Annotated in this window: 52 protein-coding genes and 2 pseudogenes (1 of these 54 cut by a window edge); 18 read left to right on the plus strand and 36 right to left on the minus strand. The window is 71.8% G+C overall.

Features of this window, described 5'->3' with window-relative positions; all coding sequences use genetic code 11:
- Positions 1-77: 77 nt before the first annotated feature.
- The gene (locus ABZ490_RS38910) at positions 78-1,280 is read right to left on the minus strand and encodes an IS110 family transposase (protein ID WP_359001631.1); all 1,203 of its coding nucleotides are present in this window, start codon (positions 1,278-1,280) and stop codon (positions 78-80) included.
- A gap of 242 nt (positions 1,281-1,522) precedes the next feature.
- Here ABZ490_RS38910 and ABZ490_RS38915 point away from each other — a divergent pair, with 242 nt between their 5' ends.
- Positions 1,523-1,699: a hypothetical protein gene (locus tag ABZ490_RS38915; RefSeq protein ID WP_359001634.1), complete on the plus strand. Its 177-nt coding sequence runs from the start codon at positions 1,523-1,525 to the stop codon at positions 1,697-1,699.
- Between the two features lie 189 nt (positions 1,700-1,888).
- Here ABZ490_RS38915 and ABZ490_RS38920 read toward each other — a convergent pair.
- Positions 1,889-2,974, minus strand: a pseudogene (locus ABZ490_RS38920) (site-specific integrase); the annotation flags it as partial.
- An 84-nt stretch (positions 2,975-3,058) separates the two neighbouring features.
- Here ABZ490_RS38920 and ABZ490_RS38925 point away from each other — a divergent pair.
- On the plus strand, positions 3,059-3,406 hold the full coding sequence (locus ABZ490_RS38925) for a hypothetical protein (protein ID WP_359001637.1): 348 nt from the start codon (positions 3,059-3,061) through the stop codon (positions 3,404-3,406).
- Between the two features lie 34 nt (positions 3,407-3,440).
- Positions 3,441-3,704 (plus strand): hypothetical protein, encoded by a 264-nt coding sequence (locus ABZ490_RS38930; RefSeq protein WP_359001640.1) that lies wholly within the window; start codon positions 3,441-3,443, stop codon positions 3,702-3,704.
- 532 nt (positions 3,705-4,236) lie between these two features.
- Here the strand turns inward: ABZ490_RS38930 and ABZ490_RS38935 are convergent.
- On the minus strand, positions 4,237-4,935 hold the full coding sequence (locus ABZ490_RS38935) for a hypothetical protein (protein WP_359001643.1): 699 nt from the start codon (positions 4,933-4,935) through the stop codon (positions 4,237-4,239).
- A 270-nt stretch (positions 4,936-5,205) separates the two neighbouring features.
- Here ABZ490_RS38935 and ABZ490_RS38940 point away from each other — a divergent pair, with 270 nt between their 5' ends.
- Together ABZ490_RS38940 and ABZ490_RS38945 are read left to right on the plus strand one after the other, a co-directional pair.
- Positions 5,206-5,745: a hypothetical protein gene (locus ABZ490_RS38940; protein ID WP_359001646.1), complete on the plus strand. Its 540-nt coding sequence runs from the start codon at positions 5,206-5,208 to the stop codon at positions 5,743-5,745.
- A 300-nt stretch (positions 5,746-6,045) separates the two neighbouring features.
- Complete coding sequence (locus ABZ490_RS38945; RefSeq protein ID WP_359001648.1) at positions 6,046-6,660, plus strand: hypothetical protein; 615 nt, start codon at positions 6,046-6,048, stop codon at positions 6,658-6,660.
- 352 nt (positions 6,661-7,012) lie between these two features.
- On the opposite strand, the gene ABZ490_RS38950 is transcribed toward ABZ490_RS38945, so the two are convergent.
- Positions 7,013-8,170, minus strand: coding sequence for a hypothetical protein (locus ABZ490_RS38950; protein WP_359001651.1), 1,158 nt, complete (start codon positions 8,168-8,170; stop codon positions 7,013-7,015).
- A gap of 346 nt (positions 8,171-8,516) precedes the next feature.
- Here ABZ490_RS38950 and ABZ490_RS38955 point away from each other — a divergent pair, with 346 nt between their 5' ends.
- From ABZ490_RS38955 to ABZ490_RS38970, 4 genes are all read left to right on the plus strand, one after another.
- Positions 8,517-8,909 carry a DUF3883 domain-containing protein gene (locus ABZ490_RS38955; RefSeq protein WP_359001654.1) on the plus strand — a complete coding sequence of 131 codons (393 nt, stop codon included), beginning with the start codon at positions 8,517-8,519 and terminating at the stop codon, positions 8,907-8,909.
- Between the two features lie 545 nt (positions 8,910-9,454).
- On the plus strand, positions 9,455-11,119 hold the full coding sequence (gene ettA / locus ABZ490_RS38960; protein ID WP_359001657.1) for an energy-dependent translational throttle protein EttA: 1,665 nt from the start codon (positions 9,455-9,457) through the stop codon (positions 11,117-11,119).
- 6 nt (positions 11,120-11,125) lie between these two features.
- Positions 11,126-11,536, plus strand: a complete 411-nt coding sequence (locus ABZ490_RS38965; RefSeq protein ID WP_359001660.1) for a thioesterase family protein — start codon at positions 11,126-11,128, stop codon at positions 11,534-11,536.
- Positions 11,533-12,213 (plus strand): hypothetical protein, encoded by a 681-nt coding sequence (locus tag ABZ490_RS38970; protein ID WP_359001663.1) that lies wholly within the window; start codon positions 11,533-11,535, stop codon positions 12,211-12,213. The genes ABZ490_RS38965 and ABZ490_RS38970 overlap by 4 nt, the downstream gene beginning before the upstream one ends.
- 33 nt (positions 12,214-12,246) lie before the next feature.
- On the opposite strand, the gene ABZ490_RS38975 is transcribed toward ABZ490_RS38970, so the two are convergent.
- The 6 genes from ABZ490_RS38975 to ABZ490_RS39000 form a co-directional block, all read right to left on the minus strand.
- Positions 12,247-13,689 carry an SLC13 family permease gene (locus ABZ490_RS38975; RefSeq protein ID WP_359001666.1) on the minus strand — a complete coding sequence of 481 codons (1,443 nt, stop codon included), beginning with the start codon at positions 13,687-13,689 and terminating at the stop codon, positions 12,247-12,249.
- Positions 13,686-14,600, minus strand: a complete 915-nt coding sequence (locus ABZ490_RS38980) for an NAD(P)-dependent oxidoreductase (RefSeq protein ID WP_359001669.1) — start codon at positions 14,598-14,600, stop codon at positions 13,686-13,688. Before ABZ490_RS38980 ends, ABZ490_RS38975 begins: the two co-directional genes overlap by 4 nt.
- 117 nt (positions 14,601-14,717) lie before the next feature.
- Complete coding sequence (locus ABZ490_RS38985) at positions 14,718-15,569, minus strand: class II fructose-bisphosphate aldolase (protein WP_359001672.1); 852 nt, start codon at positions 15,567-15,569, stop codon at positions 14,718-14,720.
- Complete coding sequence (locus ABZ490_RS38990; RefSeq protein WP_359001675.1) at positions 15,560-16,978, minus strand: four-carbon acid sugar kinase family protein; 1,419 nt, start codon at positions 16,976-16,978, stop codon at positions 15,560-15,562. Before ABZ490_RS38990 ends, ABZ490_RS38985 begins: the two co-directional genes overlap by 10 nt.
- A 128-nt stretch (positions 16,979-17,106) precedes the next feature.
- Complete coding sequence (locus ABZ490_RS38995) at positions 17,107-17,799, minus strand: FadR/GntR family transcriptional regulator (protein WP_359001678.1); 693 nt, start codon at positions 17,797-17,799, stop codon at positions 17,107-17,109.
- A gap of 167 nt (positions 17,800-17,966) precedes the next feature.
- Positions 17,967-18,371 (minus strand): globin, encoded by a 405-nt coding sequence (locus tag ABZ490_RS39000; RefSeq protein WP_359001681.1) that lies wholly within the window; start codon positions 18,369-18,371, stop codon positions 17,967-17,969.
- Between the two features lie 177 nt (positions 18,372-18,548).
- On the opposite strand from ABZ490_RS39000, the gene ABZ490_RS39005 reads away from it, so the two are divergent.
- Entirely contained in the window at positions 18,549-19,586 is a 1,038-nt protein-coding gene (locus tag ABZ490_RS39005; RefSeq protein WP_359001684.1) for a methyltransferase domain-containing protein, read from the plus strand.
- A gap of 21 nt (positions 19,587-19,607) precedes the next feature.
- On the opposite strand, the gene ABZ490_RS39010 is transcribed toward ABZ490_RS39005, so the two are convergent.
- The 16 genes from ABZ490_RS39010 to ABZ490_RS39085 all read right to left on the minus strand — a co-directional run bounded on the left by ABZ490_RS39010 (position 19,608) and on the right by ABZ490_RS39085 (position 40,387).
- Positions 19,608-21,392, minus strand: a complete 1,785-nt coding sequence (locus ABZ490_RS39010) for an FHA domain-containing protein (RefSeq protein WP_359001687.1) — start codon at positions 21,390-21,392, stop codon at positions 19,608-19,610.
- A 60-nt stretch (positions 21,393-21,452) separates the two neighbouring features.
- The gene (locus ABZ490_RS39015; RefSeq protein WP_359001690.1) at positions 21,453-22,799 is read right to left on the minus strand and encodes a VWA domain-containing protein; all 1,347 of its coding nucleotides are present in this window, start codon (positions 22,797-22,799) and stop codon (positions 21,453-21,455) included.
- A gap of 85 nt (positions 22,800-22,884) precedes the next feature.
- Entirely contained in the window at positions 22,885-24,093 is a 1,209-nt protein-coding gene (locus tag ABZ490_RS39020; RefSeq protein WP_359001693.1) for a PP2C family serine/threonine-protein phosphatase, read from the minus strand.
- Between the two features lie 3 nt (positions 24,094-24,096).
- On the minus strand, positions 24,097-26,685 hold the full coding sequence (locus ABZ490_RS39025) for a tetratricopeptide repeat protein (protein WP_359001696.1): 2,589 nt from the start codon (positions 26,683-26,685) through the stop codon (positions 24,097-24,099).
- A gap of 2 nt (positions 26,686-26,687) precedes the next feature.
- Positions 26,688-28,013, minus strand: a complete 1,326-nt coding sequence (locus ABZ490_RS39030) for a hypothetical protein (protein WP_359001700.1) — start codon at positions 28,011-28,013, stop codon at positions 26,688-26,690.
- A gap of 62 nt (positions 28,014-28,075) precedes the next feature.
- A complete protein-coding gene (locus ABZ490_RS39035) occupies positions 28,076-29,107 on the minus strand; it encodes a glutamate ABC transporter substrate-binding protein (protein WP_359001703.1) in 1,032 nt (343 codons plus the stop codon).
- Positions 29,108-29,121: 14 nt separating this feature from the next.
- Positions 29,122-30,501, minus strand: a complete 1,380-nt coding sequence (locus tag ABZ490_RS39040) for a hypothetical protein (RefSeq protein ID WP_359001706.1) — start codon at positions 30,499-30,501, stop codon at positions 29,122-29,124.
- 123 nt (positions 30,502-30,624) lie between these two features.
- Positions 30,625-31,596: a BadF/BadG/BcrA/BcrD ATPase family protein gene (locus tag ABZ490_RS39045; RefSeq protein WP_359001709.1), complete on the minus strand. Its 972-nt coding sequence runs from the start codon at positions 31,594-31,596 to the stop codon at positions 30,625-30,627.
- Complete coding sequence (locus ABZ490_RS39050) at positions 31,587-32,852, minus strand: 6-phospho-beta-glucosidase (protein WP_359001712.1); 1,266 nt, start codon at positions 32,850-32,852, stop codon at positions 31,587-31,589. The genes ABZ490_RS39045 and ABZ490_RS39050 overlap by 10 nt, the downstream gene beginning before the upstream one ends.
- Before the next feature lie 6 nt (positions 32,853-32,858).
- Positions 32,859-33,752, minus strand: a complete 894-nt coding sequence (locus ABZ490_RS39055; protein ID WP_359001715.1) for a carbohydrate ABC transporter permease — start codon at positions 33,750-33,752, stop codon at positions 32,859-32,861.
- Between the two features lies 1 nt (position 33,753).
- Positions 33,754-34,695, minus strand: coding sequence for a sugar ABC transporter permease (locus ABZ490_RS39060; RefSeq protein WP_359001718.1), 942 nt, complete (start codon positions 34,693-34,695; stop codon positions 33,754-33,756).
- Between the two features lie 2 nt (positions 34,696-34,697).
- Positions 34,698-36,050, minus strand: coding sequence for an ABC transporter substrate-binding protein (locus tag ABZ490_RS39065; protein WP_359001721.1), 1,353 nt, complete (start codon positions 36,048-36,050; stop codon positions 34,698-34,700).
- 101 nt (positions 36,051-36,151) lie between these two features.
- Positions 36,152-37,363 (minus strand): ROK family transcriptional regulator, encoded by a 1,212-nt coding sequence (locus ABZ490_RS39070; protein WP_359001724.1) that lies wholly within the window; start codon positions 37,361-37,363, stop codon positions 36,152-36,154.
- Between the two features lie 202 nt (positions 37,364-37,565).
- Positions 37,566-38,399, minus strand: a complete 834-nt coding sequence (locus tag ABZ490_RS39075) for a hypothetical protein (protein WP_359001727.1) — start codon at positions 38,397-38,399, stop codon at positions 37,566-37,568.
- Positions 38,400-38,516: 117 nt separating this feature from the next.
- Complete coding sequence (locus ABZ490_RS39080; protein WP_359001730.1) at positions 38,517-39,143, minus strand: Uma2 family endonuclease; 627 nt, start codon at positions 39,141-39,143, stop codon at positions 38,517-38,519.
- 137 nt (positions 39,144-39,280) lie between these two features.
- Positions 39,281-40,387 (minus strand): mechanosensitive ion channel family protein, encoded by a 1,107-nt coding sequence (locus ABZ490_RS39085; RefSeq protein ID WP_359001733.1) that lies wholly within the window; start codon positions 40,385-40,387, stop codon positions 39,281-39,283.
- A gap of 322 nt (positions 40,388-40,709) precedes the next feature.
- On the opposite strand from ABZ490_RS39085, the gene ABZ490_RS39090 reads away from it, so the two are divergent.
- On the plus strand, positions 40,710-41,246 hold the full coding sequence (locus tag ABZ490_RS39090; protein WP_359001736.1) for an HNH endonuclease: 537 nt from the start codon (positions 40,710-40,712) through the stop codon (positions 41,244-41,246).
- Between the two features lie 44 nt (positions 41,247-41,290).
- Here the strand turns inward: ABZ490_RS39090 and ABZ490_RS39095 are convergent, their stop codons facing one another.
- Genes ABZ490_RS39095 through ABZ490_RS39115 form a run of 5 tightly spaced genes read right to left on the minus strand, consistent with a single transcriptional unit; the run spans position 41,291 to position 45,507 of the window.
- Positions 41,291-41,896 (minus strand): hypothetical protein, encoded by a 606-nt coding sequence (locus tag ABZ490_RS39095; protein WP_359001739.1) that lies wholly within the window; start codon positions 41,894-41,896, stop codon positions 41,291-41,293.
- A complete protein-coding gene (locus tag ABZ490_RS39100; protein ID WP_359001742.1) occupies positions 41,893-43,227 on the minus strand; it encodes a hypothetical protein in 1,335 nt (444 codons plus the stop codon). The genes ABZ490_RS39095 and ABZ490_RS39100 overlap by 4 nt, the downstream gene beginning before the upstream one ends.
- Positions 43,224-43,988, minus strand: coding sequence for an ABC transporter ATP-binding protein (locus ABZ490_RS39105; RefSeq protein WP_359001745.1), 765 nt, complete (start codon positions 43,986-43,988; stop codon positions 43,224-43,226). Before ABZ490_RS39105 ends, ABZ490_RS39100 begins: the two co-directional genes overlap by 4 nt.
- Before the next feature lie 29 nt (positions 43,989-44,017).
- Positions 44,018-44,923: a zf-HC2 domain-containing protein gene (locus ABZ490_RS39110; RefSeq protein ID WP_359001748.1), complete on the minus strand. Its 906-nt coding sequence runs from the start codon at positions 44,921-44,923 to the stop codon at positions 44,018-44,020.
- Positions 44,920-45,507 (minus strand): RNA polymerase sigma factor, encoded by a 588-nt coding sequence (locus ABZ490_RS39115; RefSeq protein WP_359001751.1) that lies wholly within the window; start codon positions 45,505-45,507, stop codon positions 44,920-44,922. Before ABZ490_RS39115 ends, ABZ490_RS39110 begins: the two co-directional genes overlap by 4 nt.
- 120 nt (positions 45,508-45,627) lie before the next feature.
- Between ABZ490_RS39115 and ABZ490_RS39120 the strand changes: the two genes are divergently transcribed.
- From ABZ490_RS39120 to ABZ490_RS39135, 4 genes are all read left to right on the plus strand, one after another.
- Complete coding sequence (locus tag ABZ490_RS39120) at positions 45,628-45,786, plus strand: hypothetical protein (protein ID WP_359001754.1); 159 nt, start codon at positions 45,628-45,630, stop codon at positions 45,784-45,786.
- Between the two features lie 44 nt (positions 45,787-45,830).
- Complete coding sequence (locus ABZ490_RS39125; RefSeq protein ID WP_359001757.1) at positions 45,831-46,061, plus strand: hypothetical protein; 231 nt, start codon at positions 45,831-45,833, stop codon at positions 46,059-46,061.
- On the plus strand, positions 46,062-48,122 hold the full coding sequence (gene malQ / locus ABZ490_RS39130) for a 4-alpha-glucanotransferase (RefSeq protein ID WP_359001760.1): 2,061 nt from the start codon (positions 46,062-46,064) through the stop codon (positions 48,120-48,122).
- 61 nt (positions 48,123-48,183) lie between these two features.
- Positions 48,184-48,450, plus strand: a complete 267-nt coding sequence (locus ABZ490_RS39135; RefSeq protein WP_359001763.1) for a hypothetical protein — start codon at positions 48,184-48,186, stop codon at positions 48,448-48,450.
- Positions 48,451-48,602: 152 nt separating this feature from the next.
- Here the strand turns inward: ABZ490_RS39135 and ABZ490_RS39140 are convergent, their stop codons facing one another.
- From ABZ490_RS39140 to ABZ490_RS39155, 4 genes and pseudogenes are all read right to left on the minus strand, one after another.
- Positions 48,603-50,381, minus strand: a complete 1,779-nt coding sequence (locus ABZ490_RS39140; RefSeq protein ID WP_359001766.1) for an FtsX-like permease family protein — start codon at positions 50,379-50,381, stop codon at positions 48,603-48,605.
- A gap of 2 nt (positions 50,382-50,383) precedes the next feature.
- Complete coding sequence (locus ABZ490_RS39145) at positions 50,384-51,199, minus strand: ABC transporter ATP-binding protein (protein WP_359001769.1); 816 nt, start codon at positions 51,197-51,199, stop codon at positions 50,384-50,386.
- A complete protein-coding gene (locus ABZ490_RS39150; RefSeq protein WP_359001772.1) occupies positions 51,196-51,738 on the minus strand; it encodes a PadR family transcriptional regulator in 543 nt (180 codons plus the stop codon). Before ABZ490_RS39150 ends, ABZ490_RS39145 begins: the two co-directional genes overlap by 4 nt.
- Before the next feature lie 243 nt (positions 51,739-51,981).
- Positions 51,982-52,269, minus strand: a pseudogene (locus tag ABZ490_RS39155) (GntR family transcriptional regulator); the annotation flags it as partial.
- A gap of 50 nt (positions 52,270-52,319) precedes the next feature.
- On the opposite strand from ABZ490_RS39155, the gene ABZ490_RS39160 reads away from it, so the two are divergent.
- Complete coding sequence (locus tag ABZ490_RS39160) at positions 52,320-52,685, plus strand: DUF6415 family natural product biosynthesis protein (protein ID WP_359001775.1); 366 nt, start codon at positions 52,320-52,322, stop codon at positions 52,683-52,685.
- Between the two features lie 17 nt (positions 52,686-52,702).
- Here the strand turns inward: ABZ490_RS39160 and ABZ490_RS39165 are convergent, their stop codons facing one another.
- Positions 52,703-53,308: a TetR family transcriptional regulator gene (locus tag ABZ490_RS39165; protein ID WP_359001778.1), complete on the minus strand. Its 606-nt coding sequence runs from the start codon at positions 53,306-53,308 to the stop codon at positions 52,703-52,705.
- 157 nt (positions 53,309-53,465) lie between these two features.
- Between ABZ490_RS39165 and ABZ490_RS39170 the strand changes: the two genes are divergently transcribed.
- Positions 53,466-54,956: an FAD-dependent monooxygenase gene (locus tag ABZ490_RS39170; protein ID WP_359001781.1), complete on the plus strand. Its 1,491-nt coding sequence runs from the start codon at positions 53,466-53,468 to the stop codon at positions 54,954-54,956.
- A 278-nt stretch (positions 54,957-55,234) separates the two neighbouring features.
- Positions 55,235-56,623, plus strand: partial view of a tetratricopeptide repeat protein gene (locus ABZ490_RS39175; RefSeq protein WP_359001784.1) — the 5' end (the start) only. 1,755 nt of this gene lie beyond the right edge of the window; the window shows 1,389 of its 3,144 coding nt (coding positions 1-1,389); its start codon is at positions 55,235-55,237; its stop codon lies off the right edge, out of view.

Genomic DNA, 56,623 nt, shown 5'->3' on the forward strand with positions numbered 1-56,623 from the left:
GTCAGCCGGACGACCGGAGCCAATTTTCTCCCCTTTGGGGTATCACCGTCCGGAGATCGGATTACTCAATGACGAAGTCAAGCCGCCTGCGTGACCGGTGGGGCGGAGGTGAAGATCCGTCCGTCACGCAGCAGTGCCCACAGCACACTCGCCCGGCGGCGGGACAGGGCGATGACAGCCTGGACGTGCATGCAGCCCTCGCCCCGCTTCTTGAGGTAGAAGTCCCGGTTCGGTCCCTCGCGGATGATGCTGGTCTGTGCGGACATGTAGAAGACCCTGCGCAGGCGGCGGCTGTAGCGGTTGGGCCGGTGCAGATTGCCGCTGCGGCGGCCGGAGTCACGCGGGACGGGCACAAGCCCGGCCGCCGAGGCCAGGTGGCCGGCGTCGGCGTAGGCCGACAGGTCGCCGGCCGCGACGACGAACTCGGCGCCGAGTATCGGGCCCATGCCGGGCAGGGACTCGATGATCCCTGCCTGCGGGTGGCTGCGGAACGTCTCGCGGATCTGCTTGTTGATCCGCTTCATCCGCTCGTCCAGGGCCAGAATCTGCCCGGCCAGGTCAGCCACGATCTGCGCGGCGACGTCCTCTCCGGGCAGCGCGGTCTGCTGGGCCTGAGCTGCCTCCAGTGCGGTCGCGGCGACCTCGTCCGCGCTGCGCACGCTGCGGTTCGCCAGCCAGGCCGTCAGCCTCGCCCTGCCGCGGCCGCGGATGGCGGCCGGAGTCTGGTAGCCCGTGAGCAGGACCAGCGCGCCTTTGTGGGAGCTGTAGTCGAAAGCCCGCTCCAGGGCGGGGAAGACACCGGTCAGCACGTCGCGCAGCCGGTTGATCATCCGAACCCGGTCGGCCACCAGGTCGGAGCGGTGAGCGGTCAGCAGCGCGAGGTCGGCGGCCAGCTGGGCGGGCACGTCGATAGCGGCGAAGTCGTTGCGGTGGCGGGCCGTCTCGGCGATGACGTAGGCGTCGCGGGCGTCGGTCTTCGCCTCACCCCGGTAGGCCCCCGACATGCGGTGGACTGTGCGGCCGGGCACGTAGACGGCCCGCTGGCCGTGGGCCGCGAGCAGGGCCAACAGCAGAGCCGAGGACGTACCGGAGATGTCCACCGCCCAGTGAACCTCGTCCGCCAGTTCGAGGATCTCGCCGAGCGCGGCCAGGATCACCGACTCATCGTTCTCGATCTTCTTCGACCACAACGTGGCGCCGGTCTCATCGACCACAGCCGCCCAGTGGTGGCCCTTGCCTGCGTCGACACCGGCCCAGACCTGGGCCCTTCGCTTGCTCACTCGCCCCTCCTCGCGCCGTTCGGCATGCCGTCGGCCCGAGGAACACCCCGCTGTCATCTCCGTAATCAGCGACCGCACGAGGCGCGCACATCTCAATCAGCAGTCAGGGCGCCCCGGAGAACCGGGCGGCCACTCCTTCGAAGCCACTGATGGCAGAGAACCGTCAGCCACACCCGGCCCTCCCGGGCCGCCTAACAACTTACGGAGGACCATGGGAGACGAGCAGACAAGGGAGGCCCACCATGAAGACCGGAGCCTCGGACGACGACCGCTATCTGTACTCCCGTACGCCCTCCCAGGCCGAGGGCGAGCGTGACGACGCGGCCGAGAGCGCGGCCGTCGAGCGGCACCCCGACGTCCCCAGGACCGAGCCGTCACAGGCGGAGGGCGAGCGGACGGACGACACCAGGAGCCCCTGACCGCCGGCGGGCGGCGACCGGCAGTGACGGAGCACCCCCGGCCGTCAACCACGAACCCCCAGATCAGAGGGTCCCGCACGAACGGGTTTCCCCCCAGGGGTAGCCGTCCGGCAAGATGGGGTGTTACTTACCGCGAGAGGGCACAAAAAGACCCCTCACCAGCGGTTTCGTCGCCGATGAGGGGCCGTGTCAGGCGGCGTGGGCCGTCTCTGGGCCGTCAGCCGTACCGGGGCCGTCGTGAGCGTGACCGGCAGCCCGGTACATCGCCGAGATGGCGTTCCGGGTCCGGGTCTCGCTGGACGGCATGAGGTGCGTGTACACGCGGAGGGTGAACCCCGGATCGCTGTGGCTGGGGTAGAGGCTCAGAGCCTTGATGTTCTCCCCGGCGTCCAGGAGCACCGAGGCGTAGAAGTGCCGTAGGGCGTGCATCCCGTGTTCGCGGGCGGCCGCGTACCGCTGCCCCTGCTCGGGGAACGGGATGATGTCGGCGGAGGCCAAAGCGGGCTTCCATGCCTGATCGTTGAAGGCCTGGCTCCAGATGGCAGCACCGATAGCGCTCGTGAAGACGAGGCGATGCGTGACCTTGGGCCCGGTCGGAGTCAGCCAGGGCAGGGTCACGTCGACGGGCGGGAAGCGTTCCATGTGGTCGCGGAGCGCGGCCGACACCTCGGGGTCGAGGGGGACGTCACGGAGCTTGCCGCGCTTAGGCGGGGCGAAGACGAGCGTGCCGCGTACCTTCTTCACCTGCTGCCGGACGTAGATCCAGCCGAGATCCCCGATGTTGTCGACGGCCAGGCCGAAGATCTCCCCCTGTCGCAGCCCGCAACCGGCGCCGATGTCGACCATGGCCTGATAGTGCTCAGGCAGCCCAGCCCGGACGCCGAAGACCTGGTCTGCGGACCACGGGCGCACGCGTGTCGGTGCAGGACGAGGAGCCTTGACCGATCGCACCCGGCAGGGGTTCGAGGCCAGCAGACGGTCATCCACGGCCGCGTTGAGGACGGAGGAGACCGCGTCGAAGATGAGGCGCCGGTATTGGGCCGAGGACACGGCTTCTTCGAGCTGGCGGTTCCAGTCCCGGATGTGCTCAGGCTGGAAGGAGCCGATAGGGCGGGTGCCGAGGTAGGGAAGGGCGTGGAGCCGCAACCGTCCCTCCACGGCGGCCCGACTGGTGAGGTCCGTCGTGAGTGCGGGGAGCCAGCGTTCCGTGTACTCCCGGAAAGTCGTCCGGGCCGCTCGCGGGTCGATGTACTGGCCGCGCGCCATGTCGGCCTCACTTCTTTACGGGAACACCCAGCCTCTCTCCCAGAGTGGGTGTACGCGAGCCAGCACGTGAAGGTGCCATGCCATCATCGGATAATGCTGACCGAGGAGGACGCGCGCCGGCTGGTGCTTGCCGAGATCGACGACGCGCGGTGCCACGTCACGTACGACCTTCAGATCCTGCGCGTGGAGACCTTGCCGTTCGGGTGGATCTTCTACTGGGGGGCAGTCTGCGACGGTCAGAGCAGACAGCGCCCTCGGTTGGGGGGCAACAGTCCTTTCCTGGTCGACCGTGAAAACGAGCGGTTGATCCACACTGCCACCAGCGTCCCCATAGCCCGCCAGATCGCGGACTACGAACGCCGACTGCGACGCGAAGCTCACGCCCGGAAAACAGCAGCGAAGCAAGCAAATCCTGCCCAGCACAGGTCAGCGGCTCCATAGACGAAAATCCTCAGGCGGTGGCTAGGGTGGCGCCATGCTGCAGCTACCGCCCGGCCGCCCCGAGGACGAAGTCACGAGCAGGGAAGAGCTGGTGGCCTTCATCGCCCAGCTCCGGGACGACTTCGTGGAGCGTGGCGAGCAGTGGGAGAACGCCACCCTGGACCGCTTCCTGGATGCGCTGACTGCCTGGATCGACGCTTCCCCCGGTTGGTACAGGAACTTCGACCAGGAAATGCCCCCCAACGGCGACTGGGCTCTCTTCGCTCGTGCCCTGAGTGCCGCAGTTGTCTACGAGTAGGCGGCTACGCCCCACGCTGCACCAGATCGATCCTCAGCCCCGCACCACAAGCGCACCAGATCAGGCGGGGAACAGCGGGGAACCACAGTGAAAGTCGCCGCGGCCGACGGGTCAGCGCCCAGGCCGTTCGCCCAGGTCAACGCACGAACCGCTCCCAAATGCCCGCAGCTTCCCAAGCCGAGGGTTCTGGCCACCGGAGCCAAGGGGTACGTTGCGGGGATGCCGACCGAGTCCGTACCAACCTGTCCCCAGTGCGGTGGCCCGTTGAAGGCCGGCGCGATGGCGCTCTGCCACCGCGAAGAGGGCGACCGCCGCACCTGCCGTGTGGTCTGGGGCTGCTCCAACCAACGCGTCTGGTGGAAGTGGGCCGACCGTCCGACCGCCCCACTAGAACTCTGTCCCTACCCGGATTTGATGAACGGCTGACATCATCGATGCCGGACGGGGGCACACACCAGCACCCCTGTCCGGTCGTCGCTCCAGTCGACGACCACAGCCAGAGCGGCCCGGGATCGAACTCCTAAAGCGGTGCTCAGCTTCCGTCGTGCAGCGCGCTACTGATCTCCAGAAGGCGCCCGTGAGGCAGAGCGAAAGCGTTGCTGGGGTTTCGGTAGGAGTGTCCACCGTCGTTGATCCAGACGCCGTCTGCCAGTTTCCAGCAAGCGGGAGCCCATTGGCCCTGGTTCTCAAGGAGCGTGCTCGCCACGTCGGCGGGCTGCTCGATCAAGGTGAGAGCGCTGAGCGCGGTGGTGAGGGCAACGGTTGCATCGTCGGGAAGTCGCGCGTCGCCGAGTGTGGGGAAGAGCAGCAAAAGACGGGCATCAGGATCGTCAACGCCCTTTGCTGACGACTGTCGAGCAGCGGACAGCAACTCCGACCAGGCCATGCCGGGGCCCATGAAATGACCGTCATCCACAGCGAGGGTTTCCGCTGCCGGCCAAGCCTGGTGATGTATCAGATAGTCCACCCCTCGGTCTCCGTCAAAGTTGCGATAGATGACGTAGATGGTGTGGCCGGAGCGGAGGGGCACACTGAACATCGGCCACTCCTCCTCGGCGGAGAGCACGCGGTAGAGCTCCATGGCCGCGTCCCAGTCAGCTCCGAAAGCGGCTCGTTGCGCGTCCTCGCCGCGCAAACAGGTGCCGAGGTGCACGGGCCAGAACAACGGATCGTCAAGGTAGGCGCCACCCTCGACCAGAGGGCCACCTTCATATCCGGGGATCTTCAACACGCGAGGATGATGGCACGAGGGACCGACACCACCAGGGCGTGAGGGTCGGCCCCCGCTCCGTCTCAGTTCCCGTCTCGTTCAGTGCCGTTCACGGCCGCTCAGACGAGACTCAGAGCCCTCCCCGCCCTGATGGCCGACGCTCATGAACGCAGGTGAACGCCCCTGGACGCAGCCCAAGACCCCACCACCACAGTTGGAAAGCGTGTGCGCCGACCGCTGATGAACTGGCGGGTAAGGTGCGTTCGGTCGACTGCACTGTAAGGGGGATCTGTGGAGCGGGCGGGTGTTGCGTTTGAGGAGTCGGAGCGGGAGCAGTGGTCTTTCGCGCCGTTCCTGAGCGTGGGACCACTCCGGTTCGGGATGAGCCGAGATGAAGTGGTTGCTGCGCTGGGCAATGAGCTTCCTGGTGTGGAAGTGCCGGGCGAGTGGGCGATGTTCCATCTGCCGTCGTCTCGGGGCCACGCGGTGACGACCTACTTCGCGGCATCGGGGACGCTCGCCAGTGTTGCTATCGACGCGCTTCGTGGGCCCCAGGTCGCCCTCGGCGATCTGCGTCTGGTGGGGCAAGTCCCCTCGAAGCTGGCCGATCAGTTCGCTGACTATGTGAGCGGGCAGGGACTGGATGGAGCGATCAGGTGCTCGCAGTACGGTGACCTCGGCGCCGACGCGCTTGGCGTTGTTCTCCGTGCGCAGCGTGCCGGCGACATCCTGCTCAGTCGTCCGGTCTTCGTGGCCCGGGAGTGGGCGGATCGTGTCTGTGATGCGTGGGAGGGCCACGTCCCGCAGGAGGAATGGCGCGTGTACTGCTAAGCAGCCGCAGTGAACCGCCCTGGCCGTCTTCGCTGCCGTACAGCAACGAAGTACAGCAACCCCAACAACCGTCAGCGACCGACACTGGTCCTCACGGCCCTCCCCGCAGCCCGTATGACCTCCAATGACCGATCTCTCCAGAGCTACGGATCAGAACGTGCCGCCCACTTTGCCTGAGTGGCGAGATCACGCCCTCTACAAGGAACGGAGTGCGGCTGTACCGTGCGCTTCGCACGCATAGGAGCACCTCAGGGCACTGGAGCCAGACCTGTGATAGCTATGCAACTTGCCACTGAGGCCATGAACACAGCATTCATCGCCGCCATTGCTGGCGTGGCTGGCGCCCTGGTGGGAGGGGTGGCCACCGTTGCCGCCGCCCGTTCCGCCAGCCGAGGATCCGTGGGTGCTGCCGCGAAATCAGGAGCCGATGCCTACGGCATGTCCGTTCGACAGACACGGATGGACTCATATCAGGAGTTCGCCAAGGCTGCTCGCCTGTCGGTAAGTCAGATACAAGACGCAGCCAACTCAGTCGGGGCGTACAGCCGCAGCATCGGGGAAGGCGAGCGTCACGGCGCCATCCCCTCGCTGCAGGACCTTTTGGCCCAACTTGATCCGATGGGTGATGCCGCGATCCGCGTACGACTCGCCGGCCCAAAGGTCGTCGCTGAAGAGGCGTATGCAGTGCTTGAGAAGTGCGGGAACGCGCTGGGTGATCTGGAGAGCTACGTCGGACTGGTCCAAAGCAGCCCCTTCATGTCAGTAGACAGCGACGATCTCGTGATCATGACGGAAGGCCCCTTGATCCGGTACCGCGAGGTCGCAGCGTCCGTCGGAGCTGCTTCGAATGCGATCGCGAGGTTCCTTGACGTAGCGCGTGACCACCTGGACGACTGGAATGGAAGACCCGCCTAGCGGCATACCAAGAGCCAGGCTTGGGCGAACACGAACCCGTGCCCGGTGAGTGTCTAACTGCGTGACAACGCCGACGAACACCGGCGGACGAGCGCGGACGTCAGCGGACCATCGGCGCAGGTGAGCAGCACACCCAGCCCAAGGCCGGACGCCCACCCAAGTTGCTTCGGGACGAAGAGGTCCGTCCCCCAATCGCGCCCGATCGTCGGGGTGCCACAGAGAAGTACGGTGGCTGGTGGGCACCGCGCAGCACCACGGACCTTGTCCATGTGACCTGGTCAGGGTCCGTCGCGATCAGGGCGGGCTTATTGAGACTTCACCGACTTTGCTGCGGCTACGCAAAGCGGCGATGTCATCCGTCGAAGCGAGACCACTCGACTGTGGCATCAGCCAGTAGGGCCAGAGCGCTGCGGTGAGTGGCCCCGGCCCACGCCTCGAACTTGCTATCGCCTGCTTCGCAGACGTGCATGACGAGGCCTGGCGCCACATAGAAGCGAGTGGGGCTCCAGGGCCAGAAGGGGCGCAGCGGAACCGGATCCAGCCGCTCGGTGAGCTGGTCAACCTGTTGTGCTGTGAGTTCAAGGTTGCGAGGCAGCGCCAGGTAGTCCGCGCGCATGGCGGCTTCGAAGAGTGAGAACTGAAGGAGGAAGCCACTGAGCGGCTCCTGTTCGGCGATCGGACTTTCACTGTCGTCGCAGAACCAAACGGTCGGATCAGTCTCCTCACCGCCGAGCGTCCACAAGAGTGACCAGACGAATCCTCCTTGGTTCTCGACACCGAAAACCAGCATTTCCCCACGGTCGTCGGCGCGCAGGTCCGACTCGGGATAGATCCTGTTCTGCACTCCAAGAGCCGCCGGCCGCTGCACGGCCAGCCGGTAGAGCTGTCTCAAACCATCGGGTATGGGTGCCGACGCCAGTCTGGTGGACGGCGTGTCCACAGCGTTGGTGACGGGGTACCAGCCCGTGACGAACTGCTCCAGCGCCGCCCCGCGGTCGCCATTCACGTGCCGAAGCCAGTCCAGTCCCGGGAGATTCACCGCAGGCAGCGGCGGACGAACCCGGTCAAGCAGGGACCGGCTCAGGGGCACTTCGAGCCGCACCACGCAGCGGGTGAGTTCGTATTCGGTGCAGCCTGGCTGCAGAGCCGTCCCGACCTGGACAGTACGACTGACACCCAGGTACAGCAGGCCCTCCTCGAGACGGACCATGAGGTGCACGGGCAACCCCTCGTCAACCGCGCCCCATGTCCATGTCCGTCCCATGAGTCGTTTCGTGACCGGTGCCGGCGCCGGACCAAACAGACGGACCTCATCCGCGTTCCACACCCCACTCCTGGCGGGGCCTCTGTCACCCGCCTCGGTGACGATCACCGTTCCCGCCAGACCGATCACGACCGTCGCGCCACCGAACGTGAACCGCTCGGCATCTTCGGCACCACCGACCAGCGCAAACGCCTGCGCCGGGTCGGTCAGCACCCCTACCGGCACCGCAGGAACCTGATCAACCATCCCGATATCTTCCCTTGCAGCCACAGCTGCCAACGGCCAGCCCCAGCAACCGCCACAAGACGACTGGCAGGCACGGCAGAACTTCGAGGCGATCGGCGCGTGCAACGAGCACTGCGCCCATTCGTACGCGCCTCTCTGCCTATGGCCGGACGTCCAGAGCTCCGCCGCACCACAAGCGCACCAGACAGGGGGAACGGCGGGGAACCACGGTGACAGCGACGGTGCCCGCCGAGGCCCCGAAGTAGCGATCCATGCAGCTCAGGGATTCAATCGGCACTGTTTCCACTCAGCTTCCCAAGCTGAGGGTCTTCACGGCACCATGGGTCGACTGACCATAGGGGGTGTCGTGGGGAACAAGGAGACGGAGCAGGCCGCGATCGCTCATGTGATGGCCTTGGAGCGAGCCGCCGGCCGCGACCCGAAGGACGTCCACACCTCGGGCCTCCCATACGACGTCGAGAGTTCCCCTCGCATGATCGAGGTGAAGGCATTCAGTCGCTCGGCGCGCAGTGAAGCGTTGCCGCTGGAACACCGGCAGGCGGAGGCTGTCAGGGCGAACCCGGTGCGCTACTACCTCTATGTGGTCGACAACCTTGCGGGGCTCGATGGGACAGAGATCGGTGTGCGCATCCTGCACGGAGAGGCGCTTCTGGCAATGATCGAGCGAACCCAGCCGCAGATCACGTATTGGCCCACGTTCAGAGCAGCCGAGTACGACCAGGCGGAACGGCTGCTGTGAGTGCTGCAGTACAGCAGTGAAGTACAGCAACCACCACGACCGCAACCGACCGCCAAGAGCCGTCAGCGGTTGATTGACCGGCTCGCTGGACCTCAATGACCACCCAGCCGAGTTCGGGACGAAGAGGTCATCGCCCAAGGTCTCATCGCCACGCTTCCGCCAGCGCGGCTTGCTCCAGTCGACGTCATGGCAGCGTGGCCGAGACCAGTGAGGGTGCAGCGAGGCACACGCGCGCCTGATCAGTCGGCGCACCCGTCATCGTGGCCAGCTGTCGTCGGCTGAGGTTCAGGCGGCCCGCATCGAGGGTGGCTGCCGTCGGCCGACCGGCCGGGCCGTAATGATCAGCCCTGGGCCGTCCCTGGGCCGTCCGACGCCCCCCGAGGTCACTCGATGATGACCGACAGTGACAGACGAGTACCAGCCGTCGACCCCGAAACCCCAGGTCAGACGTCCCTGACCAAACGGGTTAACACCCAGGGATGGACCTCGGGCAAGATGGGGTGTATCTGCCCACTGCCAGATTTCAAGCTGCCGGACGGTTTCTCTTGGCTGAGTACATCTACACCATGCGCAAGACGCGCAAGGCACACGGCGACAAGGTGATCCTTGACGACGTAACGCTGAGCTTCCTGCCCGGCGCGAAGATCGGTGTGGTCGGCCCGAACGGCGCCGGTAAGTCCACCGTTCTGAAGATCATGGCGGGGCTTGAGCAGCCCTCCAACGGTGACGCGTTCCTGTCGCCCGGCTACAGCGTCGGCATGCTGCTCCAGGAGCCGCCGCTCGACGAGTCCAAGACCGTTCTGGAGAACGTGCAGGACGGCGCCGCCGAGATCATGGGCAAGCTCAAGCGGTTCAACGAGGTCGCCGAGCTGATGGCGACCGACTACTCGGACGCGCTCCTCGACGAGATGGGCAAGCTCCAGGAGGACCTCGACCACGCCAACGCGTGGGACCTGGACACCCAGCTGGAGCAGGCCATGGACGCCCTGGGCTGCCCGCCCGGCGACTGGCCCGTCACCAACCTCTCCGGTGGTGAGCGCCGCCGCGTCGCGCTGTGCAAGCTGCTGCTGGAGGCCCCCGACCTGCTGCTCCTTGACGAGCCCACCAACCACCTGGACGCCGAGTCCGTGCAGTGGCTGGAGCAGCACCTCGCGAAGTACCCCGGCACCGTCGTCGCCGTCACCCACGACCGGTACTTCCTCGACAACGTCGCCGAGTGGATCCTGGAGCTCGACCGCGGTCGCGCCCACCCCTACGAGGGCAACTACTCCACCTACCTCGACACCAAGGCGACCCGCCTCAAGGTCGAGGGCCAGAAGGACGCCAAGCGCGCGAAGCGTCTGAAGGAAGAGCTCGAGTGGGTGCGGTCCAACGCCAAGGGGCGTCAGGCCAAGTCCAAGGCCCGTCTCGCCCGGTACGAGGAGATGGCGGCCGAGGCCGACAAGATGCGGAAGCTGGACTTCGAGGAGATCCAGATCCCGCCGGGCCCGCGGCTCGGTTCGATCGTCGTCGAGGTCAGCAACCTCTCCAAGGCCTTCGGTGAGAAGGTCCTCATCGACGACCTCAGCTTCACACTGCCGCGCAACGGCATCGTCGGCGTCATCGGCCCGAACGGCGCCGGCAAGACCACGCTCTTCAAGATGATCCAGGGCCTCGAGACCCCGGACTCCGGCAGCATCAAGGTCGGCGAGACCGTCAAGATCTCGTACGTCGACCAGAGCCGCGAGAACATCGACCCCAAGAAGTCGCTGTGGGCCGTCGTGAGTGACGAGCTCGACTACATCAACGTCGGTCAGGTCGAGATGCCGTCCCGCGCGTATGTCTCCGCGTTCGGCTTCAAGGGCCCCGACCAGCAGAAGCCCGCCGGCGTTCTCTCCGGCGGTGAGCGCAACCGGCTCAACCTCGCCCTCACCCTCAAGCAGGGCGGCAACCTGCTGCTCCTCGACGAGCCGACCAACGACCTGGACGTCGAGACCCTCAGCAGCCTGGAGAACGCGCTGCTGGAGTTCCCGGGTGCGGCCGTGGTCGTCTCCCACGACCGGTGGTTCCTCGACCGGGTCGCCACCCACATCCTCGCCTACGAGGGCGAGTCCAAGTGGTTCTGGTTCGAGGGCAACTTCGAGTCGTACGAGAAGAACAAGATCGAGCGGCTGGGTGCGGACGCCGCACGTCCGCACCGTGCCACCTACAAGAAGCTGACCCGGGGCTGATCGATCTTGCGGCACATCTACCGCTGCCCGCTGCGCTGGGCGGACATGGACGCGTACGGCCACGTCAACAACGTGGTGTTCCTCCGCTATCTGGAGGAGGCCCGCATCGACTTCCTGTTCCGCCCGGAGAAGGACTTCCAGCAGGGGTCCGTGGTGGCGCGCCACGAGATCGACTACAAGCGTCAGCTCGTCCACCGGCACACGCCCGTGGACGTCGAGCTGTGGGTCACGGAGATAAGGGCGGCGTCCTTCACCATCACCTACGAGGTGAAGGACGGCGACCAGGTCTACGTCACCGCGTCGACGGTCATCGTGCCGTTCGACTTCGCGGCCCAGCGACCGCGCCGGATCACGGCGGAGGAGCGCGAGTTCCTCAACGAGTACCGCGACGACGCCGAGGAGGCCGTCGCCGCATGACGGTGCTGCACCTCGCCGACGAGGGGGAGGCGGCGGACCTCGCGGCCTTCCTCTCCCGGCTGCTCCACTACGACCGTGGAGCCGCGGTGCGCCTCCAGGCGGCCGGGACGGCACTGGCCGTGTTCGGTCGGCCGCCCTCCTTCGAGGTGCTCGCGATCCGCGCCGTACGCCTCGCCAAGCCGTACGAGGACGGCCTCGACGTCACCCTGGACGCCACCGTGTCCGCGGGCGAGCTGCTGGAGACGGTGGACGAGACCGCGGCCACGGCCGCCGTGCCGTCCGCCGTCACCGGGCCGCCGTGGGCCGGTGTCCTGCCGCCGCGCGGCGGCTGGCGCGCCGAGCCCGGACTCCCGGCGCCCGACGCGCTGCGGGAGCTGGTCGGCGCGGCCGTCGCCGAGTTCCGCGGCCGTACCGGCGAACTCGCCCCCGAGGGCCGTACCCGCGCCGCGCTCGACCGGATCGGACGGGAGATCTGGTCCCGGACGGTCGGCGAGACCGGGCTTCCGGTACGGGCCGTGCACGCGGCCCAGTCCCTGGGGTTCCTGCGTCCCTCGGCCGGGGCGCGTGACCTGGCGCTGCTCTCGTTCGGGTCCTGGCTGCGGCTGCGCACGCCGTACGGCTCGATCGCGGTACGGCGTGCGGGTGCGCTCGGCACCCTGGACGTCAGCGTCCGCTGACGTCCGGCGCCCCGGCCCCGGTCACACCAGGCGTCATACCAGGGGCCACAGCGCGGCCGTCAGACCGAAGCCGATGACGCCCATCGTGGTCGTCAGGACCGTCCAGGTGCGCAGTCCGGTGGCCACGTCCAGGCCGGCCAGCCGGGTGAACATCCAGTAGCCGGCGTCGTTGATGTGCGAGACGGCCAGACCGCCCGCGCCCATCGCCAGCGCGACCAGGGAGAGCTGGCCGGTGGACAGGTCGGCGCGCTGGAGCAGCGGGGTGAGGATGCCCGCCGTCGTGATCAGCGCGACCGTCGTCGAACCCTGGGCGGCGCGCAGGGTGAGCGCGGTGAGGAAGGCCAGGAAGAGCGCCGGCAGCCCGGTCCGGTCCAGGACGTCGGCGATCGCGTCGCCGATGCCGCTGGCCACCAGCACCTTGCCGAAGACGCCGCCCGCACCCGCCACCAGGATCACCATGGCGACGGAGGGCAGCGCGGAGCCCATCACGTTCGCGATGTGCGTACGGTCCCACCCGCGGCGCGCGCCGAGCAGGTACGCGCACAGCGCCACGTCGATCAGCAGCGCCACCATCGGTGCGCCGAGGACGGTGAGGACCGCGCGGAGCGTGGAGCCCTCGGCGAGGAGGTTCTGGCCCAGGGTGCCGGCCAGGATCAGCAGGATCGGGGTGACGATCAGGGCCAGGACCATGGCGAAGGACGGGGCGGCCGGGGCCGCCTCGGCGGTCGTGGCGGGGGCGGGCCGGGTGAGGACGGCGGTGCCGTGGCCGTCGTCCGCCGCGGGGACCGCGGGAGCACCGGACGCCGGACCGCCGGTGGGCTCGTCGCCGTACACCTCCGCGTACACCGCCGGGTCCATCGGGTACTCACGGCGGGTCATCCGGCGCGAGACCAGGTGGCCGAGCAGGATCACGACCGCGGTGACCGGGATGCCCAGCAGCAGGACCAGCCCCTGGTCGGCGCCGATCGCCTGGGTGACGGCGACCGCGCCGGGGTGCGGCGGCAGGAAGGCGTGCACGGTGAGCATCGCCGCGCCCATCGGGAGGGCGTACACGAGGAGCGGCTTGCGGGAGGCGCGGGCGACGCCGTACGCGATCGGCATCAGGATGATCAGGCCGACCTCGAAGAAGACCGGGATGCCGAGGACGAAACCGGCGACCGTGAGCGCGAGGGGGGTGCGCTTGGAGCCGAACCGGTCGATGAGGGAGTGCGCGAACGAGGCCGCGCCGCCGGACAGTTCGATGATCCGGCCGATCATCGCGCCCAGGGCGATGATCGTGGCGATGTGACCGAGGGTGGAGCCCATGCCCTCCTCGATGGTCTTCACCAGGTCGGCGGCCGGGACGCCAGCGCTCAGCGCGACGCCGATGGAGACGACGACCAGGGCGACGAACGGCTGCACCTTGGCCCGCAGGATGAGCAGCAGCAGGGTGGCGACGCCGATCGCGGCGATGAGGAGGAGGGTGGTGTGGCTCATCTGATGCCTCCGGTGGTGGGCGCCTTCGGGGAGAGAACGGTGACGACCGAGGAGTCGTCGTGGGCGGCCAGGCCGGCGGCCTCGCCGAGGAGGTAGAGCTGCTGGGCGGCGGAGGCGAGCGGGACGGGCACATGGGCGTCCTTCGCGATGCCGGTGACGATGCCCATGTCCTTCACGAAGATGTCGAGACGGGACTTCACCTCGGGGGCGGTGCCGTTCGCGTACGTCTCGACCATGCGGGGGCCGCGGTCGGCGAACATGAACGAGCCCGCGGCGCCGTGCCGGAGGCTCTCCACGACGGTGGCCGGGTCGAGGCCGAGTCCCCGGGCCAGCGCGATCGCCTCGGCGGCGGCGGCGATGTGGACGCCGGCGAGGAGCTGGTTGATCGCCTTCAGGGACTGGCCGTCGCCGGGCTTGCCGCCCACGACCGTGAGGGTGGACGCCAGCAGGTCCAGGACCGGGCGGGCCAGGTCGAGGGCCTTGTCCTCGGCTCCCACGACGATCAGCAGATCGCCGGCGCCGGCCCGGACCGGGCCGCCGCTGACCGGGGCGTCGACGGTGAGGACGCCCTGCTCGGCGAGGCGGGCCGCGGTGGCGCGGGCGGGCTCGGGGCCGACGGTGCTGGTGAGGACGACCACGGCGCCGGCGCGGAGGGTGCCGGCGACGCCGTCCGTGCCGAAGAGGGCGGCGTCGACCTGGGCCTGGTCGCGTACGGCGAGCAGCACGACGTCCGCCGCGCGGGCGGCGTCGGCGGGGGTGGGGGCGGGGGTGCCGTTCGCTGCCGCGAGCTGGTCGAGACGGTCGGCGGAGATGTCGTAGGCCGTGACGGGGAGGTGCGCGGCCAGTCGGGTGGCCATGGGGAGGCCCATGGCACCGAGACCGATCACTGCGGTACGGGGACGGGGGGTCATCGGGGGTGGGGCCTTTCTGGGGAGCGGGGGGTACGGGTTGCTTTTAGGGGGGCGGGGAACTGCGCGAACGGCCCACGACGGCCCACGAAGGCCCGCAGACGAACGGCTCGGCTCGGCTCAGCTCAGCGCGTTGATCACTCGCGATGCTGCCTCAGCCACAGCCGATCGGCCCGCCGACCACACGCTCACCGCGTCCGAACCGGGGAGCGCGGCGGGCAGCGCCGCGGAGATCGCGTCGAGGTACGCCCGGCGGAGCTCCGCGTTGACGTTGATCTTGGCGACGCCCCGGGCGAGCGCCGCGCGCAGCTGGGCTTCCGGGACGCCGCTGGCACCGTGCAGGACCAACGGCACCGGGACCGTGGAGCGGATCGCGGACAGCCGGTCCAGGTCGAGGCGGACCGGTTCGGCGGTGAAGCCGTGGACGTTGCCGACCGCGACCGCCAGCGCGTCGACCCCCGTCGCGGCGACGAACTCGGCCGCCTGGGCCGGGTCGGTCAGCGCGGCCGCGCAGGCCGCCGCGTTCGTCGAGACGTCCTCGTCGCCCGGCAGGGCGCCCAGCTCGGCCTCCACCCAGGCGCCGTGGTCGCGGGCCCGGCGCACCGCCTCCCTGGTGAGGGCGATGTTCTCGGCGAAGGGGAGGTGGGAGCCGTCGACCATGACGGAGGTGTAGCCGGCCTCCAGGCAGACGGTGATCTCGTCGAGGTCGCGGCTGTGGTCGAGGTGGACGCCGATGCGGGCGGAGGAGGCGGCCGCCGCGTCGAGGGCGAGCCGTATGAGGGGGTCGCGGCCCGCGTGCCGGAAGGGGCTGGAGCCTGCCTGGATCAGGACCGGGTGGCCGGGGTGTGCCTCGGCCGCGGCGACGATCCCCTGGACGGTCTCCAGGTTGTAGGCGACGAAGCCGGGCAGCGCGCGGCCGTGGTCGTGGGCGGCGGTGAGGGCCTTGAGGCCGTCGGGGCCGGTCAGCAGCATGGGGCGGCGCTCCTCGGCAGGGCGGCACTCCTCGCCCGGGCGGCGCTCCTGAGCAGGGCGAGCGCGTCGGCGAGGGCGTCGTCGCCGCCGACGTTGCCCGCGAACACGATGTAGGGGATGCCGGCGGCGGGGCCGTCGACGGGCTGCCAGAGCGAGACGATGCCGGGCAGCAGGGTGCCCCGGGCCCAGGCGCGGCGGATCTCCAGGCCGTGGGTGGCGGTGTCGCTGGAGGTGATGCCGCCCTTGGCGACGACGAACGCGGGGCGGCGGGCCGCGGTGATCAGCCGGACCGTCTCCACCAGCGCGGCCGAGACGCTGCGCGAGAGGGCGAGGCTCTCCTCCGGGTCGGTGGCGGTGACGACCGTGCGGCTGGTGCGGACGACCGTGTCGGCGGTGGCCATCGCGGTCGCGGCGGCCTCGGCGGTCTCGCGGATGTGCCGGTCGCGGCGGGCGGGGTCGAGGAGCCGGGTGACGTCGAGTTCGAACTCGGCGAGGTCCGTCGTCGTCTCGCGCAGCCGGTCCAGCTGGCGGGTGGTGAGGCCCACGTGCGAACCGACCACGATCAGCCCGTGCGGCGCGTCGGCGCGCAGGGGCGCGAGGTCGGCGGCGGTGAGCGGGGGGTGGGCGGGCTGGCCGGCGCGGGCGCGGACGAAGGACGGGCCGACCCGGTGCAGCAGCCGCGTGCCCTGCTCCTCCGCCTCGGCCAGGGCGAGGGCGAGGACCCGCAGATCGTCGTCGCAGACGGCGTCGACGACCGCGGGGGCTCCGTCGCGGAGGCCGGCGAGCAGCGTGGCGACGTGGCCGGGGCCGCCGGTGCGCAGGTCGGTGAGGGTGATGCGGAGGACCGTGTCGGCGGGGACACGGCCCCCGGTCTTCTCCTCCACCCAGTCGGGCAGGGCGGAGGAGGTGTAGCCGAAGGTGGCGTCGCGGGCGAACTCGCTCTCGCCGACCGGCAGGAGGCCGTCCGGGGTGCGCATCCAGTGGACCGAGTCGACGGTGAGCCGGCCCGCCTCGATGTACGCGGGGACGAGGACGACGCCGTCCGGGGCGGCGCCGGTCGCGGCGAGTTCCTCGGCGAGGACGTCCGTCTCCAGGGGGAAGTGGCCGCGCAGGGTGGAGTCGCCGCGGGAGGCGATGACGTACGGGACGTCCTCGGCCAGCGAGGCCTCGTGCAGGGCGCGGGCGATCTCGCGGTTGCGGGCGGTGGCGTCCTGGGGGGAGAGGCTGCGGGTGTTGGTGAGGACGAAGAAGGCGGGGCTGTCCTGGCGCAGGGCCCAGCGCAGGTCGTCGGTCGTCCAGGTGGTGAGGACCGGGATGTCCTTGACGGTCTGGGTGCCGGTGGGGTCGTCGTCGAGGACGGCGAGGCGGGGGGCGGTCGTCAGCCGGGCGGCCACCTCGGCGGGGGCCACCGGCCTCGCCTGGGGGATATCTGCCAGTATTTCGGGCTCGGGGAGGGCATGGCGGGGTAGGGACATGGCGGTTCCTGTGCTGGGGGTCGGCTACGGCGTCGGCGCTCGCGCCGCTTCGGGGGCGGGTGTTACGGCTGCTTCTGCACGTGGGTGCGGTAGTCCGTCGCCGTCTGGTGCATATGGGCGTTCATCGCCTCGCGGGCCTTGTCCGGGTCGCCGGACTCCAGGGCGCTCAGGACCCGCTCGTGGTGGGCGATGGCGTTGACGCGGATCTGGGGCACGGCGGAGGTCTCGCGGCGGCCCTCGGCGAGGAGGGCGCCGAAGGGCTCGAAGAGGAGGGGGACGAACAGGTTGCCCGTGGCCCGCATGACGGTGGCGTGGAAGTCGATGTCGGCCTGCACGAACTTCTCGGTGTCGTGCTCGTCGGCGGCCTCCCGCATGGCGGCGAGATGCTCCCGCAGCTCCGCGAGGTCGCTCTCGTCGCGGCGGAGCGCGGCCAGCTCGGTGGCGCCGTTCTCGATCAGGCGGCGGGCCTCGATCAGACGCTCGGAGAGCGAGGTGTGGGAGGCGTGGGACGCGGCGCGCACCACCGGCTCCAGCGCGGTCCAGCGGTCCGGCGGGTTCACATAGGTGCCACGGCCCCGTACGACCCGTACGACGTTCTGCGCGCGCAGCTGCTTCACGGCCTCGCGGACGGTGAGCCGGCTGACGGAGGCCTGCTCGGCGAGCTCGCCCTCCGGGGGGAGCGCGGCGTCCGGCGGGTAGGTGCCGTCGATGATCTCGCTGAGCAGACGTTCGGCGAGGTCTTCGGAGAGCGACATCGTTGGGCCTCCGGCGGGGCGGGGTGCGGGTCTGGAGCCACCGTACAGTCGTGGCCCGGAGATCTGACGTCAGACATCTGATGTCTCGATGTGGGTAACCATGACAGCGGGCCGGGAGCCCGTCAATACCCTTACGGGATTTCTGTCCGGTTACGGCAGGGGAACCCTCAGTCGGCCGCGTTCACCATGGACGAGGCGGCGTACGTCAGGTACCTCCACAGCGTCTCCTCGTGCTCCTCGGAGAGCCCGAGCTCGTCGACCGCGTCCCGCATGTGCTTCAGCCAGGCGTCGTGCGCCGCCCGGTCGACCACGAACGGGGCGTGCCGCATCCGCAGCCGCGGGTGGCCGCGGTTCTCGCTGTACGTGGTGGGGCCGCCCCAGTACTGCATCAGGAACAGCGCGAGACGCTCCTCCGCCGGGCCCAGGTCCTCCTCGGGGTACATGGGCTTGAGCAGCGGGTCCTCGGCCACTCCCTGGTAGAAACGGTGCACCAGCCGGCGGAAGGTCTCCTCCCCACCGACCTGCTCGTAGAAGGTCTGCTCCTGAAGCGTGCCGCGCCGAATCTCTTTCACCTCCCCATGGTCTCAGACGGGGGGACCGAGGACGGAAGGCTTAGGACCGCCCGACAGGACCCCGGACCTCCCGGGCCCTCGCCTCCCCGGCCGCCCGCCTCCCCGGCCGCTCGCTTCCCCGGCCGCTCGCCTCCCCGGCCGCTCGCCTCCCCGTACGTTCCGCAGCACAGTGGAGGCATGGGCGGGCGCATGGGTGGGCGTAGGGGCGGGCCCGGGCTCCACCGCGGTCTCGACGGCCTCGCCGTCTCGGCGCGGGCCGCGATGGTGCGGGCCGTCGAGGCGAGCGGGGCCTTCGCCGCCGATCCGGGCTGGCGGGAGGCGTTCGCGGCGGTCCCGCGCCACCTCTTCGTGCCGTACTACTACGTCAGCGGCGCCGCCGGCGGGTTCGAGCGGTGCTGGGGCGAGAGTCCCGACCCGCGCACCCGTGAGCGCTGGGTGCGCGGCGCCTACGAGGACACCCCACTGGCCACCCGGGTGCGCGACGGCGAGCTGCTCACCTCCAGCAGCCAGCCCTCGCTGATGGCGCTGATGCTGGCCGAGCTGCGGGTCGGGCCCGGCGACCGGGTGCTGGAGATCGGGGCGGGTACGGGCTACAACGCGGCGCTGCTGTCGTACCGGCTCGGCGAGGACCACGTCACCACCGTCGACCTGGACCCGGAGATCACCGAGTCCGCGCGCCGCCATCTCGCCGCCGCAGGCCACCACCCGACCGTCGTCACCGGGGACGGCGCGCGCGGGGTGCCGGAGCGCGCGCCGTTCGACCGGATCATCGCGACCTGCCGGCTCGGGTCCGTGCCGCGGGCCTGGATCGCCCAGTGCCGGCCGGGTGCGCTGATCCTGACCCCGCTGGCCACCGGCCTGGTCGCGCTGACGGTACGGGACGCCGGGCATGCCGAGGGCCACTTCCTGCACACCCCGGCCTACTTCGTGCCCCTGCGCGGGGCGAGCCGCCCGGCAGCCGAGCCGGCCGTGCCGAGCGGGGTGCCGCGCCCGGCCGCGGAGAGCGACCTGTTCCGCTTCCTGCTGTCGCTCACCCGGGGCAGCCTCGAACCCCAGGAGGCGTACGCCCTCTGGGAGCGCGAGGGCCGCCCGGACCGGCGGCGCTACGGCGTCACGGTCGGCGTACGGCACGCCTGGGCGTGGCTGGACGAACCGGAGGGGCCGTACGCCTGGCCCCTGCCGGGCTCGTCGGGGGCGCGGCTCGTCGAACCGTAGCCCCCGACGCGCGGGCCGTGCTCAGCCCCGGCGGATCGTGATCGTCGTCCAGGCGCCCACGTGCACCCGGTCGCCGTCCTGGAGCGGTACCGGGACGAACGGCTGGATCGGCTCCTCGCCGTTGTTGACCGTCGTACCGTTCGTCGAGTTCTGGTCGACGACTGCCCAGGTGCCGTCCGGCTGCTGCACCAGGACCGCGTGCTGGTGCGAGACGCCCGGGTCCTCCGGCGGCACCGACAGGTCGATGTCGGGGGTCTCGCCGGTGGAGTGCCGACGGCGGCCGATGGTGACCTGGTTGCCGGTGAGCGTGCGCTGCTGCTCGGGCGAGTACGCGGGCAGGTTGAGCCCCGCGGCCTCCGGGCCGGAGCGGTGCATCATCGCCATGAAGTACGCGCGGTCCGGGCCGATGGTCGCCGTCCAGGTCGCCGGCTGCTGCGGGAACGCAGGGCCGGGCGGGGGCGGTGCCTGCGTGGAACCGGGCTGCGGGTAGCCGTAGCCACCGCCGGGCGGGGGCGGTGCCTGCGTGGAGCCGGACTGCGGGTAGCCGTAGCCACCGCCGCCCTGGCCGCCGGGGCGCCGGCCCTGACCGGGCGGGGAGATCACCCAGTCGTCGTCGGCGCCGCCGAAGCCCTGGCCGCCGGGCTGCGGCCGGCCGGTGTCCGGGGGGAATCCGGGCGGGGCCGTCCGGCCACCCGGTCCGGGAGGCTGGAAGGCCTGCGGTATCCCGGGGCCACCGGGGCCACCGGGACCGCCCTGACCGGGCGGCGGGCCGGGACGCGAGGGGTCGGCACCGAACGGGGAGGGGCCACCGGGACCACCGGGACCCGCGGGCTCACGCCGGAAGGGATCCCCGGGCGGACCCGACGGCTCACGCCCGAAGGGGTCGGCGGAGGGCCGGCCACCGGGACCGGAGGGCTCGCGTCCGAACGCGCCGGGGCCGCCGGCCGGACCACCGGGACCGGACGGACCGGACGGACCGGACGGTTCACGCCCGAACGCACCCGGCCCACCGGGCTCGTTCCCGTACGCCCCGGGCCCGGGGGAGGTGACACCGGGCTCCCGCCCGAACGCCCCGGGACCACCGGGTCCACCGGGACCGGACGGTTCACGTCCGAACGCGCCACCGGGACCACCCGGGGGATTCCCGAACGCACCCGGACCGCCCTGACCACCGGGCTCGCGCCCGAAGGCCCCGGGACCACCGGGTCCACCGGGACCACCGGGAGGATTTCCGAACGCGCCGGGACCACCGGACGTGACCCCGGGCTCGCGCCCGAAGGCATCCGGACCGCCCTGGCCACCGGGGCCCGACGGCTCACGCCCGAACGCGCCAGGGCCGCCGGTCGTCCCCCCGGGGCCCGAGGGCCGGGACGGGTCGCCGCCGAAGGGCGGGATCGGCTCGGCCGGCCGGTTCACCTGCGAGGGCCGTGAGCTCTGGTAGTCGAAGGAGTCGCTGCCGCCGAAGGACGGCGGCGGACCCTGGAACCGCCCGCCGGGGCCGCCCGGCCCGCCCGGCCCGGGGGCCGTCGGGCGCGGGGCGGCCGGGGTGTACGAGGTCGCCGTGTTGGTGAGGAAGTTCCACCGGCACTCCTCGCAGAACGGCGCACCGCCCTCACGGGGCGTACGGCACTGCGGGCAGAGCTCCGCCTCGCGGCCGGGCTGGGTGTTCTGCGGGGGCGGGAAGCCGTAGCCGCTCGTGGGCGGCGGGGGTGGCGGGGGCGGGGGTACGGCACCGGCCATGCGGTGACCGCAGACCTCGCACCAGTCGTCGGAACCCGACTGGTGTCCGTTCGGGCAGGTCGGCATGTCGGCGCGTCCCCCTCTCTCCTTCGGTGACCGCTTCGGTGACCTCGTGGTCGTCTGACGTCACTTCTTTACACGAACAGTCTTTGTGGACCGGGTCTCGAGAGTCATCTCGTCGGCTTCCGCGACCTTCGCCTTCAGTCGCACAGTACCTGTCGTGGCGTCGACCACGTCCACCACCTTCGCAAGCAGTTTCGCAGTATCGGCGTTCCCCGAGACGCTCGCGAGCTGGACCGCACGGCCCAGTTTGGCCGTCGCTCCATCCATATCACCTGATTTGCGCAGGTCCAGCCCCTGCTGGATGACCTGTGCCAGTTCGGCCTGACCCGTGTAGTGCGCGACCTGCGGATTGATCGACGTCGAGGCCGCCATGTCGTCGGTCCACACGGCCCGTACGAGCCCCTGCGCCCCGAGGTTCTGGAACGATCCGTCCGGCTGCGGCACGACCAGCGAGACCCGTGCGGCCAGCATCTCCTGGCCCAGGTGGGCGGCCGGGACCTCGACGCACACGTGGTAGTCGCGGGACTCGTCGCCCCAGGAACCGGTGGGGTAGTCGCCCGCGCGCGGGCCCGCCTCGGTGCGGCGGTCGGTGAGCTGCTCGACGGTCGGCGCGACCTGCTTGACGAACTTGATGGTGGTGCCGACCGGGGTCCACAGGCGCAGCGCGACGTCCGCGACCTCCTTGCCCATCGCCGTCTCCATCATCTGCGTGAAGTCGGCGGCGAGACCGGACGGATCGGCGACGATGTCGGCGGTGCCGAGCAGGGCGGAGGCGATCCCTGTGACTTCTTTCACTTCCCAGTCGGTGCCCACGCCGCGGGCGTCACAGGTGAACCGGCCCGCGCAGTCGTCGAGGGCGGCCTTGAGGTCCTGCGGCGACTCGTGCTCGTTGCGGCCGTCGGTGAGCAGGATGCCGTGCCGGATGCCGGTCTCGGCCGAGGACAGCAGCCGGTCGGCCAGTCGCAGCCAGGTGCCGATCGCGGTGCCGCCGCCCGCGCTGAGCCGGCGCAGCGCCTGCTTGGCCTGCGCACGGGTGGTGGCGTCGGCCACGGCGAGCCGCCCGCCGCCCGGGTAGACCTCCTTGGCGATGTGCGTCCCGCCGATCACCGCGAACTGCACGCCGTCGCGCAGGGTGTCGACGGCGGCGGCGGTGGCGTCCCGCGCGTTGCGCATCTTGGCCGGCGGGTAGTCCATCGAGCCGGAGCAGTCCACCATGATCGCCACCGCGGCCGACGGGCCCTGGCCGGGCGCGTACAGATGCGGTGCGGTGACCGCGGTGCCGACGGTGCCGCCGCCGGTCGCGGTCACCGTGACGATCGCGTTGACCTCACGGCCGCCCTCCGGCAGGTACTCGTTCTGGTAGACGTCCACCGAGAACTGCGGCACGTTCGATTTCGAGAAATTGGCCATGGCTGATCGAATCCCCCTCGCAAGGTGCGGACCGGTCCCCTCCGGCCCGTGGGCGTGTCACCCGTGGATGTCCCCGTTTGCGCCCTCAGGCGTTTCCTGCCCCCTGAGGCGGCGCGGGGAACGGTACGACGGCCACTGTTACGTTGTCGTGGCCCCCGCCGTCCAGGGCGTGGCCGACGAGGACCTGCGCGCAGTGCAGCGGTCGTACGGCGGCGTCGAGGGGGACGACCTCGGCCATCTCCTCGGCCGCCTCCGCGTAGTTCCACAGACCGTCGGTGCACACCACCACCACACCGGGACGGTCCGGCTTGAAGGACGCGGTGTGCGGCTCCAGTTCATAGGCGTCGGCGCCGAGCCAGCCGGTGATCGCGTGGGCGCGCTCGTCGGCGTACGCCTCGGCCTCGCTCATCAGGCCCGCGGCGACCATCTGCGCGGCCCAGGAGTCGTCCTCGGTGAGCCGGGCCGGGGGAGTGGCGCGGTCGGCCGGCACCCAGTAGGCGCGGCTGTCGCCGACCCAGCCGACGACCAGCAGTCCCGCGGTGACGACCGCGCCGACCAGGGTGCAGGCGGGGGAGTTCTGGTGCGGGGTGTGCTCGCGGGCGGTGGCGGGCTCGCCGGCCAGCGCGTTGACCGCGTTCGCGGCGGCGACGATCGCCTTGTGCATCGCCGCCTGCGGGTGGGTGCCCTGCGGCAGGGCCGCCAGCAGCGTGTCGCCCGCCGTCCGGGCCGCGGCCATCGAGGCGTCGTCGGGACGGGTCGCCGAGGAGACGCCGTCGCAGACGATCGCGACGAGCGCCGGGGAGCCGTCGGGCAGTGTGGCGCGGCCGAGGCTGAAGGAGTCCTCGTTGCGGTGGTGGCGCAGCCCGCGGTCGCTGACGGCGGCCACCGGGCCCGACTCCAGTTCCATGTGGTCGCGTTCACGCGGCTGGGCGTGTCCGCAGTTCTCGCAGTACCCGTCGTCGTCGACCCGCCCGGCCCGGCAGGCCACGCACACCTTGACCGCGCCGGCCTCGGCGGCGACCCGCGGGTCCGGCGCCTGCAACGGATACTCCTCCGGCTCGGCGGGCCGGTCGAACCGCACTCCGCCGGTGGGCGCCGCCGCGGGCGCGGCCCACGCCGCGAGGGCCTCCGGGGCGGCCGCGCCGTTCATCGCGAGGGTCGGGTGGTCGTCCGGGCGGTGCGGCACGACCGACAGGTCGAATCCGCACGCGCCGCAGTAACGGTCACCCGCGTCGAGCGGCTCCGCGCAGCTCGGACACGTCGGCAGGGCGGCCTGCCGGGGCATCTGGGACATCAACTACACCCACGTCCGGGGGCGGTAACGATTGGCACGTTCCACCAGGTCGATCCTCTCCTCACCGCGCGTCGCCAGCCGGGCCAGCGTGCGGTACGAGCGCTCCAGGCCGAAGCGCAGCCCCCGCTCGTCGAGTTGAGCGCCGAGCAGCGGCTGCCGGGCGTCCGGGCCGGAGCCCTGGCCCCCGGAGAGTATCCAGTCCAGCGCGCAGCCGAGGACTTCCGCGGACAACTGCTCCCGCCGCGTGGGGTCGAGGCCGTACGCGTCCAGCGCCTCGACCTGCCCCGCAGCCGCGGTGAGATCCTCCTGGAAGGGTACGTCGGCGGCGACCGCCGTCCGCTGCCTGAGCCGGGCCCGCACCGCCGCGACCCGGGCCGCCGTGTAGTGGATGGAGGACTCCGGCACGGACTCCAGGGTCCGTACGGCACCACGGCGGTCCCCGGCGGCGAGCTGCACGCGCGCGAGGCCGAACGCCGCGCTCACATAGCTGGGGTCGGTCGACCAGACGAGCCGGTAGTACTCGGCCGCGTTGTCCAACTGGCCCAGCACCTCGGCGCACAGACCGAGCGCCAGCTTGGGCGCGGGCTCGCCCGGGAAGGCGTCGTAGAGGGCGTCGAAGGCGAGCGCGGCACCCTCGTGGTCGCCGGTGGCCAGCGAGGCCACGCCCCGGTACCAGACCACCCGCCAGTCGTCGGGCCGTTCGCCCTCCAGGGTGGACAGGGACTGCAGGGCCGTCCGGTGGTCGCCGTTCTCCAGCCAGGCGCGGACCTGGCGCAGCCGGGTCTCCACGGACGGGGCCGGCGCGGCCGTGAGGGCGGTGATCAGCTCGCCCGCCGCGGACGCCGAAAGGCCCGCCAGGAAGCCCGCGTTGGGGTCGGCTGGGTCCACGTGCGGCACGGGCAGCGCGAGCCCGGCGGCGGGCGCGGCGACGGTCTTGACCAGGGCGCCGGAGCCCCCGGAGCCCCCGGAGCCCCCTGAGGCGGCGGAGGCGGCGGGAAGAGCCGGGGCGGCACCACCGGCACCACCGGCACTCCGCGCCGGAGCACCGGAGGCCGATCCGGCACCCGCCAGGGCCGGGGCGCCGGACGCCGAACCGCCGGACTGCCGCGGCGAACTGACGACCCGTGTGCCGAGCCGGGACACCTCCCCGTCCAGCTTGGGGAACAGCTCGCTGTCCGTGACCTTGATCTCGGGCCCGAACAGCGTCGACAGGGCCGGCCGGGCCTTGCCGCTCTGCACCGAGACGACCTCCCGCAGCACCCCCGTCAGCTGCTCGGCCATCTCCTGCGCGGAGGCGAACCGCCGGGCCGGGTCGGGATCGGTGGCGCGCACCAGCAGCCGGTAGAAGGACTCGTACCGGCGGAACACCTCGATGGTGTCCGGGTCGGGCAGCGAGTCGGCGAAGACCGTCGTGTAGCCCTGGAAGTCGAAGGTCAGGACGGCCAGCGTACGGCCCACGGTGTAGAGGTCGCTGGCCACCGACGGGCCGACGTCGGCCACCTCCGGCGCCTGGTAGCCGACCGTGCCGTAGATGGCCGACTCCTCGTCGTCCATCCTGCGCACCGCGCCCATGTCGATCAGCTTGAGCTGGTCCTCGGTCTGGATCGCGTTGTCGACCTTGAAGTCGCAGTACAGCAGATTGCGGCTGTGCAGATGCCCGAGCGCCTCCAGGGCCTCGATGCCGTACGCGCACGCCTGCTCCACCGGCAGCGGGTCCCGCTTCCCGTCGCCGCTGCGGCGGGTGTTGGCGATCTCCTTGAGGGACTTGCCGCCGACGTACTCCATGACGATGTAGCCGTCCAGCGACCCGGTCCGCTGGTCGAGGTGCTCGACGAAGTTGTAGATCCGCACGATGTTGGCGTGCTCGATCTCGGCGAGGAAGCGCCGCTCGGAGATCGCGGCGGCCATCGCGTCCTGGTCGCCCGTGTCCAGCAGGCCCTTCAGCACCACCCAGCGGTCCGCGACGGCCCGGTCCACCGCGAGGTAGATCCAGCCCAGACCGCCGTGCGCCAGACAGCCCGCGACCTCGTACTGGCCGTGCACGACGTCCCCGCCCCGCAGCTTGGGGACGAACGAGTACGGGTTGCCGCACTTGGTGCAGAAGCCCTCCGTGCGCCCCGCCAGGTCACCGCGCGAACGGCCCACCGGCGCACCGCAGTCGGAGCGCGAGCAGAACCGCTTGCGCTCGGGCACCTCCGGGTCGTCCAGCACCATCGCGCGCGGGTCGGGCCGCGGCACCTGCGGCACCGTCACCAGACCGGCCCCGAGCCGCGCCCGCCCGGAGGAGCCGGCCGACGAGCCGGAGCTGCGCACCGACACCGAGCGGCCCGTCGCCTTGCCCGACAGGGAGCGCGAGAGCCGTCCCGACACCGAGCGGCGCGACTTCGCCGATTCCGACGACGTCCGCGCACTGCGCGCACTGCGGGAACTGGCCGGGGTGTCGGCACTGCCGCTGCCGCGCGAGCCGCCCAGGCCCCCCGCCGAGACGACCGGGGCGAGCCCGCACGTGTCGCAGTACAGCTCGCCGCCGCCCACGTCCTCGTACGACCCCTCGCAGCCCGGCCGCTGACACGTCTGCCCCGCCTGACTCATGGCTACCGCTCCCCCCTGTGGTCCTGAGGCCCGCCCTGCTCCGGTACGCGCGGGGCGGACAGCAGTTCGGCGGCCGCCCGCTGGTAGCGCAGGACGGCCTGTTCGGCGACGCGCAGATCGCAGGGCGCGCTCCACAGCATGCGGCGCGCCGCGTCGTAGCGCTCGATGAGGAACGGGTCCTCGGCGAGGCCGTGCCGGGCCACCTTCGCCTTGTACGCGTCGAGCCGGCCGCGCAGCTCCGCGCGGACCGCCAGCGGCGCCGTGACCGCCGTGAGCGACTCGCGGGCGCGCAACAGCTCGTCCTCCGCCTTCCGCTCCAGCGACTCCAGCAGCGGGGACAGCCGGTGCCACTGCGCGTGCCGGCGGTACTCGGCGGCCGTCGCGAGCTGCTCCTGGAGCACGGTCGGCGGGCCGCTGACCACCGGCACCTCCGTCGCCGCGATCTTGGCGAGCACCTCCCCGCGCGCGGTGCGCGCCTCGGCGAGGGTGCGGTCGGCCCGGCTGAGCACGTCCCGCAGCCGGACCAGCCGCTGCTCGGCGTCCTGGCGGACCGTCAGGACGGCGTCGATCTCCCGCCGTACGTCCTCCAGGGCGCGCGCCTCACGGTCGTACACCGTGGTGTCCGGACGGCCGCCGCCGGGCGCCGAACTGCCCTGCGCCGGCACCCAGTACGCCAGCGGGTCCGACACCACCTCCTCGCGCAGCCGCGTCAGCGTGCCCGTGATGTGCTCCAGGTCGTCGCCCGCCGGGTGCTCGCCCGGGCGCACGCCCACGGAGTGTGCGAGCTGCCGGGTGCGCTGGAGCTCCGCGGCCAGTAAATCGATCCGCGCGGGCAGCGCCGACCACACCGCGTCGGCGGCGACCACCATGTCCAGCGACGAGGCGTACAGGTCGTTCATCGTGTCGACGAGGGCGGCCAGGGAGAAGCTCTGGCTGAGCTTGCCGGTGCCGACCAGCGTCGGCGCGTTCGCCGCGGCCGTGGCCGAGCCGGCGACCGTGACGGACTCGCCGCGCAGCAGCTCCGTCAGCTCCACCAGGTCCTCACGGCTGGACCAGCGGCGGCGCGAGCGGATCTCCCGCGCGGAGCGCAACGCGTCCGTGTACGCGTCGAAGTACGCCCACAGCAGGGTGATCTGCGCCTCCGCGGCCCCCCAGCGCCGCTCGGTGACCCCGGTCAGCCGGGCGCCCTCCAGGAGCCGTCGGCCCGCGTGGTCCTGCAGGGCGAGGAGCGAGGTCTCGATCGCCTCGTGCTCCGCGCCGAGCCGCGCCAGCGCACGGTCGACCTCGTCCCGGTCCATCACCGGCCCGGGGGCTCCCGTGACGCCCATCGACCACCTCTTTCGCCGCCGTGCGGATCGTTGCTCCGGTACGTGTCCTGCCTGTCGGACCGTCAGCTCTTGCGCAGATACACGGGAGCGGGCGGCTTCGCCAGCCCCGCGTTACTGCCCAGTGTCGCCGACAGCCACTTGTCGTACGACGTCTGCCAGCCGTTCGCCCGGTACTCCACGAGGATCTGGTTGACCCGGCTGACCAGGTCGTTCGCCTTCAGGTTCATCGCCACGCCGTAGTACTCGGTCGTGAACGGATCGCCCTTGAGCTGCACCGTCGGGTCCTGGGCGGCCTGGCTCGCCGCGAGCGCGCCGTCGGTGACGACCGCGTCGACCTCGCCGAGCTGGAGCCGCACCAGGCAGTCCAGCTGGCTGGGGACGACCGTGTCGAGATTCACGCTCTTGGGTATACGGCCCGCGGTCTTGTCCCCGGTGAGGCGGAGGTTGGCGATCGAACCGGACGCCGTGCAGATCTTCTTCCCGGCCAGGGTGGGGCCGTACCCCTTGATCGAGGAGGACTTGGGGGCGAGCACCTGCTGGCCGGTCTTGAAGTAGGGCGCGGAGAACGCGACGTCCCCGATGCGGTCGCAGTTGATCGTCATCGTGCGGACGACCATGTCGACCTGCTTGTCCTGGAGTGCGGGGATGCGCTGGTTGGTCGGGATGGCCTTGAACTGGACCGCCTCCGGGTCGCCGAGGATGTCCTGGGCGATCGCGTGCACCAGGTCGATGTCGAAACCCTCCAGCTTCGCGCCCGCGTTGTTCGGGTCGCGGTAGCCCCAGCGGTAGCTGTTCTGGTCGACGCCGACGATCAGCTTGCGCTTCTCGCCCGTGCGGGCCTTGATCGCGGCGATCGTCGGGCCGTCCGCGCTCGACGGCGGCAGCGTCTGCTTCTCGGGGTCCGTGCACTTGGCGTCCGCCGCCGGGCTCCCCGCGGCGATCCGCGGGCCCGCCAGGCCCGTCGAGCCGTCGCCCCGGTGGCCGGTGGTCAGCGGCAGCAGCAGCACACCGGTCAGCGCGAGGGCGCAGACGCCCGCCATCGCCCCCACACCGCCCCAGCCCTTCAGGCTGTCGCGCACACGTCGTGCCCGCATCGCCATGCCCCCTCTCACCGGTACTCCGACAGCCTGCGGCCGATGCCGAGGACCGCGCCCGCCGCACCCAGCACCGCGAGGACGGCCGCGCCGGCCGTCAGACCGGTCATCGCGCCCAGACCGTCCCCGGCCGCCGCCTGGAACTCCTTCTGCTCGTGCTTGAGCGCCGTCGCCAGGTTCTTGTCGACGCTGTCGAAGCACTCGGCGGTCGCGCCCTTGTCACCGATCACCAGGGCCAGCGCCTGCTCGTAGTTGCCGTTGTCGTCCTGCTCGCGGGCCGCGAGGTGGCGCTGATTCCACACCGCCATGTTGCCCTCCGCCGAGGTGACCGGCTTCTCGCCCGCCTGGTCGTCGGCGAGCTTCGCCGCCTGTGTGAGGCCGGTGGCGAGGTCTTTCATCTCGGTGGTGAAGTCGTTGTCGTACTTGTCGACCGTCTTGGGTTCGCCGCCGTCGACCGCGATCTTCTCGGTCTCGGCGCCGCGCGCCACCAGCGTGAGGTTCTCGTTGCCGCGCGCCTTCAGGGACGCGATCCGCGCGTCGTGCAGCACGTTCAGCGAGCGGACGCCGTGGTCGTAGGAGTCGTTCAGTGCCGCGCGGGCCACACTGTGGCCGACGACGAGCCACAGCAGGACGACGGTGGCGGCCGCGGTGGCCGAGACCAGGCCGTGGTTGAGGACCCGGTTCGTCCGGCGGTAGTTGCGGTGCTGCGCCCACGCCAGGGCGGCCAGCGCCAGGACGCCCAGCGCGATCGCCGCCCACGGGTAGGGGGTGGCGTCGGCGTAGTCGTCCTCGAGGCGCTGGTTCTCCTTGGTGTAGAGCTGCTGCGCCGCCGGGAGCATCTCGTCCTGCATCTTCTGGTTCGCGTAGCGCAGATAGGCGCCGCCGACCGGGAAGCCCTGACGGTTGTACGTCCGCGCGCGCTCGACCAGGCCCTTGTACTCCGGGAGCAGGGTGTTCAGCTTGGTGATGGCGTCGGCGGAGGGGGAGTCCGGGTCGGAGCTGTTGGCGGCCCGCACCAGCTCGGCGGCCGCCTTGTCGATGTCCTCCTCGTACTGCTTGCGGGAGGTTGGCGTCTCCTGGCCGCCCGCGAGGAAGCCGCTGGAGGCGGCGGTGTTGGCGTCGGCCAGCGAACGGTAGATCTCGGCCGCGGCCGCGCTCAGCGGCTGGCTCTTGTGCAGCACGTCGTCGGCCGCGGCGGCGCGGTCGGCGGTCTGCCAGGCGGTGACGGCGCCGAACGCGACCACGAGGAGGGCGAGGACGGCGCCGATGATCCGGAGCCGGCCCGGCTCCGTCGTCGCCGCGGCGCGGGCCTTGTCCACGCCCTCCGCGAACGCCGTACGGCGATTCGGTGGAGCGGCTGTTGCCGGTTCTGCCACGTTTCTGACCTCCCCCATGGTCATGCCTCGCCGCAAGTATCGCTGGCGGGGGTGTCATTGCACACCGGCCTTCACTCGATCTTGATCAGATCGCAGTCACCCCTGTTCATGAAAACGTCGTGGGCGGGTGTTCGGTTCCTTTCACGCCTCGAAGAACTCCCTGGTCCTTCCCTGTGCCCGCGCCCCCGACCCGACCCGGTCCAGGCCCAGCAGTGCCGCCCCGAGGACCGGGCGCGCGCGTACCACCTCCGCCACCGCCTTCGGGGCGCGTGCCGTCAGGCGGTCCCGTATGCCGTCGTCCAGCTGGTCGTGACCTGCCGTCAGGACCCCTCCGCCGAGGAGGACCGGGGTCTCCTCCCCCAGGAGGTCCAGGCGGGTCAGGGCGACCGTCGCCATGGTGACGACCTCCTCGGCGAGGCGGTCGACGATCCCGCGGGCCACGGTGTCGCCCCGGGCCGCCGTCTCGAAGAGGACCGGGGTCAGTTCGTGGCGGCGCAGGTCCGGGATGTGCTCCAGGTGCAGGGCCTCGATGAGGGCGTACATGTCGGGGCGGCCGAAGTGGGCGGGGAGGGTGTGGGCCAGGGCGGTGGCGGGGCCCCTGCCGTCCTCCGCGCGGGCCGCGTGCCAGACCGCCTCCTCGGCCAGGCCCCAGCCGCCGCCCCAGTCCCCGGAGAGGCGGCCCAGGGCCGGGAAGCGGGCGGTGCGGCCGTCGGGGCGCATGCCGACGCAGTTGATGCCGGCGCCGCAGACCACGGCCACGCCCCGGGGGTCGGGCACGCCGGCGCGCAGGATGGCGAAGGTGTCGTTGCGGACGTCCACGGTGGCGCCCCACGCGCGTGCGTGCAGGGCCGCCGCCAACTGCTTCTCCTCCACCGGCAGGTCGGCGTTGGCCAGGCAGGCGGAGACATGGGTCACCGAGGTGACGCCGGCGGCGGCGTACGCGCGCGTGACGGCCTCGGCGAGGGCGTCGACGGCCGCCTCGACCCCGACGGCGGGCGGGCGGAAGCCGGCGCCGCGGGCGGTGGCGAGCACCTCCCCGTCGGCGGCCACCACCGCCACGTCGGTCTTGCTGTTGCCCGCGTCGATGGCGAGGACGCTTGCGGTCAGGCCCACGCGAGGTGCTCCCGGTTGTGTGCGATCAGTCGGTCGGTCAGCTCGTCGGCGTAGGCGTGCTGGGCGATCAGGGGGTGGGCGAGGAGGGCCTTGAACACGCGGTCCCGGCCGCCCCGCAGGGCCGCGTCCAGGGCCAGGTCCTCGTACGCCGTCACGTTCGCCATCAGCCCCGCGTACAGCGGGTCCACCGGGGCCACGGGCAGCGGGGAGGGACCCTTCTGGCCCACGGCCGCCTGCACCTCGATCACCGCGTCGTCGGGGAGGAAGGGCAGCGTGCCGTCGTTGAGCGTGTTGACCACCTGGTACGGGCTTCCCGAGCCCGTGAGCAGGGCCGCCGCCAGGTCCACGGCCGCCTCGGAGTAGAAGGCGCCGCCGCGCTTGGTGAGCAGCTCCGGTTTCTCGTCGAGCGCCGGGTCGCCGTACATCTCCAGCAGCTGCCGTTCCATCGCGGCCACCTCGGCCGCCCTGGACGGCTTCGTGCGCAGCTCCCGTACGACCTCGTCGTGGGCGTAGTAGTAGCGCAGGTAGTAGGACGGGACCACGCCGAGGAGGCGCAGCAGGGGGAGGGGCAGGCGCAGGTCGCCGGCGATCGTGTCGCCGTGGGCGGCCAGCAGGCCCGGCAGGACGTCCTCGCCCTCCGGGCCGCCCAGACGGACGCCGGTCTCCCAGGTGAGGTGGTTGAGGCCGACGTGGTCCAGGTGGACGTCCGCCGGTGTCACGTCGAGCAGCGCGGCGAACCTGCGTTGCAGCCCGATCGCCACATTGCACAGGCCGACCGCCTTGTGGCCCTCCTTCAGCAGGGCGCGGGTGACGATGCCGACCGGGTTGGTGAAGTCGACGATCCAGGCGCCCGGGTTGGTCCGGCGGACCCGTTCGGCGATGTCCAGGACCACGGGGACCGTGCGCAGCGCCTTGGCGAGGCCGCCGGCGCCGGTGGTCTCCTGGCCGACGCAGCCGCACTCCAGGGGCCAGGTCTCGTCCTGTTGGCGGGCCGCCTGGCCGCCGACGCGCAGTTGGAGCAGCACGGCGTCGGCGCCGTCGACGGCCGCGTCCAGGTCGGAGGTGGTGACGATCCGCCCCGGGTGGCCCTGCCGGGCGAAGATCCGCCGCGCCAGTCCGCCCACGAGTTCCAGACGGTCGGCGGCCGGGTCGACCAGGACCAGCTCCTGGAGCGGCAGGGTGTCGCGCAGCCGGGCGAAGCCGTCGATCAGTTCGGGGGTGTAGGTCGAACCGCCCCCCACCACGGTGAGTTTCATGCCTTGTTAACCCTTCACTCCGGTGAGGGTGACACCTTCGACGAACGCCTTCTGGGCGAAGAAGAACACGAGGATCACGGGGGCCATGACCAGCACGGTGGCCGCCATGGTGAGGTTCCAGTCGGTGTGGTGCGCGCCCTTGAAGGACTCCAGGCCGTAGGAGAGGGTCCACGCGCCCGGGTTCTCCGAGGCGTAGATCTGCGGGCCGAAGTAGTCGTTCCAGGCGTTGAAGAACTGGAAGAGGGCGACGGCGGCGATCCCGGGCTTCGCCATCGGCAGGACGATCCGCAGCAGCGTGCGCAGATCGCCGCAGCCGTCGACCTTCGCCGAGTCCAGGTACTCGTTCGGGATCGTCATCAGGAACTGGCGCAGCAGGAAGATGGAGAACGCGTCGCCGAACGCCAGCGGGATGATCATCGGCCACAGGGTGCCGGAGAGGTCGAGCTGCTTGGCCCAGAACAGGTACATCGGGATGACGACGACCTGCGGCGGCAGCATCATCATCGAGATCACCAGCATGAGCGTCAGATTGCGGCCCCGGAAGCGGAACTTGGCGAGCGCGTACGCCACCGGGATCGAGGAGGCGACGGTAAGGACGGTTCCCAGTCCCGCGTAGATCAGGGTGTTCTTCCACCAGGTGAGGAAGCCGGGGGTGTCGAAGACCTTCCGGTAGTTGGCCCATTCCCAGGTGTGCGGGATCAGGTCCCGGCTGAGCGCCTGCGAGTCGCTCATCAGGGACGTCAGGAACACGAACACGAAGGGGAGGGTGAAGAACAGGGCCGCGGCCACGCCGAGGGAGTGGATCGCGATCCATTCCAGGAGCGCCTTGCGGCGCGCGGTGCGCTCGGCGGGCGAGGCGGGACTGTTCAGCTCCACCGGCCGTTCCAGTACCTGGGTCATGTCAGTCACCTGCCTGGATGAGACCGCCCCGGCGCCGCATCAACAGCGCGGTGAACGCCATCGACAGGGCGAACAGGACCAGGGCCACGACACACGCGGAGCCGTAGTCGAAGCGCTGGAAGCCGAGGTTGTAGACGAGTTGGGGGAGCGTGAGGGTCGAGTGCTCGGGGTAGCCGGGCTCGAACATGGTGCCCGCGCCCTGGATCACCCCCGAGGCGACCTTTCCGGCGACCAGGGGCTGGGTGTAGTACTGCATGGCCCCGATCACGCCGGTCACGACGGCGAACATGATGATCGGCGAGATGTTGGGCAGGGTGACGAACCGGAACCGCTGCCAGGCCGACGCGCCGTCCAGTTCGGCCGCCTCGTACTGCTCCTTCGGTACGTCGAGCAGGGCGGCCATGAAGATGACCATCAGGTCGCCGACGCCCCACAGGGCCAGCAGGGTGAGGGCCGGCTTGGACCAGCTCGGGTCGTTGAACCAGCCCGGGGCCGGGATGCCGATCTTCTCCAGGATCGAGTTGACCGGTCCCGTACCCGGGTTGAGGAGGAACGCGAAGGCCATGGTGGCCGCCACCGGCGGGGCCAGGTAGGGCAGGTAGAAGAGGGTGCGGAAGACCCCCGTCCCCGTCTTGATCTTCGTGATCAGCATCCCGATGCCGAGTCCGAACAGGACCCGCAGGGTCACCATGATCACGACCAGCCAGAGCGTGTTGCGCAGGGCGGGCCAGAAGAACGGGTAGGAATCGAAGACGTACGTCCAGTTCTTCGTCCCGCTCCAGGTCGGCGGCTTGAAGCCGTCGTAGTGCATGAACGAGAAGTAGACGGTCGAGATCATCGGGTACGCGAAGAAGACCGCGAAGCCGATCAGCCAGGGCGAGAGGAAGGCCAGGGTGCGCAGCGCCGACCGGCGGCGCTTCACCCGCAGGGTGAGGGCGCTCATCGCTACTTCGCCTGCGCGATGTCCGTGTCGATCTGCGCGGCGGCCTTCTGCAGGCCCGCCGACAGGTCGGTGAGCTTGCCGCTCTCGTAGTCGTAGCCGAGCTGCTGGACGGTGGTGAGGTAGACGCCGCCGTTGACCGAGGCCGGGGCGGTGGTCGAGTTCGGGTTCGCGGCGATGTCCAGGAACGTCTTGAAGCGGGGGTCGTACTTCAGCTTCGGCGACTTCAGCGCGTCCAGCGTCGAGGGCACGTTGTGGATGGCGTTGGAGAAGCCCACCACCGCGTCGGTGTCGGTGGTGATGTACTTGACGAACTCCCAGGCCGCGTTCTGCTTCTTGCTGGTGGCGGCGATACCGGCGATGGTGCCGGTGATGTAGCCCTTGCCGTACTGGTCCGCCTGGTCGTCGGGGACGGGCAGCGGGGCCACGCCGATCTCGAAGTCCGGCTTGGCGGCGAGGGCCATGCCGAGGCGCCACTCGCCGTCCAGCTGCATGGCGACCTGGCCGGTCTGGAAGGGGTGCTTGGGGCCCCACTCGTCACCGAGGCCGGAGCGGAACTTCTCCAGCTTCGTGAAGCCGCCGAGGTCGTCGACGAGCTTCTTCTGGAGCTGGAGGGCGTCGGCGACGGCCGGGTCGGTGGCGACCGTCGACTTGCCGGACTTGTCGAAGTAGGTCGGTGAGAACTGGCCCAGGTAGTGCTCGGTCGTGGTCTCCCAGCCGTGGTAGTTCGGCATGAAGCCGAGCTGCTTGTACGTGTCGCCCTGGGTGATCGTCAGTTTCTTGGCGTCGGTCTCGAACTCGGACCAGGTCTTCGGCGGGCTGGTGATGCCGGCCTTCTCGAACGCGGTCTTGTTGTAGTAGAGGCCGTAGGCGTCACCCAGCAGCGGCACCGCGCAGCGGTCGAGCTGGTACTGGGTGTACTCGTTCATCGCCTTCGGGAAGGTGGTGTTCGGGTCGATGCCCGCCTTCTTGAAGAACGGGTTGAGGTCGACCAGGGCGCCGGAGGAGCAGAACTTTCCGACGTTGGCGGTGGTGAACGACGAGATCACGTCGGGCGCCTTGGTGCCGCCCGCGCGCAGGGCCTGGTTGATCTTGTCGTCGGTCATGTTGCCGACGACGTTCACATGGATGTTGGGGTGCGCCTTCTCGAAGCCGGCGACCAGGTCCTTGACGCCCTTGACCTCGTTCGGCGCGCTCCAGGCGTGCCAGAAGGTGATGGTCTGTTCCTTGGACGCGTCGTCGCTCGCGCCGGAGGACGACGCCTGGCCGGTACAGGCGGTGGTGCCGAGCAGCAGGGCTGTCGAGGCGGTGAGGGCGAAAGCCGCCTTTCGGGCGACTGAGGGGATGCGTGCAGACATGACGGGACCTCCCGGGGGCAGGGCAGGGTGAGGTGATCTGCGAAGAGGGGTGAGGAAAGAGGGGTGAAAGAGGAGTGAGGGAACGGGGTGTGACGGGGCGTCTAGCGCGAGGTGTCGAAGACCTCGTCGCGGGTGGCCGCCAGCGCGCTCTCCAGCGCGCCGCGCAGCACGGGCCGTTCGGTGACGTCGCCCAGGACCAGCTGGGGCCGGGACGCGGCCAGTTCCTCCAGTTCCGCCTGGACGAGGGCGCGCAGCACCTCGCCGCCGGCGGTCAGGGAGGCGCCGCTGAGGACGACGAGTTCGGGGTCGAGGACGGAGACGAGCGAGGCGAGACCGGTCGCGAGCCGGGTCGCGTACGTCTGGAGCAGCAGCCGGTTCAGGACGGTGTCCTCGGCCGCGGCGCGGTGCAGGGTCGCGGCGGCGACCTCGGCGTACGGGCCGTCGGGGATGCCGGTCATGCCGAGTTCGCGGGCGAGCCGGGGGATGGCCTGGGAGCCGGCGAGTTCCTGGTAGCCGCCACTGTTGGCTTTGGTGACGTGCCGGACCAGGGGTGCTCCGGGAACGGGAAGGAAACCCACCTCTCCCGCGCCGCCGGTCCAGCCGCGGTGCAGCCGGCCGCCGAGGACGAGGGCGGCGCCGAGTCCGCCCTCGTTCCAGACGAGGACGAAGTCGTCGTGTCCGCGGGCCGCGCCGAGGCGTTGTTCGGCGACGGCGACGAGGTTGACGTCGTTCTCGTACTCGACCGGCATCGGCAGGGCTGCGGCGAGTTCGTCGAGCAGCGTCGGCGCGTGCCAGCCGGGGAGGTGGGAGGCGTAGCGCAGTCGGCCGGTGGTGGGGTCGAAGGCGCCGGGGGTGGCGACGACGAGCCGCCGTACGTCGTCCCGGGTCAGCGCCGCGGCCTTCACGGCGCCGTCGAGGGCTTCGGTGACCTGCCGTACGACGGTCCCGGCGGTCCTTCTGCCGGGGGTGGGCACCTCGTACGTGCCCACGGTGCGGCCGGTGATGTCGGCGACGGCGGCGAGGACGCGTTCGGGGGTGACGTCCAGGCCGGCCGCGTAGGCGGCGGCCGGGTTGACCTCGTAGAGCTGGGCGTTGGGGCCGGGTCGTCCCTCGGTGGTGCCGGTGGCGAGGACCAGGCCCGCGGCCTCCAGGCGGGCGAGCAGCTGGGAGGCGGTCGGCTTGGACAGGCCGGTGAGCTTGCCGATGCGGGTGCGCGACAGGGGGCCGTGCGCGAGGAGGAGATCGAGGGCGGCGCGGTCGTTCATGGCGCGCAGGACGCGCGGGGTGCCCGGCGTACCGGCGGTTCCTGCCATGGGGATCGACACCTGCCTTTCTGGACTGCCCAGCTTTTCAGTGACGCGGGAGGCAAGTCCACTTCCGGTCACTGTTAGGAAAGTTTCCTATCGGTGGAAGGGAAGGTAAGCCCGGCACGAAGGGGGCGTCAAGGCAGGAAAACGGAAACCGCCCCCGAGGCAACGCAGTCGTTACCTGGGGGCGGTCGGGTTACTGCTGTGCTTACTTCACGTCGACGTAGTCGCCGGCGGCCGACTTGGCCGCGGTGGTGGCCGTGCCGGCGAAGGCGAAGCGGTAGTAACCGTCCTTGCTCGCCTTGACGGTGGTGGACAGGGCGCCACCGGTGCCGGAGGTGATCGTCTTGACGGTGCTGTAGGAGCTCGCGCCCTTGGCCTTGAACTGGAGGGTCACCTTCTGGCCCTTGTAGCCGGTGTAGGTGCCGTCCTCCCAGTCCGCGCGGGTCAGCTTGCCCTTGACGGTCAGCGTCCGGCCCTTCTTGACGGGCTCGGGCGTCGCGTTGACGGTGAGCTTCGCGGCGCGCTGGATCTTGGCGGTCGCCGAGGTCGCCCACATGTCGTAGCCGAACTCGAAGCTGATGTGGCCGTCGGAGTCGTCGAGGTCCGTGGCGCCGTGGCCGTAGAAGCCCGCGGTCTTCCAGGTGCCGGCGTCGGCGGCCTCGTAGAGGTTGTCCCACGGGTCGACGACCAGGGTCTCGGTGCAGGACGCGGTCACCGTGGTGGCGGTGGTGGCGGTGGTGGTGCAGGTCGGCGCGCTGTCCGGCTCGACCGAGTTGTCCTGGTCGGCCAGCGTGCCGCGGTAGAGCAGGACGCCCGCGAAGTTGTTCTTGTAGTCGATCGTCAGGTCCGCCGGGCGGGTCAGCGTGTACGTGACCGGGACCTTCACCTTGGCGGTGGTGCCCACGACGATCTTCTTGCCGTTGTTGACCTTCACACCGGCGAACGTCAGCGCCGGCGAGTCCGCCTGCGCGGCCGGTGCGGCCAGAACCCCCAGAGCCAGGGCACCGGTCAGGGCGGTGCCTATGGCGAGCTTTCTCATGTATCCCCACATTCGAGCGGGCCCCTGGGCGTTGCGCTCCAGAACAAGGGCCCGGTATCGGAGTGACGATATGGGGTGATGTGACGTGGGGGATAGGTGGGGCGCCTGTGAAGATCCTTAGACGTCGCCGTCGAGGAAGGGGGCCGTCTCCAGGGTGGGGTATGGCGCCGGCAGGGGGAGCGGATCGCCGAGGTCGACCTTGGTGCCGGTGGCGTAGTAGGCCTCTGTGGGGTCGTCGCCGGGGAGGACCGGGTCGGTGTAGCAGTGGGCGGTCTTGGCGTGACGGTCGACGAGGACGTAGATCGGGATGCCGGCGGCGGCGTAGGTACGGAGCTTGGGGCCGGTGTCGGTCTCGTGGTTGGTGGAGGTGACTTCGCCCACGAGGGCGATCATGTCGATGGGGTACCAGCCCTTGTGTGCCTTGCGGTACGACTCGTCGAGTTCGGTCGGCCTGCGGCGGCGGAGGTAGAAGTCCGGAATCAGCAGGCCCATGGTCTTGCCGTCCTTGTGGGCGGCGCGGTAGCCATTGCCCATGCCCACGAGGGGGAAACCGGACGCGCGGAACTGAAAGGCCAGCTCCAGTGCCCCATGGTTGTGGTTGTCGTTCGGCGTCGGCGGCACGATGGCCATCCCCTCGACGTACTCGGGTCGAATCGGCAGGGGGGCTGCCTCTTCGATCGCGCTCAACAGGTCGATGGGGTCCACGTGCGTCATGACCGTCTCCATGATGGGTTCGGCGCTCATTCCCTGGTTCTCCTCGTCGCGCTGTTGCCAGGCTAAGCCCGCGCTGGGTGCCCCGGCAGAACGATGGGGCACCCGGCGACCAGTCGGCGCCGAGTGCCCCTGCCGTTCACTCGAACGAGCGTGCTGAAACCGTTCCCCTACTTGGGAGAAGGCGTCACCGTCCGCTGCGGAGTGATCGGGGACGCCGCCGCGACCTGCGGCGAGTCCGCGTTCGAGAAGACCGACGGGGCCGCGACGACCGAAGTCGGGTCGACCGGGTCCTCCTCGGCCGGAGCCGTCGCGCCGCCCACGATCCGGATGTCCGCCGCGTCGAACGCCCGCTTGATCCGCCAGCGCAGCTCGCGCTCCACCTTCAGCGCCTTGCCCGGCATGGTCTTCGCCGAGACCCGGACCACCATCGAGTCCAGCAGCACGCTGTCCAGGCCCAGCACCTCGATCGGGCTCCACAGCAGCTCGTTCCAGGGCTCTTCCTTGCTCATCCGCTCGGCGACGTCGTCCAGCGTGGCCTTCACCCGGTCCAGGTCCTCCGACGCCTTGACGGTGACGTCGACCCCGGCCGTCGCCCAGCCCTGGGAGAGGTTGCCGATCCGCTTGACCTCGCCGTTGCGGACGTACCAGATCTCGCCGTTGTCGCCGCGCAGCTTGGTCACCCGCAGACCGACCTCGATGACCTCGCCGCTGGCGACCCCCGCGTCGATCTGGTCGCCGACGCCGTACTGGTCCTCCAGGATCATGAAGACGCCGGAGAGGAAGTCCGTGACCAGGTTGCGCGCGCCGAAACCGATCGCCACACCCGCGACACCGGCCGAGGCCAGCAGCGGGGCGAGATTGATCTCGAAGGCGGAGAGCGCCATCAGCGCCGCCGTGCCGAGGATCAGGAAGCTCGCCATCGAGCGCAGCACCGACCCGATCGCCTGCGAGCGCTGGCGCCGCCGCTCGGCGTTGACCAGCAGACCGCCCAGCGTGGAACCCTCGGCGGCCGACTCGACCGTGCGGTTCATCCGGTCGATGAGCTTGGTGATCGCCCGCAGCACGAACTTTCTGAGCACCGCCGCGATCACCAGGATCAGCAGCACGCGCAGACCGATCGCCAGCCACGTCGACCAGTTCTGCTCGACCCAGCTGGCCGCGTTCGTCGCGCTCTCCTGGGCGTCCTGGAGCGACGGGACGCTCACGGTCGGCGACTCCGAGGGGGTCGGCGAGGGCGAGGAGCCGGCGGCCAGTAGGACGGCGGGCAAGGACACGGCAGGTACCTCCAGGTGCAGCGGTCCGCCTCCGGTGCGATGGTCAGGTCGTCAAGGTCGTGCAGATCACGAAAGGGTCACCGGACGGGCAGAACCACCACACTAACGGGGCATTGTGTGTGGGTCCGTCCGATGCGGCAAGGAGAGACGGGCCTCACCCGCGCTTGAACAGGCCATGATCCGGGGGATGTATCCGGGTGTGGTCGAAAACACTCCCAGCCCGTTACCGGGACATGGTGGCGCGTCCGCCAGGCCAGAGGAGAGACTGACTGCAGATCGTCCCGGCGCGAGCCACGCGCCGCCGACGCCCAAGGAGGCATCCGTGCCGCATGTCCTGGTCCTCAACGCGTCGTACGAGCCGCTCGGCGTCGTACCGCTCCGCCGCGCGCTCATCCTCGTCCTGGAGAACAAGGCAGTCTCTCTCGAGGAATCCGGCGCCTTCATGCACAGCGCGACCGTCACAGTCCCCGCACCCAGCGTGGTCCGGCTCAAGCGATTCGTCCGGGTTCCCTATCGGGGGCCCGTTCCTCTGACCCGTCGGGCGCTCTTCGCCCGGGACGGGGGCCGGTGCATGTACTGCGGTGGCGTCGCAACCAGCGTCGACCACGTCATCCCGCGCAGCCGCGGGGGCAAGCACGTGTGGGACAACGTCGTGGCGTCCTGCCGTCGCTGCAACCACGTCAAGGCCGACCGCCACCTCGTCGAGATCGGCTGGCGGCTGCGCCACAAACCCGCCCCGCCCACCGGCCTCGCCTGGCGCATCATCGGCACGGGCCATAGGGACCCGCGCTGGCTGCCCTACTTGCAGCCGTACGGCGCGGACGACGCCTTGGCCCGGATCGACGGCATCTCCGCCTGACGATCCGGGCTTCTTCATGCCCCGTGGCACCGGCGCCCGCCGGTTCAGCCACGGGGCCCTTCGGGACGCGCCCCTCGTACGGCGTACAGGACCGTGCCCAGCGCGAACACGCCCCCGGCCACCGCCCAGGACGCCGGTACGCCCCCAGGCTGCGCCGGCCAGCCCCACCCGGTGACCGCCCGCCCGCGCACCCCGTCCGCCGCCAGGCACACCGCGCCGACCCAGCTCGCCGCCGGCAGCCAGCTCAGCCGGGCGCCCACCAGCACGGCCGAGGCCGCGACCAGGCCCGTACAGCCCAGCAGATTGCGCAGCACGGCCGGCCCGTCCCCGGCCACCGCGAGGGGCAGCAGGACCGCCGCGAGCGCCGTCGGCCCGAGCAGCAGCCCCAGCCGCCGCGGCCACCAGGGCCGTACGGCCGTCCGGTCCAGTTCCTCCGCCGCGGAGCCCAGGCCCGCCCCGGTCACCGCCGCCGCCAGCAGCGGGGCCAGCGCCACGACCGGCAGCAGCCGGCCAGGATCCGCGCCGGAGCCCGTCCGGGCCGCCGCCCCCAGGGCGAGGACGGCGGTCCCGGCGAGCGCGCCGAGCGTGCCCGGGACGGCCCGGGAGCGGGCGTACAGCAGCAGACCGACGCCCGGCCGCGGCGCGCTCACAGGACCGGCACCCGGCTCGTGGCGTCGCAGTCGCCGACGGTGGCGAAGTACGCCGACAGCCAGTCCCGGCGGGCGTCCGCCCCCATCGAGGCCAGCCGCTCCCGGGCCGCCCTGCGCTCCGCCAGTTCGGCACGCCGCTCCGCGTCGCCCCGCGCGTCCAACGCGTCGAAGGTCGCCTCCGCCGGGCTCGCCGCGAGGTAGTGCTGCACGGCGTCGTCCGCCACGGTCACCCTCCGGTCCTGCTCCCCGCAGTCCCCGCGGGCCTGGAGCATCGTCACCGCCTCCCACGCGTACTGCGCCGGATCGGTCAGCCGCCCTCGCACCACCGACCGGCCGATCGGCGTCAGCATCGGCAGCTGCGCCTCCCCCGCGCGCGGCTCACCCACCCGGTCCTCGAACCGCACCGGCAGGTTCCGGACCCCCTCCAGCTTGCCGGTGACCCCCGACAGGGCGGCCGTGACCTGCGGCAACAGCTCGGCGTAACGATCGTTGACACAGATGTCAGGGGTGGTCGAGGTCGTGCACACCTGCGCGCGTTCGGCCGGGTTCGGCCGCCACAGACCGTCCCCCGTCCGCACCAGCAGCACACCCGCCGCGACCGCGGCCGCCAGCGGCACCAGAGCCGTCCACCGGCGCCGCGCCGCGTACGCCAGCACGGCGGCCGACGCGAGCCCCGCCACCCACACCGCCATCGCCCACGGCTGCCGCCCGGCCGGCACCAGGCCCTCCGACACCGCGAACGCCGGGTTCAGGAAGCGACCCGGGCCGGTGCCCGCCCGCCCCGACAGGCCCAGCGCCGCATAGCCGCCGAGCGCCAGCAGCGGGGCCGCGAACCGCCACGGGACCAGCCGCCCCACCACCTGGCCGGCCACGACGAGAGCGGCCAGCGCCACCGCGTCCGCCGGCAGCAGATCCGCGTACGGCCGGTCCCCCGTGGCGTACGGCCAGGTCGCGAGCAGCGCCCCGGCCGCCGCCAGCGCGTACCCGGCCGTCACCCAGAGCGCGAGCGGCAGCGCCGACGCCAGGAACCGCGCCAGCGGCCCGCGCACGGCCGTGCCCCACAGCTCCTCGGTACCCCTCCGGCGTTCCCGCCCGCCCTGCCGGCAGCCCGCGGCGGCCCCGAGCGGCAGGACGATCAGCAGCACACTGTGCAGCTCGGTCCGGGTCTCCGCCCAGCCGCCCTGCCAGCGGTCCGCCACGAAGCCCAGCACCACGGCCGGCAACAGGAAGGCCACGGCCCCGGCGAACGGCGCGAACCCCCGCGCCACCTCGGCCCGCAGCGGATGCCTCAGGACCGGCCGCAGCGCCGCCTTCTCCCGTACGAGGCTCATCGCGCCGCCCCCAGCCCGCTCCGGTGGGCCCGCAGGGCGGCGGTGTAGCCGCGCTCGATGACGCTGTCGCCCACCCCCGGTGCCTCGCCCAGCGCGCTGAGCGACTCCGGGGTCCCCCGGTGGGCGACCCGCCCCGCGTCCAGCAGGGTGACCTCGGTGCAGGCGGCCGCCACGTCCTCCACCAGGTGGGTGGAGACGATCACGGTCGAGGTGGAGCCCAGCTCCCGCAGCAGCGCACGGAACTCCACCCGCTGCTCCGGGTCGAGGCCCGCCGTCGGCTCGTCGAGCAGCAGCACGTCCGGGTCGTTGACGACGGCCTGCGCGATACCGACCCGGCGGACCATGCCGCCGGACAGCGTCCGCATCTTCGCGTCGATCCGGTCCCCGAGCCCCACCCGCTCCACGGCCCGTTCCACGGCGGCCGGGGTCCCGGCCACCGGCATCTCCTTCAGCCACGCCACGTACGCGACGAACTCGCGCACCGTGAAGCCCGGGTAGTGGCCGAACTCCTGCGGCAGATAGCCGAGCCGGGCGCGCACCGCACCGCGCCGGGCGGGCTCGCCGACGTCCGCGCCGAGGATCTCCACCCGCCCGGCGTCCGGCCGCGCGACGGTGGCCAGCACCCGGATCAGGGATGTCTTCCCGGCACCGTTGGGGCCGAGCAGACCGTGCACACCGACGCCGAGATCAAGGTCCACGGCGTCCAGGGCGACGGTCCTGCGGTGCCGGACACGCAGCCCGGACACCCGTATCGCGCTCACTTCACTCTCTCCACAGTTCTCGGTTCGGCTCATCGTCGGTCCAGCCCGTCGTAGGCGCCGCGGCGGGCGGCCAGCACGGCGGCGCACAGCACGGCCGCCGTCGCCCACGCGCCCTGTGCGGACGCGCCGTCCAGACAGCGCGAGAGCTGCTCGGCGAGCCGGGTGACCGGGGTTCCGCCGGGCGAGGTCAGCACCGGGGCGAGGACGGCGGCCAGCCAGCCGCCGCCGGTCACCGCCGTCGCCGTACGGCAGCCGACGTACCCGGACAGGGCGAGCGAGGCCAGGGTCAGCGCGAGGCCAGGCAGCAGCCAGGCCGCTGCCCCCGGGGCGCCGGAGGCGGGCAGCAGCAGACCCGTCACGGTGAGCAGCGGCACGCTGACCCCGAGGACGGCGGCCGTCCGGGTCAGCGCCAGCCGCAGTCCGCCGGAGGGCGTGGCCGCCGCGATCTCGTGCAGCGGATCGGCGTACCGGCCGTAGGACACGGCGACCCCGGCCACCGGCACCACCGGCGCGAGGGCGAGCAGCAGCGGCCGTACGCCCTCGACGTCCGCGCCGTACGCCAGGCCGAGCGCCCCCAGCGCGACCAGCAGCACCGCCGGCAGCCAGCCGCCGCGCACGGCGGGCCCGGCGGTCCACAGGGCCCGCGCGAGGAACGCGGACCACAGCCGGGCCCGGGGTGCGGGCGGCGTGGGAAGGGGCTCAGGTACGTCCCGTACGGGATCCTTCAGTACGGCCTCCCGGACCTCCGCCAGGACCAGCGCGGGCGCCGGCAGCCGCCGTACCGCCTCCGAGACGCGCGCCGCGCACGCCCCGCACCGCTCCACATGGCTCTCCAGGGACCAGGCGTCGGCCTCCGGGAGGGTGCCGTCGGCGTAGCGGGCGGCGAGATCGCCGGACACGTGCCAGGGGCGGGCGCCCGGGTCATCGGTGTTCATACCAGGCCTCCCGAGGCCGGTGCGGGGCTCAACTGGGCGAGGGCCGCGCGCAGTTCGGCGCGGGCACGCTTGGCACGGGTCTTGACCGTGCCTTCGGGGATGCCCAGCAGCCGGGCCGCCTCCCGGGTGGTGAGCCCGTCGACGACGGTCGCGCGCAGCACCTCCCGCAGCTCGGGGGAGATCCGGTCCAGGGCGGTGCCGACATCGCCGAACTCCAGCCCGGCCAGCACCCGTTCCTCGGCCGAGGGCATCCCGGCGGAGGGGGTGGAGGTGTCGAGGGGAGCCGTCTCGATCCGCCCGGCCCGCTCCTGCGCCCGCCGGGTGTCGACGAGCCGCCGGGCGGCGATGGTCCACAGCCAGCCGCCCGCCTCCCCGCCCCGGTGCCCGGCCGCCGACCGCCACACGGTCACGAAGGTGTCCTGAAGCACTTCCCTCGCCACCTCGGCATCCGCGCACCGGCGCACGAGCCGGGCGTACAGCCACCCGGCATGCCGGTCGTACAGCGTGGCCAACGCCCCCGCGTCCCCGTCCGCCACGGCCCGCAGCAGCGCCGCGTCCGTATCGCTCTCCCCGTGGCCCCTCATGGGGCGGAACAGTCTCACACCCCCTCTATCGACGACGGCGCCACGACCGGTTCACGGGTGGTCCCCGGGCGGGGCGGGAGCGACCGTGTCCCGGCACACGGATCACGAGTTGGACGGGACGTGAACGAGAACGCGGAGAGCGTGGAGAGCGCGGAGAACGCGGCGCAGCGGCGCTGTGCGGTGTGCGAGCTCATCGTCGGGATGGGGTGTCCGGGCTGCCGTACGGGCGCGGTACGCCGGTGCACGGAGTGCCAGTCCTGGCCGACGGGACGGGTGTGACACGGTCGGGACGTCTGGCCGCGCGTCCGCTGGGTAGGCCTGCGATGACCGACGCCCTGCCCCACGAGGAGCCCACCGTGATCGCGCCCGCCCCCTCCAAACGTACGGCGGAAGCCTCCGCCGACCCGCTCGACGAACCCCGCCCGGGCGCCTTCAGCGCCGAAGGCGCCTGTGCGGAGGCCCCGCTGACCAGCGAGCCCCCGTTGCCCGACGCCGAACCCCTCACCAGCGAGCCGCCGCTCGCCGCCGTGGACACCGACACCACGAGGCCCTAGATGACCGCACCCCTCGGCGAGGAACTCGCCCGGCTCGCCGCGCTGCACGGTGTCGCCACCTCCTACCGGCCCGCCCCCGACCGCACGGTCACCGCCTCGCCCGCCGCCGTCACCCGCGCGCTCGCCGCGCTCGGCGTCGACGCGGACACCCCGCAGGCCGTGCGGGACGCGCTCGGCGCACGGGAGCGCGAGCTGGCCGCGCGCCTGCTGCCGCCGACGGTCGTGAGCTGGAGCGGCGGCCCGTGCGACGCGCTCGCCGCCCTCCCCGAGGGCACCCGGCTGCACGTCGAGACCGAGCAGGGCGAGATCCGCGCCACCGCCGAGGGGCTGCCGCCCGGCGTGCACCGGCTGACGGCCACCGCGCCCGACGGCCGCACCGCCCGCGTCCACCTGGTCGTGGCCCCGCCCCGGCTGCCCACGCCGCCGGAACGCTCGTACGGACTCCTCGTCCAGCTGTACTCCCTCCTCTCCCGCCGCTCCTGGGGCATGGGCGACCTCGGTGACCTCGGGGAGCTGGCGGACTGGGCAGGACGGGTGCTCGGCGCCGGGTTCGTGCAGGTCAACCCGTTGCACGCGGCCGTACCGGGGGCGCCGACCGATCCGTCGCCGTACCGGCCGTCCTCGCGCCGCTTCCCCGACCCCGTGCATCTGCGCGTCGAGGAGGTCCCCGAGTACGCGTACGTCGAGGACCGTACGGCGGCGGAGCGCGGGGCCCGGCTGCGGGAGTCGGTGCTGGAGAAGGGGGAGCTGATCGACCGGGACGCCGTGTGGGAGGCCAAGCGGCAGGCGCTGGAGCTGGTCGCCGCGGTGCCGCTCGGGCCCGGCCGGCGGGCCGCGTACTGCGACTTCCTCGCCGAGCAGGGGCAGGCGCTGGAGGACCACGCCACCTGGTGCGCGCTCGCCGAGGTGCACGGATCGCGGTGGAGCGACTGGCCGGAGGAGCTGAGGGACCCCCGCTCGGCGGGGACGGCCCGCGCCCGGCGCGAGCTGATGGACCGGGTCGACTTCCACTCCCGGCTCGCCTGGCTCACCGACGCCCAGCTCACCGCCGCCCAGCGCACCGCGCGCGAGGCCGGGATGGGGATCGGGATCGTGCACGACCTCGCGGTCGGGGTGCATCCGTCCGGCGCGGACGCCTGGGCGCAGCGGGAGTACTTCGCCGCCGGGATGTCCGTCGGCGCCCCGCCGGACGCCTTCAACGCGCGCGGCCAGGACTGGGGCCTGCCGCCCTGGCGCCCCGACCGCCTGGCCGAGTCGGGCTACGCCCCGTACCGCCTCCTGCTCCGCGGCCTCTTCCGGTACGCCGGTGCCCTGCGCATCGACCATGTCATGGGCCTGTTCCGGCTCTGGTGGGTCCCGCAGGGGGAGGCGCCGACCGAGGGCACGTACGTCCGCTACGACGCCGAGGCCATGCTCGCCGTGCTGGTGCTGGAGGCCTCGCGGGCTGGCGCGGTGGTGATCGGCGAGGACCTGGGCACCGTCGAACCGGGCGTCCGGGAGGCGCTGCGCGCCCGCGGGGTGCTCGGCACGTCCGTCCTGTGGTTCGAGCGGGACTGGGACGGCGACGGGCGCCCGCTGCCCCCGGAGCGCTGGCGCGCCGACTGCCTCGCCACCGCCACCACCCACGACCTGCCGTCCACCGCCGCCCGGCTCACCGGCGAGCACGTCGAACTGCGCGACCGCCTCGGCCTGCTCACCCGGCCCCTCGAGGAGGAACGCGCGGAGGCCGCCGCCGACACGGGGGAGTGGCTGGCCCTGCTCACCCGCCTCGGGCTGCTGTCCGGAAGCGCGGGCGGCGGGGACCGCTCCTCCGAGGAGGCCGAGGTCCAGGCCCTGCACCGCTTCCTGCTGCGCACCCCCGCCCGCATGATCGGCGTCTGGCTCCCGGACGGCGTGGGCGACCGCCGCCCGCAGAACCTGCCGGGCACCTGGGACCAGTACCCGAACTGGCGCCTGCCGATCGCCGACGGCGGGGGCCGCCCGATGCCCCTGGAGGAACTGGCCGCCGCGCCCCGTCTGCACACGCTCTTCGACGTCCTCCGGGAGGCCGCGCGGGAGTGACGGACTCCCGTACGGGCACCCCGGGCGCGCGGCCCCGCGAGGCGTTCGCTACTTTTGCTCTGTGGACAAGAAGAACGCCCTGCGCGCCGGCGCCCTGGCTGCCGGTACGACGCTGATGATGCTGCTCATGTCGTCCCCCGCGCTCGCGCTGACCCGCGACGACGGCGACGACCCCGGCACCGGCCTGAGCGTCGGTGAGACGCTGGGCCTCTATGTCGTGCTCCCGATCGTGATCTTCGCTGTCATCACCGGCCTGGTCATGGTCCTGGACAAGTCCAACCCCGACCACCGCGTCTTCAAGCCGGGCAGGGCCAAGGCCAAGGCCTGACCTTCCGCCCCACGGCACCCCACTTCACCTGAGGCCGCCGCCCCCATCGCCTGCGCAATTCCTGCGCCCGGGCGACGGGGGCGGCGTCTTTTCGGCGCCGGGCAGTCGCCGAGGACGAGGACGACTGATCGGCGGTACGGGTGAAGGGGCCGTCAGGCGGGCTCGACGTCGAGGCCGCGCACGACCGGGCTGCGGGTGTGGGCCCACGCGGGCAGTGCGGTGAGCACGGCGACGGCGAGCAGGATGGCGAGCGCGGTGGCGAGCAGCCAGGCTCCCGGGGGCGTCACCTGGGTGCCGAAGAGCCAGTACAGGCCGAGACCGGCCGGGATGCCGATCGCGATCCCGGGTACGGCGGGCAGGAGCCCGGCCACACAGAGCGCGGTGACGACCTGGCCGGGGGTGGCGCCGAGGGTGCGGGCGACGGACAGGGCGCGTCGGGCCTGTACGGCGGTGGTCAGACCGAGGAGCACGGTGTTGAGCGTGGACATCGCCACGAGCACGAGCGTGACGGCGAGCAGCACCCGGCCGGTCTGGTCGGCCCGTACGTCGATGGGGCCGAAGTGGGTGAAGTCGGGCCGAGTGGCGAGTTCTGTGTGCCAGGTGAGCAGGGCGGTGACCATGAGCGTGGTGGCGGCCGTGCCCGCACCGGCCAGGACGGCACGGCCGGGCCGGCGTGCGAGCAGCCGGATGCCGAGCAGGAGTGAGGTGGGCAGATACGCCGTCACGGCATTGAGGCGGGGGCGTCGCGTGGGCAGATGCGCCGGGTCGCTCAGGGCGTCGACGGTACTGGTGCGGGCCGCGCGCAGGGCGGGGCGGAGCGCGCCCGTCACCCCGACGACGGCGGCTAGGAGGACCGCGGCGAAGAGAGACCCGAAGTCCGGGGGGCCGACGGTGTTGAGCAGTCCGGCGCTGGGGTCGACCAGGTGGGGCGCGGCAAGTGTCCCGGAGGTCAGGCCGATCGCGGTGGCCAGGAGGGTGAGCAGGAGGTACTGCGCGAGCAGGGCGGCGGTGACGGTGGCGGGTCCGGCACCGACGGCCTTGAGCAGTGCGGCACGCCGGTTGTCCCGGGCGGCGCGTGCCGTCGCGAGCGCGGCGAGGGTGACGATCGCGGCGGCGGCGAGCAGCCAGCCGCCGACGACGAGGGCGGGCTGGATGTCCCTGATCATGGCCTTGTCGGTCTGGAGGACGTCCTGCCAGCCGTGGGTGTTGACCCAGCCGTCGGTCTCGCTCCAGCGGGCGAACGTGGTGTTCATCCAGCGCTGCGTCGCGGTGGGATCGTCCAGCTTCAGATAGATCAAGTGGACTGCGGGGGCGTCGCCCGCCGCCTCGCGGGTGTCCGCGGTGGTCAGCCACATCCTGCCGCCGAAGTCGGACGTCCCGGGTCCCTGCGCGTCGTCGCTCCACGGATACACCGAGGTGGCCGCGCTGATCGCGGTTCCGACCACCGGATAGTCGCGTCCGCCGACGGTGACGTGGTCACCGACGCGCACGCCGAGTGCTTTCGCGAAGCCGCGTTCGAGCACCGTGCCGCCGGGCCGTACCCAGGTGCCGGAGGTCACCAGCGGCTGGTCCACCGCGGCATCTTGAGAGGTGTCGCGCCCTTCGACCGCGGTGTGCGCCCTCTTGCCGTGGACCTTGATGTACGTGTCGAACGCGAAGACGGGATCGGCCTGTTCGGCCACGCCGGGAGTGTCCGCGAGGCGTGCGGCCACGCCGGACGGATCGGCGGCCGTCGTGGTGGCGATGATGTCGGGCCCCGCGGTCGCCGCGCGCGTCCTCTCGTACCCGTTGTCCACGGCGTTACCGGTCGCAAGTCCGAGGATCAGGCTCGTGCTGGCGACGGCGACGGCGAGCAGGAAGACGAGGGCCTCGCCCGGGCGGCGGCGCAGGTCGCGCAGCACCAGACGCCCCGTCAACAGCAGGTACCCCACGGTCAGTTCTCCCAATTCAGCAGAGCGCCGAGCCGTGCGGTGCCGGTGTCGCTCCCCAGAGGCGTGTCGTCGGCCAGTGCGCCGTCGCGCAGGGAGACGACGCGGTCGGCGGTGGCGGCGACGCGTTCGTCGTGGGTCACCAGGATCAGGGTCTGGCCCGCGGCGCGCAGGTCGGCGAAGAGCCGGAGGACATCCTGGGTCGCGGCGCTGTCGAGGTTTCCGGTGGGCTCGTCGGCGAGGACGACCAGCGGCTTGTTGACCAAGGCGCGCGCGATGGCGATCCGCTGCCGCTGCCCGCCGGACAGCTGTGAGGGCAGATGCCGGGCCCGGTCGGCGAGTCCGACCTGGTCGAGGAGTTCGGCGGCGCGCTGGCGGGCGGCGCGGGGCGAGGCGCCGGAGAGCAGCGCGGGCAGTTCGACGTTCTCCGCCGCGGTCAGCTCGTCGACCAGATGGTAGGCCTGGAAGACGAACCCGAGGGAGCGGCGCCGTAACCGGGCGAGCGCCCGCTCGCCGAGGTCGTCCATGCGCTGCGCACCGAGCCACACCTCGCCCTCGGTCGGCCGGTCGAGGCCGCCGAGCAGCTGGAGCAACGTGGACTTGCCGCAGCCGCTGGGCCCCATCACGGCGAGCGTCTGCCCGGCGGGGACCTCGAGGTCGACGCCGTCGACGGCCCATATCGCGCTCTCGTCCTCGCCGTACACACGCGCCAGGCCGACCGCGCGCAGCACCGGCCCGGCTGCCGCACCGGGCCGGACCGCTTCCGCGCCGTCGTCCGTACCGCGCCGTCGCAGCCGGCTTCGCCGACCGTCTCTCGTCATCCGTCTCCTCTGCCTTTCCCCCGCGGCATACGGCCGGACCAGGCCCGCTCGTATGCCTCCAACCAGCGCAGATCGGCCTGCAACCGGAGTGCGACGCCCTGGAGGAGCAGCCCGGCCTCCGAACCCGTGTCGTGGGCCAGGGCGGCACGCTGGGCCTCGGCGAGGCCGCTCATCAGCTCCCGCCGACGCGCGTTCACGAGCGCGAGCGGATCGGCCGTGCCGGATTCGCGGGCGGCCACCAGCTTCAGATGGAACTCCGTCACATCCGCCCGTGGCCCGATGCTCTCGGCCATCCACACGGCCACCCGCTCGTGCCCGGCCGCGGTCGGCGCGAACACCTTGCGTCGCGGGCCGCGCACCGCCGCTTCCTCGCGCACCTGGACGACCAGGCCGGCCTTCTCGAGCCGGGTGAGCGTGACATAGACCTGCCCCGCGTTCAGCGTCTCCCCGAGCGGCCCGAGTGCCGCCGTCAGGCGCCTGCGCAGGTCGTAACCGTGCGACGGCTCCTTGACCAGCAGCGCCAGCACCACGTCCTGCATCCATCCCCCTCCCCAACGGCCCTCAATAGATAGCGGTTAACTAAAGGGGGCGTCAAACCACGCACCGGCCGCGGCCTCAGGGGCCGGCGGTGGATGGCCGGGGTGGTACTGACGCGCAGGGCGTAGCTCTGGCCGCGTCGGAGGTGTGCACCGTGTCGCCCGGTCGCGCGTGGGCGAGCGGTTCACTGAGCTTCGGTTGGTTGGGTTCATCAGCCTCAACCACTCACCTCCGTCACCGTGGGGTCATCCGGGCGTGAACTCGTACTCCAGCTCGTACAGATGGCCGGCCTTGACCATGACGGTCGCCTCGATCAGCAGCCTGTGTGCCTGGTACTGCTCCTGGGTGGGCACCCGGGCGGAGACCCGGTCCGTGCTCCGGAGCGGCGGGAAGCCCAGTCCGGCGAGGAGCGTCGGCGTACCGCCCCCGACCTTCCGCCTGTCCATGAGGGCGGTTCCCCGGGCGATGGCCGACGGGTAGGAGGACTTCACCAGTTCGACCGGTTCACCGTCGACGGAGAGGATCTGGTGTCTGGGCGCTGTTCAGGTCGGCCTCCGGCGGGTCGGCGGAAGCGGAGGGTGGCGTGGTCGCCGCCTCCGGGTCCGCGGTGGAAACCTCGCCGTCGGCCGGGTCGCTGGTGCGTGCCGCGGCCTCCTGGCTTCTCGCCCAGGAGACCCTGCCACGGCATCAGACCGCGAAGCTCCTGGGCGACGACTTCCGCGTTCACCTGGAGCAGTTGATCCCGAAGGTCGAGCGGCTGACCGAAGGGCGCTCCGAGGGGGACCGGTCGGCGATGATCGCGCTGGCCGCCGTGGACGAAGCGCGGTGGCGGCTCGGCGAGGCGGAGCGGCCGGGGCTGAGGGGCGAGGTCGATCGCGTGAAGCTGCTGGTGCGATCCGTCATGACCCTGCGCGGGCATCATGACGTGCTCGTCCGTGATGCCCGCTGATCCGGCTTCGGTCGGGGCTATGGGTGGGGTGCCGTCAGGTAGCGCTGGATCGTGGGGGACAGCCAGGCCACGAGTTCCTCGCGGGGGAGCGTCACGGTGGGAGGGAGGCGCAGGACGTAGCGGGTCAGGGCCAGGCCGAGGAGCTGGGTCGCCACCAGGGCGGCGCGGGTGGGGGCCTGTTCCGGGTCGGGGCAGGCCGTGCGGGCGAGCGGCAGGAGCTGGTCGCGGAAGATGCCCTGCATGCGTTCGGCGCCCGCCTCGTTGGTCACGCCGACCCGGAGCAGGGCCGTGAGCACCTCGTTCCGCTCCCACATGGCGAGGAAGTGCGTGACGAGGGCGCGGCCGGTGTCCTCGCGGGGGAGCGCGGAGAGGTCGGGCAGCTTCAGGTCGACCGAGACCGTCGCCGCGAACAGGCCCTCCTTGTTGCCGTAGTAGCGCATGACCATGGAGGGGTCGATGGCGGCGTCCTTGGCGATGGCGCGGATGGTCGCCTTCTCGTAGCCGTCGGCGGCGAAGCGTTCGCGGGCGGCGTCGAGGATCGCGGTGCGGGTGGTGTCGGAGCGCCGGCGGGGGGTGCCGGAACCGGAAGCGGAATCTGTGCTGCTGCTGTTGCTGCCCTTCATGTCAACGAGCGTAGGCCAACGAGTGTGGGTCAACAAGCGTTGGTCAACAGGTGTTGGCCAACGCGTGTTGACATGCCGTCCGGCGGCTCCTACGCTTGCCAACAAGCGTTGACCAACACATGTTGACCAACGAGCGTTGGCATCCCAGGAGGTCGAGATGACCGGCACCACCGACACCATCGGCACCACTGGTACTACCGGCCCCACCGACCCCACCGGCCACGTGATCGTCGTCGGCTCCGGACCCACCGGTCTCCTGCTCGCCGGTGACCTCGCCGCCGCCGGCGTCCCCGTCACCCTGCTCGAAAAGCGCCCCCAAAAGATCAGCAACCTCTCCCGCGCGTTCGTCCTGCACGCCCGCACCCTCGAACAGCTCGACGCCCGCGGGCTCGCCGACGAGGTCGAGCAGGCCGGCCGCCCCCTCGACCGCCTCCGGCTCTTCGGCCGGCTCACCATCGCCCTCGACACCCTCCCCTCCCGCTTCAACCACCTCCTCGTCATCCCGCAGTACGAGGTGGAGAAGGCCCTGCTGCGGCGGGCGACGGAGGCCGGGGTCGTGTTCCGGTACGAGACCGAGGTGACCGGCCTCGCGCAGGACGCGGACGGGGTCACCGTCACCGTCCGCACGCCCGCCGGGGACACCGGGGAGCTGCGCGCCGCGTACGCGGTGGGCACCGACGGCATGCGCAGCGCCGTACGGAACGCCCTGGGACTGGACTTCCCCGGCCGCTCCGTCATCCGCTCCGTCGTCCTCGCGGACGTCCGGCTCGCGCAGGAGCCCGAGTCGCTGCTCACCGTCGACACCGTCGGCGACGCCTTCGCCTTCCTCGCCCCCTTCGGTGACGGCTACTACCGGGTGATCGGCTGGAACCGCGCCCGTGACGTCCCCGACAGCGAGCCCCTCGACCTGGAGGAGGTCAAGGAGATCACCCGCCGTGCCCTCGGCCGGGACTTCGGGATGTACGACGCCCGCTGGATGTCCCGCTTCCACAGCGACGAGCGGCAGGCGCCCGCCTACCGCGTCGGCCGGGTCTTCCTGGCCGGCGACGCCGCCCATGTGCACACCCCGGCCGGCGGCCAGGGCATGAACACCGGACTCCAGGACGCGGCCAACCTGGGCTGGAAGCTCGCCCAGGTGCTGCACGGCCGCAGCGGCCCGGACCTGCTCGACACCTACCAGGCCGAACGTCACCCCGTCGGCAAGTCCGTGCTCCGCAGCAGCGGGGGGATCGTCCGGCTGGCGATGGCCAAGCGCCCTTGGACCCTCGCCCTGCGCGGCGGCCTCACGACCGTCCTGAACACCGTCGCCCCCGCCCGCCGCCGCGCGGTCGGCCGGATCACCGGCATCGGCTACCGCTACCCCGCCCCGCGCGGCTCCCACCGCCTCACCGGAACCCGCGTCCCCGACGTGGCGCTGGCCGGCGGCGGCCGCCTCCACGAGGCCCTGCGCGGCGGCCGGTTCGTCCTGATCACCCCGGCCGGCACCGCCGAGCGCACTTCCGCCCGCGAGGACCGGCTCTCGGTCGGGCACTGGGTGAGCGACCGCCGTACGACCCTCCTCGTGCGCCCCGACGGATACGTGGCCTGGGCGTCCGACGCCGCCGACGCGCCCGCGGTCGAGGCCGCGCTGGCCACCCACGTCGGCTGAGAGCGGCAGAGCAGCAGAGCGGCAGCAGAGCAGCAGCGTGCCGTCCCCCGTACGGCACGCTGCTGCTCGTGGGGCCGGGGAGGGCCGGCCGTTTCTCCAGTGCGGTGGTGCGGTGGTGCCGGAGACACCATGGCGGGGGGAGGTGGCAGAGAAGCTTGCGGGAACCTTGCTTCGCAGGTGGCCCGGTGGTTGGGTGACGCCCGGTGGGGAACGCGCGATGGGGGTCGCGCCATGGGGAATCGCGCGGTGGGCGCAGGGCGGGGCAGGGGGGAGACGGCGTGACGGGATTTCGGCTGCTGGGGCCCGTGGAGTTATGGGTGTCGGACCGGCCGGTGGACCTGGGCCCCGCCAAACGGCGCACGCTCCTCGCGGCGCTGCTCGTGGACGCGGGCCGCTGGGTGTCCGCCGAGACACTGATCGACCGGGTCTGGGGCGAGGATCCGCCCGCCCAGGTACGGGCCACGCTCTACGCCCATGTCGCCCGGATCCGCCGGGTCCTCGCGGAGACGCTTCCGCACCTCGGCGACGGTGCGGACGGGAAGGCGCCCGCGCAGCCGCCCCTGGTGCGCGGCTCGGGGGGCTACCGGCTCGACGTCCCGCGGGACCTGGTCGACGCGCACCGGTTCCGCGGTCTGGTCGCGACGGCCCGGCAGAGCGGTGGTTCCCCCGCGGCGCGGGTGACGGTGCTGCGGGAGGCGATGGGACTGTGGCGGGGCGAGCCGCTCGCCGGACTGCCCGGTGACTGGGCGGCGCGGACCCGGGAGAGCTGGTCGCAGCAGCGGATCTACGCCGTCCTGGACTGGGCGGACGCCGAACTGAGCGTCGGCGGGCACCTCGTGGTGGTCGACGCGCTGTCCGCCCTGGTCGCCGAACACCCGCTGGTCGAGCCGCTCGCCGTGGCGCTGATGCGGGCGCTGCACGCCGCCGGGCGCGCCCCGGAGGCGCTCGCCTGCTACATCGCCCTGAGCAAGCGGCTGGCCGAGGAACTCGGCACCGCCCCCGGGGCCGAGGCACGGCAGGCACACCGGACGATCCTCGGCGGGAAGGCCGCCGGACCGGGAACCCACCACACACCGCCCGCCCCAGGCACCACCACCGCCACCCCCGCCTCCACCACCGCCACCCCCGCTTCCGGCACCGCCACCCCCGCCTCCGGACAGCGGCCCAGGAGCATCCCCGCGCAACTCCCCATGGAGGCAGCGGGGTTCACCGGCCGGGACGAGGAACTGGCCCGGCTCGACAAGATCCTGGTCGCGGCGACGGACCGGCCGTCCGCCGTGGTGGTCTCGGCGGTGTCCGGGACGGCGGGCGTGGGCAAGACGGCGCTGGCGGTGCACTGGGCGCACCGGATCCGGGACCGCTTCCCGGACGGCCAGCTCTATGTGAACCTGCGCGGCTACGACCCCGAGCGGCCCGTGACCGCCGCCGACGCACTGGTCCGGTTCCTCGCCGCGCTCGGGGTCCCGGCCCAGGACGTCCCGCTGGAGCCGGACGACCGGGCGGCGCGCTACCGCAGCGAGGTCGCCGACCGGCGGATGCTGATCGTCCTGGACAACGCCGCCACCGTCGAGCAGGTCCGCCCCCTGCTGCCCGGCACCGGCACCTGCGCCGTCGTGGTGACCAGCCGGGACAGCCTGGCCGGACTGGTCGCCCGGGAGGGCGCCCAC

It is taken from the genome of Streptomyces sp. NPDC005811 (genome assembly GCF_040630405.1).
GTDB lineage: Bacteria > Actinomycetota > Actinomycetes > Streptomycetales > Streptomycetaceae > Streptomyces.

Coding starts and splice junctions, on each gene's coding strand:
- ABZ490_RS38980 (WP_359001669.1), bottom strand. CDS start 14,600: ATGACCCCCCGTCCCCGTACCGCAGTGATCGGTCTCGGTGCCATGGGC.
- ABZ490_RS39010 (WP_359001687.1), bottom strand. CDS start 21,392: ATGCCGACCTGCCCGAACGGACACCAGTCGGGTTCCGACGACTGGTGC.
- ABZ490_RS39125 (WP_359001757.1), top strand. CDS start 45,831: ATGACCGACGCCCTGCCCCACGAGGAGCCCACCGTGATCGCGCCCGCC.
- ABZ490_RS39055 (WP_359001715.1), bottom strand. CDS start 33,752: ATGACCCAGGTACTGGAACGGCCGGTGGAGCTGAACAGTCCCGCCTCG.
- ABZ490_RS39145 (WP_359001769.1), bottom strand. CDS start 51,199: ATGACGAGAGACGGTCGGCGAAGCCGGCTGCGACGGCGCGGTACGGAC.
- ABZ490_RS38925 (WP_359001637.1), top strand. CDS start 3,059: ATGCTGACCGAGGAGGACGCGCGCCGGCTGGTGCTTGCCGAGATCGAC.
- malQ (WP_359001760.1), top strand. CDS start 46,062: ATGACCGCACCCCTCGGCGAGGAACTCGCCCGGCTCGCCGCGCTGCAC.
- ABZ490_RS38945 (WP_359001648.1), top strand. CDS start 6,046: ATGAACACAGCATTCATCGCCGCCATTGCTGGCGTGGCTGGCGCCCTG.
- ABZ490_RS38995 (WP_359001678.1), bottom strand. CDS start 17,799: ATGTCGCTCTCCGAAGACCTCGCCGAACGTCTGCTCAGCGAGATCATC.
- ABZ490_RS39005 (WP_359001684.1), top strand. CDS start 18,549: ATGGGCGGGCGCATGGGTGGGCGTAGGGGCGGGCCCGGGCTCCACCGC.
- ABZ490_RS39040 (WP_359001706.1), bottom strand. CDS start 30,501: ATGGGGGAGGTCAGAAACGTGGCAGAACCGGCAACAGCCGCTCCACCG.
- ABZ490_RS39170 (WP_359001781.1), top strand. CDS start 53,466: ATGACCGGCACCACCGACACCATCGGCACCACTGGTACTACCGGCCCC.
- ABZ490_RS39110 (WP_359001748.1), bottom strand. CDS start 44,923: ATGAACACCGATGACCCGGGCGCCCGCCCCTGGCACGTGTCCGGCGAT.
- ABZ490_RS39075 (WP_359001727.1), bottom strand. CDS start 38,399: ATGAGAAAGCTCGCCATAGGCACCGCCCTGACCGGTGCCCTGGCTCTG.
- ABZ490_RS39020 (WP_359001693.1), bottom strand. CDS start 24,093: ATGTCCCAGATGCCCCGGCAGGCCGCCCTGCCGACGTGTCCGAGCTGC.
- ABZ490_RS38985 (WP_359001672.1), bottom strand. CDS start 15,569: ATGCTGCTGACCGGCCCCGACGGCCTCAAGGCCCTCACCGCCGCCCAC.
- ABZ490_RS38915 (WP_359001634.1), top strand. CDS start 1,523: ATGAAGACCGGAGCCTCGGACGACGACCGCTATCTGTACTCCCGTACG.
- ABZ490_RS39100 (WP_359001742.1), bottom strand. CDS start 43,227: ATGAGCCTCGTACGGGAGAAGGCGGCGCTGCGGCCGGTCCTGAGGCAT.
- ABZ490_RS38950 (WP_359001651.1), bottom strand. CDS start 8,170: ATGGTTGATCAGGTTCCTGCGGTGCCGGTAGGGGTGCTGACCGACCCG.
- ABZ490_RS39065 (WP_359001721.1), bottom strand. CDS start 36,050: ATGTCTGCACGCATCCCCTCAGTCGCCCGAAAGGCGGCTTTCGCCCTC.
- ABZ490_RS39060 (WP_359001718.1), bottom strand. CDS start 34,695: ATGAGCGCCCTCACCCTGCGGGTGAAGCGCCGCCGGTCGGCGCTGCGC.
- ABZ490_RS39070 (WP_359001724.1), bottom strand. CDS start 37,363: ATGGCAGGAACCGCCGGTACGCCGGGCACCCCGCGCGTCCTGCGCGCC.
- ABZ490_RS39025 (WP_359001696.1), bottom strand. CDS start 26,685: ATGAGTCAGGCGGGGCAGACGTGTCAGCGGCCGGGCTGCGAGGGGTCG.
- ABZ490_RS39030 (WP_359001700.1), bottom strand. CDS start 28,013: ATGGGCGTCACGGGAGCCCCCGGGCCGGTGATGGACCGGGACGAGGTC.
- ABZ490_RS38975 (WP_359001666.1), bottom strand. CDS start 13,689: ATGAGCCACACCACCCTCCTCCTCATCGCCGCGATCGGCGTCGCCACC.
- ABZ490_RS39015 (WP_359001690.1), bottom strand. CDS start 22,799: ATGGCCAATTTCTCGAAATCGAACGTGCCGCAGTTCTCGGTGGACGTC.
- ABZ490_RS39050 (WP_359001712.1), bottom strand. CDS start 32,852: ATGAAACTCACCGTGGTGGGGGGCGGTTCGACCTACACCCCCGAACTG.
- ABZ490_RS38970 (WP_359001663.1), top strand. CDS start 11,533: ATGACGGTGCTGCACCTCGCCGACGAGGGGGAGGCGGCGGACCTCGCG.
- ABZ490_RS38930 (WP_359001640.1), top strand. CDS start 3,441: ATGCTGCAGCTACCGCCCGGCCGCCCCGAGGACGAAGTCACGAGCAGG.
- ABZ490_RS39080 (WP_359001730.1), bottom strand. CDS start 39,143: ATGAGCGCCGAACCCATCATGGAGACGGTCATGACGCACGTGGACCCC.
- ABZ490_RS39115 (WP_359001751.1), bottom strand. CDS start 45,507: ATGAGGGGCCACGGGGAGAGCGATACGGACGCGGCGCTGCTGCGGGCC.
- ABZ490_RS39035 (WP_359001703.1), bottom strand. CDS start 29,107: ATGCGGGCACGACGTGTGCGCGACAGCCTGAAGGGCTGGGGCGGTGTG.
- ABZ490_RS39165 (WP_359001778.1), bottom strand. CDS start 53,308: ATGAAGGGCAGCAACAGCAGCAGCACAGATTCCGCTTCCGGTTCCGGC.
- ABZ490_RS39150 (WP_359001772.1), bottom strand. CDS start 51,738: ATGCAGGACGTGGTGCTGGCGCTGCTGGTCAAGGAGCCGTCGCACGGT.